A 44,091-nucleotide genomic window follows, 5' to 3' on the forward strand; every position below is an offset into this window, starting at 1 on the left:
AAAGTATGAATGACAACCTTTTTAGAATAGAAAGAGATATTTTGACAACGTTTCTAGTAACAAGCAGAAAAAACTGACAACCAATTTCAGTATAAGTCAGACATACATTTTCTCAAAGCTTCTCAGCAAATTGAGAATAAATACTCACTATGTTGAGAAACTATTCTCACCGTGTTGAGTATTTGTTCTCAACACGGTGAGAACTTTGTCTCTCTTAGGTCAATGACTAATTCTTCGTCATCTTAAACGCCAAACGTATTTTCACTCCTACCGACATAAGATTAACCTTGTCGGATAGGTTGGTATTCAAAACGCTGTTGTTCTCATAGCGAGAAGGTTTTGCTGCATTGTAAATCAGGAATGAAGTACCCTGATTATCGCTGACATCGTTCAATCCGTAGTCTACGAAAGCACCTGTGTATAAAGAAAAGGTTTCAGAAAGATACCATTTCATACCAAGCTCAGCGGCAAGCATAACAGAAAGTTTCAAGTCGAAGTCTCTATCAACAGAAACCCCATTAAAACTACCAAAACCCTGAGGTATTACATCATCAAGAATAAGTTCGCCATTGCTATAGTATCCCTTCGTTGTGAGCTGTGCGCTATTGGTTTTATACTTGGACGTCATGGGAAATCCTATTTTAATTCCTAATGCAACATAGAACTGATGATTATTAAAGACAGGTGTCTGAAACTGTCCCATAACCGGAATATGAAGAAACATGGCACGTTGCTTTTCTCCGTAGCCGGCAATAGAAGCACGAAGTTCGAAGGATTCGTTTTCGCTATCTACAGTTTTAAAGCTCTCGTCGAAAGTATTCATCGTAGCCTTTGTGTTGTAGAAGGAAAATTCCAACCCTGTATTCAAGCTAAACTTTTCATTGAAGAAATAGCTGTATCCTACTCCAAAGCTACCTCCACCTTTCATTTTGGCATCACCATTAATCAGGTCGTATTTCAGTCCCGATAACCCCGCACCACCTGTTAGCGAAACTTCATGTTTCACACTTTCCTGCGCGATGTTACGCCCCACAGGGAACGTAACCAATATGGCGCACAGTATTATTTTGCTTATTTTTTTCATTCTATCAATTATTTATTCTACTGTTATATTAAATGTTCTTGTTATATCATTGCTGATAACATGAACAAGGTAGAAGCCTTCTTCGTATGGCATTTGTATAGTTGTGTACTCTTCTGATGTTATTTCAGTTTTCAGTACCTGCCCCGAAATGTTTATTACCTTAATAGTGATTGGCGAAGACTTAATATCAGGCAATTCTGCTCTGAAAGTAAATGCTTCGTTGCTCTTAAGAGTATTCGGATAAACAGACAAAGAAATATCCTTGCGTACTGGTGTTATCGGACAGGTATAAACAGTTTTACCATCCGTAGTAACCATGCGTGCATGGTATTCGGCTGTAAAATCGAGTTCATCGTCTTCCTTGCTACCCGCCGAATAGTATTGTTTGGTTGCTCCACCAATAGGGAAACCATTCATATACCACTGATATCCATCGTCTTTGTATTTCTTTCCGCTGTTATTTACATACAATAAGCTGTTCCATTTCTGAACGATGATTCCTTCCGGATTCAGGCACGATTCTACCAATACATCAATATCCGTATTAGATGTTGCATTATATGCATCCTTCAACGTTAATGTTAGTTTGGTTTCGCCGGATGCTACCGGAGCTACAACAAATGTAGAAGGAGATACATAAACTTTCGCAATGCTTTCGTCCTGGCTTACAATGTTGTATGCAAAATTGTCGCCATCGGGGTCGTTAGCCAAATCGGCAATGTTGTATTCATTTGCATCTTTACTACCGAGAGAATAAACCAATGTTGATTCACCTGTATAAACAGGAGGACGGTTCGTGCGACCAACCTCGATATTTATACTGCATTCGGTAGAAGCTCCGTATTCATCTGTGGCTTTTAGAATTATGGTATGTACACCCGCATCACCATAATCTGGTGTAATTACTAGCTTCACAATACCGTTGGTATACGAATCGGTAACAAAGTTAACCTTCTGGGTGGTTTCAACACTAAAGGTGTTTCCTTCTTTATCTGCTACCTGAATGGTTACTTCGCGTGTCTCTTTCTCTACTACGTAGATGGTGGCCGGAGCATCTGTAAAGGTAGGTCCTTCATTCATAGTCAGCGCAACAGGCACCGAGAGATAAGGTCTCTTTGTGTCGTTCGATTTGAATGTGACGTACGCGTTTTGAGTACCCTGAATGGCGGCTTCGCCATTAAGTTCAACTTCCACCTTCGAGTCTTCGCCTACAGCCAGCGTACCGGTAAGGGTGCCAATCAGTTTGGCCCAGCCCGATTTCACTGCCGATTTCTCAGCAGCATACATCACCCAACCCAACGGATAACCCAGCTCTACTTCCTGGAAGTCATACCATATTTCTTCTTGCTGGCCGCTTGATACATCATGATATTCGAGCAGATATCTGTCTCTTACAATTTCAATTCTTTCGTCCATAATTGCAACCTGCGGTTGGGCAATGCCATATGGGTATGTAAAGATTACATAGAAGTTTTCGTTGGGGTATATAACTGCCTCGTTGTCGAGAGTTACATTGTATATCTTACCCAGCTGACCGGCTTCGGAACCTATAAACTCGAGAGAGCCGGTTGCTACCGGAAGTGCATCGTAGATGCTTGTCCCGCCGGCTTTTACCTGTACACGGATAACGCCATTGACATCGCCCGGCATAAACCATGTGCCCACATCGGATACATTGAAGCCATCGGGGCCTGCTGTAAAGCGTGTTGCAATAGACTGGTCTTCTCTACCTTTATAATAACCCAACGCATAGATTTCTGTAGCTCCGCTTATAATTTCATCGGTAACATACTTTATTGTGCTATTGAAATTATCTGCCCGTGTTACATCATTTTGTGTTGTAGTGGCGAATTTTTCTTTAATAGTCGTTCCGGCCGGTAGTGGGGTAGATTCTACCTTCCTGCCAGTAGCAGATGCCAACAAGTTGTTCAACGGATCTTTGTCCGAGTTGTTTCTCCAATACTCCAGATTGATTTCATAATTCAGATCGGATGCTCCGGCCTTGTTATCAAACAAAATGGTGTGCTTGGATTTCTCGGTAGGTAGATTCATCAGTACATCGATAGCCTCTTCGTCTGCCAATTCAATGTTGATAACAGGAGGCAGGAATGCTTCGCCCTTGAGTGTAATTGTTTTTTCTCCCAGGCTTGTGGTTAAAACCAGGTTATCTTCAAACACACCGTCGTATTCGGGTTTGAACTGAATGATAGAAAGCAAGGTGTCGCCGGGAAGAATTGTGTATTCGGGCGCATCACCTCCGCCGCCAGGGAATCCGGGGAATCCCGGCCATGGCCAGCCACCACCGTCGGTGTAAAGATCGGCTATGTCTGTCCAAGTCGAATTTTCTTTCTTAAAGAGAAGTTGGGTCAGGAACTGATCGCCTTTTTCCATCTTGGCTTTGGTTATTACCACGGGGACATCTCCCTTGTTCCTCATGGTCATCTCAATTGTAAAATCGAAATATGTCCAATCGTCTATTTTATATACTTCCTGACGTCCGAAATCAACTTCTTCAGGCATAGAGAAATTCTCTTCTCCTGCAACAATTAGCTCCAGTGGTTTGTACTGTACCGGGTTAGCCGGGTCATTGGAATGAATCTGAAGTTCACCAAAATATGCACCGGCATATACTTTTGATGCATCAAGAATAAGATCACCCTCAGCCTTTTCGCCTGCCGGCAAGATACGCTTCTCGGATGGGAGCAACAGATATGCAAGTCCTTTATTGTGTGGCAATTCGCTATCTGAAGAGATGATTAGATATTCGTCTTTACCATTTTGTAAACCTATTTTCGCTGTTCTGGAAATGTACTCGTAACCATCCAGACTGGAAGGCTTGTATTGGAATTTAATAGTTCCGTCTTTATATATAACAGCCTGTGCCAGAAGCGGGTCTCCCATGCCCAGCATATTTACATAGTAGTTGTATGATACAACAATCTTATCTTCGAAGAGTTGGTAAAATAAACCGGTGATGTCTTCGGAGTGTTGTGAACTAAATCCGCCCGATGACCAGAGTGGCATAATATATGCCCCTTCGTCGTCGAATGGAATTTGCTCGGAGTCTACTCTGGCAGCAGGTAATTTCTCGCCTAAAGCTAGAATCCCCGATTCGCCCAAATGCAAGGTAGTGTACTCTTTACCATAGAATTTGATGGGGAAAGGAAGCTCTTTTAGCGTATGCCAGTATTCCTCTCTCATATTACCATAGGTGATGTCTTCGTGCACACCCGTTTTAGTGATATCGATCCAGTTGAAGGTCGGTTCACCGTTGTTGTGGGTCTGGTAAATATACGAAGATGTTGGTTGAGCATCTGATTTATTATCAAAACTGAACCAAGTGCTGCCAAGAACCGAGTATTCCAGATCAGAGAGTCCGGTGTTCTCTATCTCAAACGGATATACCTTTGTCTCGCCCAGTTTCAATTCGGCAGAGAGATAATCAAGATTGGCACTTGCAACCGGAGCAGGAAGCACATTTGCCTTGATGCTGACAGTTCTTTTCTCCCCATTATCAAATGTAATGGTTGCCACATCGTCTAGCGTAGCAATAGCAGTTGTTACAGCGTTTATTACAAATGGTTCATTCAATCCCGGTTTTATAGTCTGAGTACCAGTAATGTTGAACTGGTTGTTCTTAAACTCTATATCGGATATAACTGCATTTTTGCTTCCGGTGTTTCTGATGGAGAACTCTTTACTATATTCGAAGTCTTTGTAGATGGCGCCGAAGTCTATCGCTTCAGTCGATACGGTAATACCGAATTCACCTCCCGAAACAACATCAAGGTTAACAAGAGAAGAGGTGGTCGACTTTTCCGGATCATTGGTAACGAAGTTGATAAAGCGTTTGTATGCGCCCTCGGCCAATGTGGCTGTCGACATACTTACTTTGACGCTGGCTTGTTCGCCCGGCATCAAAATTCCGGAAGCATTTTCTATGGCAGTGATAATATCTGGCCCAGGATAGTCGAGCCCAATCGCCATTTGCTCAAACAATCCAATAGGGTTATCGATGCTCGAAACCTGAATACCGTCTTTCTTTTGAATGTCTTCAACAAGAACGCTCATATAATTATTTGAAAACTCGTCACTCAGCTTTTCGTAATAGAAGCGAATGTCTCCATTAGCCAGTAAAACGATCTGTGCTGTGTAGAACTCGTAGTCGTTCATGCAGGCATCGGTAAACTGAACGATCAATTTGTCCGACTCTTGCTTGTAATGGATCGTGCCACCCTGAGTATATTTGAACATTTCGCCCAGTACCGATATATATCCTTTCGGTTGTTCTTCTTTTCCAAGGGCAGGCACATTAAGGGGTTGACAATCATCGCTAAAAGTCAGGAATCCCATGGTAGAAACATAAATCTTTTCTTCTATTTTTCCGTAGAAGGGGAATCCGAAGCCAAAGGCCAACTCTTTGTAGTTATTTGTTTTGAAATGATCGGTGATATCGATGCCCGTACCGCTGATGTCCTGAAAGTCGTATGTAAGCGGATCGTTTTCATCAGGCATATTCGTACGAACCACATAACCATACGTGTGGTAAGATACCGGCCAGTTATTACTTACGCCTTGCGTATCGAATCCAGGCACGAAATATTTGAGCGGATACTTTCCTTGGTTCTCTATTGCTATCTCAGCAGTTACAATATCGCCGATAGAGAGTGATCCTATTGCCTGTTCGGTCGGAGTTAACATTGCTTTGGATGTCTCGATACCTACACCAAACACAACCAATTCAAAATTATACTTGCCATCGTATGTAGAGAACTGAATTTTCTCATTGACATTGCCAGCTTGCGTAGGTTTGAAAGTGGCTTTGATCATTTTCTTATTGCGGGCGTCGATACCGTTCCATAACGTATTTTCTACCTGGAAAGCATCTCCTGTAGCAACTGCATCCATGCCGCCAATTTTGCCATAGCCCTGATTATCCAGTTCTATTTCGAGAGTTTTCTCCGATCCGATGAATACATCACCAAAGTTCACAATGTCGGGGGTTACAACTTTTGGCAACTGACCAGTAACATTTACAGTTACGGGCATGCGATACTCGGCGTTTTTAGAGTCGTTGGATCTGAAGATAATGTTTGCCCCGTACGAGCCATTAATCAACTGGGTACCATCAGCATTCAGTGTGATGGTTTTTGTCTCATTGCCTGCAATCTCTCCCGATTCGGGATTTAGTGTTAGGTACTGGGCTACGTGCTGATTGCTGCTAACCAAAACATACGACCAAACCATATCGCTCGTAGCAGTTGCTATCGACAACGGACTCCAACTGGCGCCGGCATTACGAGAATAGAAACAAAGATCCGAGTAGGAAGGGTCTCCTTCCGGACCTACACCCATCGGATATTGGTTGTATGCCGGAATGTGAACAACCACCCAAACAGTACTCCCCTTTTCGAAATAAAGCTGCTCTTTTAATATCGCATTGTAGAAGAATTCTCCTGTCAGTTCTTCGTCTTCATCGGATTCTACCTCCATGAACTTCTCATCGTCCCAAACCTTTTTCTTGGGGGTAATGTCTTGTGCATAATACAGGTTATCTTTCTTCAATTCGTTACCTTTATATATTTCAAGAATTACAGATCCTGTGTTAGGTTTGAAGCGTATCCGCATATCCACCTGCGTCAAGTTGAACCCTTCCTCTTCGGTTATGGAAAATTTGGCAGCTCCGGAGATAGGATACGAAGGATCCACCTCACCGATGCAATATTCGCCCTCGTGCGAATACTTGGTCAGGTATTTCATGCTCGATGTAAAAGTCATCGGCATGATTGATTGTGCTTTTACTTTTTCAACCACGCGTGTAACGGGCACTCGTCCCACACTCATCGGCGATGCAGATGTTTTTGGTGCTTGCGGATAGTTTAATGCGGAGTACGCCTCCCAATCTACCGTGGCACTGCTGTTGCGCACATAATAATCCCACATTAAAAAGCCTTCGGCTCCATTGACCAGATCAAAAGTCTCGGATGCTACGAAAGATGTCTCACCGTTCAATGCCAACGCAATCGAATGATCATCATTACCAGTAGAAACACTGATAGCCGGTCCCTGATTCGTTGTCGCATTCACCACATTGGATATTGCCGAGATGTTTCCCCATCTGTCCGAAGAAGTAACGACAAAATAATAGGTGGTCAACCCCAGTAATCCTTCTACCTTCCGGTTGATTTCTTCGCCGGCTCCGAGAACATTCTCGAAGGTGATGACTTTTGCACCGGTCAGATTAGCCGCGGTCAGTGGTTGAGTGTGATAATACAGTTTGTATTCGTGCGGATACTCGTCGTCTTCATCGCCAGGTACGCTCCAAGTGAGGTTTACAAACTCTTGAGCTGTACCGGCAACTTTGAGATCAGTAATTGCATCCGGCGCAATGCGGGCGTCGCGTTTAATGGCCAGCATCGCATCGACAGCTCCCTTTCCAAGCATACCTGCGTAGGTAGGGTTCTTACTGTCGATAGGTATAACACCAGTGAGGAGCTTATTGCGCAATTCCTGACTGGTCATTTGATGATCACTATTGGCAATAGCTAGTGCTGCAATACCCGAAACATGAGGACACGACATCGACGTACCTTCCATATAACCATATTTATTGTTGGGTAGCGTACTTAATACACCTTCGCGCGGAGAAATATCCATCATTCCTCCCGGCGCGGCAATATCCACCCAATTTCCGTAGTTGGAGTATCCGGCCTTTTTCCAGTCCTTCTGTATTGAGCTCACAGCCAATACAGAACTGTAGTTTTGCGGATACCAGTTACCGTCCATATTGAAGTTACCGGCAGCAAACAGCACAATACCGCCTCTCATTGGGCTACCCGGATAGTCGCCCGCCTCGGCAATAAAATAATCGATGGCATCGAGCAATGCTTGCGACTGAGGCACATCGGGCTCACTGTAGCCCCAACTATTTTGGGCAATAACAGCCCCCATTGTTGCTGCATAAACAAATGCCTGCTCTACCGCTGCATTGCCACCTAATATCTGAAGACTCATTAGCTTCGCTCCGTCGTTGTTACCGGTGCCGCCAGCTACGCCCGACACACCGATCCCGTTGTTATTCACGGCACTGATTGTTCCTGCCACATGTGTTCCGTGGCTTTGAGGAGTGATGCTACCGCGATTATCAACGAAATTGTAGCCATACACATCGTCGATGTAGCCGTTGCCATCGTCATCCGTATCGGGCGACCCGTTTAGTTCGGCAAGGTTCACCCACATGTTAGCTTTCAGGTCGTCGTGGTTTACATCAATACCCTGGTCTAACACAGCCACGATTACATCACCTCGACCCGCTGTGTGTTTCCACGCTTCGAACAAGTTGATGTCAGCTTCGCCTTCTACACTGTTGGTGTAATGCCATTGGTCGGGCAAAGAAGGGTCATTAAACGGATACGTACTTCTCGTACTCACCTTCTTTGGAGGGGTATAGGGAGTGATTTTCTGGGGCTCGAGAGTTATTTCGTATTGCGCTTCGGCTGTTGACACCTCGCCTAGCCTTTTCAATGCGTGGATAGCTTCTTCCGGGTCAATTTCGTTGTCAATCTCTATCACATACCAAAGATGCAATCCATGCTTACGTAACTTGGTCTCAATTCTTTCGTTGTAAGGAATCAAACGCTTCATGTTGGTAGCGTTCAAGGAGTGATTTACCTTGTCGAGATTCTGAATACCGGTAGATAACCTCCCGCTTCGCGTGGTTACCTGCATTGTATTGAGCGTGTTGGCCATTGCCGGAGCAAACTTAACCTTAACGACTCCCTTTTGCATCCCTTTGTCAGTGTACACTGATTGTTGTGCTTCTATTTTGATAACAGAGCACAGCAATACAAAGAGAAGCAACATTTTAATTCGCTGTGTAGCAAAATGCTTCATTCTTTTAGTTTTTAGTTGTTAATAAGGTGAATATAGTCTATAAAGATGTGGATAAGAGTGGCTCACATAGAGCAGAGCTAAGTGTCTTTCATGCGCTTTTTATTTTTAGGTTTTATTTTAAGCTATTTTAAGGCGGCGTAAAGATAAAACAAGCTATTTAAAAAGCATAATAACAGCCTGTTTTTTTTCAGAAAAATTATTGGGCCGACATGGAGAAGAGCACACTAAAGTTGGGACGAATGTTATTTCTCGATTTTTTTATACCGATTTTAGGGATATAGGTGTAAAAGGGTTTCTCTTTTACCTCCTTTTCTATACAACCATATATTGAGGAGATATGAACATAGCATTAAACTAAAGAAAGACCTTCTGCTTGAGCGTAGCGAGTTTGAGGTCTTTCAGCGTAGTACAGCAAGTGAGTAGCAGCGTAAATTCAGCCTTGATTTTTTCTTTTTTGCTATCTTTTTTCTTTTGTATCAAGGCAAAAGAAAAAAGTAGATTGAACAGAGATACAATAAAAAAGCAAAGGGCGCCCCCTCCGGTGCGCCCCCACTCTCATTCAAAAAGCATCCTTACTAAAAGACCTTACTTCTCAAGCGCGGTTACAAGAACCACTCTATTCCAAGCTCCCTTCTCGTAAGGCTGTTCGGCAGTACCTTTACCTTGCGTCGTCAAACGTTCGGCTTTCACTCCATACTTATGTATCAATATATCTTTTACCGTTTCGGCACGTTGATACGATAGACGGTCGTTGAACTCAGACGGGCCTGATTTGTCTGCATATCCATCCAAACGTATAGACGCGTGTGGATTTGCATCGAGGTACTTCGCGATATTAACAAACACCATTTCCTGTCCAGAGATAGGAGCCGATTTGTTGATATTAAAGCGGATGGATGTAAGCAAGAAAGGTTCGTTGAACACTTTCTTCTCTACCACTACTTCTTTCACCACGGTAACCGTGTCGCGTTGGATGCGGATAACTTCTTTCGGCACATAGATTGTTTTACGGTGGTTGAAACCGCGCTTGCCTAAGTGATAAGTAACACCCAGTGTAAGTGCGCAATTGTTTTCGTACAACCTACCTGCAATGCGTCCGTCAAACTGATCGGGCATAACTGCCGTTTGTGCTTCGATGTTTATGTCGAAACGCTTATTCAGTTTGTACTTGCCCATAAGCGAAAAGTTGGCAGTCATCACATCATTATCCGGTGTACCTTTATAACCAAACAGGTGCATGTATCCCAAACCGATAGCAGGAATAATATCCCATTTACGTTCTTCGTTTACACGTCCAATAAGATTCAGCAAGCTAAACTGAAAATCCAGATGCACATTGGCATAGCGTAGGTAATGACGATAGGTACCATCGGGACGGATGGTTACATGATCGCGCACCGGGTCTTTCGTCCCAAAGATAAATCCATTGCTCAGCGGATTGTCCAGATATAACCCAGCAGAGGTACTAAACCCATTAAGACTATATCCTTGAAATTGCAAGCGAAGTCCCCAATGTGGCGAAAACCACTTACCGGCAGTTAGTGAAATAGAAGGCGTAATTCTATCTTGGAAATCGAGTTTTTGTGCATTCTTCGAGAATAGCACTTGCGCCCCACCTCCTACTTCAATGTACCAGTTCCTGTTGAAAGGTGTTTCCTCGAACACCTCGTTCTCCGCTGTTTGCGAGTATGCCGAGGCAGACAAGCAAATAAGCAGAAGCAACAAGCTCTTTTTACTCTTTAGCAGTATTGCGTTCATTGTACAATGGTTAAAGGTAATACTTGCGCATCGTCTGCCGAGCCATAGCGGGTATCTACATCAAAGTTCAGGAAAGCAGATGTTTCATACATATAAGCATTCTTGGAACTGTAGTACTTAAAGCTTATCCGCTCTTGTTCGGTTCCTGTTCCTTTAATCAGTATTACATATACTTTCTGTGTACCTACCGCAACAGCCTCACCTATCCCGCGACATTCATCGCCTACGAAAGCAGCTAGTTTGTCGCCTGTTTCTTCGTAAGTTGCCAGATTCTCGGGCAGACACACAAACGCGCTCATGCTTACGGGAAGCGTGCCTGTGAGGTCTACCGCCCAATTGGGATCGGGGAATGTAGTAAATGTTTCATCGTCCTCGCTGCAAGACGCACAGCAGAACAAACCTACTAATAACATTAAGGTATATAACTTTTTCATTTTTCGTTGTTTTTAGCAGAGATAGCCGGAGGAATACTCCGTGCTATCTCTATATGATGAATAATTACAAACTTATTTTTTCTCTACTTTATGTACTGTTGATTCGCCGTTTACAGTAACCTGTACCAGATATGTTCCGCGTTCCAGTCCGGTTGCATTCCAAACCTTGCGGTAGTATCCATTGTACACCGTTTCTTTCTCTATTTTGTAAACAACTCTACCTTGTACATCATAAATAGTTACCTCTACGGTTTCAACTTCCGGATTTGACACCACAATGCTCAGTTCGGTTTCGAATGGTGAAGGATAAATCTTCACACCCGATTGCAAGTCGGCAAAGTTAAGTACCATCGGTTTGTCGAGTGAACCATACATCTTATCAGATGAGTAGTTAAACGTTTCGTTGGCACGAGCCACGATTGTTCCGTTTCTTTCTAATCCGAAGGTTACTACACCGTCTTGTTCTCCGGCAATGGTTATAAAGGTTGCGTTAGCCTCAGCTACATCGCTACCTACTCCACGAAGTTCACCGTTTACGTAAGCTACAATTCTATCGCCACTCTCCATATTATCATGAGACACAGCCACTACAGTCATGTTCTCTGCATAAGAGAGATTTTCGTATTCGTCGGCGTTAGCACGTGTCGCAGCAGTTTCGGCAGCGCGTGTCAAACTACCTTGAATAGCCGGATAGCGGAAGCTTGTTGCAGCAGCACTTGGATCGCGATACAGCATGTATCCCTTGCCTGCCTCCATGTAAGTAAGATTACCTATCCATCCGCTGTTTTCCGAGTACATAGCAAATCCCGATTGAGACTTCACGACATCACCCTTCACAGCAGAGTATTCCGACAATGCCTCTTTGATTGTCATATTCTCCGTTGGCAGATAACTAATGTAATTCCAGTTTTTGCCTACGTTGATAGACACTTCTCTTGCGTTAACCGCAGTACCAAACAGGCTAAGTACTTGTTCTGAAGAAGAATTCAACATATACATCGTAGTATTATTAAAGTTCTTCAACGAACCTACCCATTGCTTGGTGTTTACAGAGTAAGAGCTTGTACTTACATCATTCTTCACCTCACTTGCCGAAGTCCATGTACCATTTGCCAAAGCAGTGTTCAAGTCGCCCAAAGTTGAAGCATTCAGGTTCAATGAAATCCAGTTCCATCCCCTATTCAGTTTCATATTCTGATATACCATCTCTTCACCCGAGAAAATCACCGGTTCGTCCGAAGACCCTACAATCGAATTGTTGATAAATGGTATGTTTCCACTTGATGTTTTAGCCAGATAAATGCGTCCGGTGCTATCATCCCAAATACGGAACTCAATTCCATCCTTTTGTTTATCATTTCCATATATTACCAGGAAGGTGTACCACATATCTACGTTGGCTTGGTACTGACAATTGGCAACACCTACACACTTACCGTCTACGAATGCCGCAATCATATCATCTTTATCCGAAGAGAAGATGTTGTTAATGCGCAACTTACCATAAACAGACATGTTGTATTTGAAGTCTGCCGGGTTTACTTTCCAATTTGGTTTCTCGCCCTTAACCTTTACATTCAGGTTCAATGCGCGAGCCACATTGTTTTCATTCATCAGATAAATGATTTCGTCGTAGCTACCAATATTCAACGCTTCGTCTACCGTAAACTTAAGATGCAATGTGCTCTTAGGATTAATACTTCCGCTAGAAGGATAAACCGTGAGCCATGATGGTGCGTTCTCAATACTGAAACGCTCTACGCTACCACCTACATTGATGATATCTACTGTGAATTCGAGTGGTTCGTACACATCTTTCGACACGTTCACTTCGTTTTCATTCCATTGCAATTGATTGCGATCTATATATGCCGTCCAGGATATGGGCGAGATGATGGTATTACCATTTACGTCCTGTACATCTTTCACTCTGAAGGATACGATACTTTCTTCGTAATCATCCCAGCCATTGGCTGCAGCCGGTGTTATAATGAGTGCGTCGTTGTTTACCACGTAATTCACGGTAATAACATTTTCAGCTCCCTTATCTTTTACCGGTGCCACGTCTGCTTTTTCGCTTACATCGCCCTTTGCTATAGCATCATTTACTACTGCTCCGTTTGCACCACGAATGGTTTTGTCGGACAATGAGAATACCATTTCTTTTGTACCCTGCCAAGATTGATACTCTTCGAATGGATAGTAAGTGAACAGTGCCATTTCTGTACCCTTCAAGCTTACGTTGTTATCCATATTGATGAGTGTTTCATTCTTGTAGGTTTCCCAAATACGGAATTCGTCAATACCTCCCTTGAAGTACATATCCACAATTTCGGTTGTTGCATCAGTTTCGCTATACCAAGCGCGAGCACCCAAATGCATATACGCACTTTTAATACCGCCTAACGATGAAGCATCGAAGTAGGTTTTCAGCATTCCATCCACATAGATAGATGCTCTACCAAAGTTTCTGCTTACCGTAAGGGCATAGTGGTGCCATGCGCCATCGTCGAATTTTTCTTCCAACGTGCTCTTGTACCCATTGTTGCGTAGTACTAGTTTACCATCTTCAAATCCAATGAAGATAAGGTTTGTAGAACCGCTATTGTCCTGACCATCTCCACGACCATTGGCTACCATAGCAGCATCTGTCTGTCCGGGTTGTGCCTTAAACCAGAAGTCAAGTGTATAATCCATCACATCGCTGATAGGAAGGCTTCCCGTAGATAATTTTACATACGATTGTCCGTCGAACTTCGCTGCAAAACCAGAACGGTCAATAAACCATTGTGCATGCATCAACGCATTAGCTCCACGTGCCTTGTCTTTTGCAACAGTTCCGCGTCCTTCATCCATTGGATAGTAAGCTATCAAACCAGGTTCGGATCCTTTCAGACTGATACTTCTATTCTGGTTAAGTGTTCCCATAGAAAGTGGTCTGTCCCAAACTCTTAGTTCACTCATCTTTCCACAGAAATATTTATTCTCAGTAGAAATAGAACGTCCCATTACATAATTACCTTCGCCATTGTAACTATCGGTAGATTTATTGATAACTTGTTTCATGTTGTAATAAACCACGATTTGCGGATTGTTTCCTGCCGAGTAAACAGCAGCGAGGTGTACCCACTCTTGAAGTGGCAGGTCTATTGTTTCGTCGGAATAAACGATGTCGCTTCCAATTTTTACTGCAATTCGTTTGTCGGCAGTAAAGCCCAATTCAAATGAATTGTTTATATTGCCATGGCTAAACACAACGGATTCTCCCAACTTATCGAACATTAATGCCATTTCTGCCGTAAAGTTCTTCGAAGTAAGGTTACGTACAATTTCTGTTTCCAGATAGTCGGATTTACCATCAAAGTGTACAGATGCTGCGCGAGAAAGGATTTGTCCGTTGCGTGTACCTGTTACTTCAAAACAGTTATCACTCAACAAGCCTTCGGCAATGCTCTCGTTGAAGTTCAAACGAACTTCGCTATCTATATCTAAGATACCGTTAGCCGGTTGTGCGCTACCAAACAATCTTGGACGGTACGTATCTTTTACACCGCTCACGATGTTTGAGAACGTTTCTATTTCGGTTGTTCCTTGTAAGCAAACACTTACCGCACAGATGTCATACTTTTGGTCGGGCAGTTTTTGCATATTCAAATTATAAGTAAACGAACCACCCTTCTTAATCATTTCCGTTGCTCCTTCTGCCTTTTCGCGCAATGCTTCATCGGCATAGAATTCGATTACACTTTCCCAGTCGTTGTCCGAAGCCGCAGATGGTTTGTACATAATACGAATACACTTGAAGTTCGCATAATTCGTATCGTAACCGTCGATTAGCATCGGCATACAGAAATCGCCATCTGCTTTTCCATCTAGTCTGAACTTAGTAGAGTCGTACAGTGTCCACTTGTCGCTTGGCTGACTGATATGTACATCCGAACAAGAAGGCACAAAATGAGCCGCTATGGTAATAGTATCTCCAATATTATCCTTGAAGTCGAGTGTATTGTACTGACATTGCGAATGTAACACTAACTGCAGGTCAGGATAATCGAGCTCTGTACCCTTACCTACTTCCAGCGTTTTAATCAACACCTCTTTTGCCGGTATGGTAAATGTACGTCCATTACCAAGTGGAGTTCCATCAATATAGAAGGAAGCGCCATTGGGGTTGCTGGCATCAACTACATTCAAGTCGAAGCTGCAATCGGTATTTATTTCGGAACCGTTGCTCAGGTATAGTTTATATACCGCACGACGACTCGAAGGCACGTTGGTTACATTTGCGTTCTCCACATCCAATACCGGTACTTCTACTTGTGCTGTTGCTTGGTCTATAACATGTTTGCCCGGTTCATAGTATTTAGTAATATAACCATCTTCGTACGGACAAGAGGTAGCTCCACCTTTTAGTTTGAAGATAAAGTTGCTCGAACCTTCGATTCTGGTATCATCGTCGGCAAAATCAGAGCTAACGTCTGTGCAAACATCTACGCTCAAATAATCGGTACTTCCTTCGTCGGCAAATACGAATCCTATACTTTTCTTTTGCTCATTGGACTGTTCAAAGCTTCCACCGTTATTAATATAGCCGGTTTCTTCGAGAACAAAGCTAAGACCTTGACCATCGCTTTTCATTCCCCAAGAACTCATGGCTTTCAATCCAAGACCGATGTTAAATTCTTCGGAAGTAGCACGTTTGTGAGAGAACTCCTCCGAATATTCTATCGGAGCACCTGCATGGAAAGAGTAATTCTTTTTATGCTTAGCTCTTACTTTTGCTTCTTCATTCTTGCGCATATGACCAATCCAAGTTTCTACTTGTTGGTTGTAGGTCAATACAGTATCCACATCCATAAGTTCGCCATCGGGAACTATGATTTTATAACTTGGTCCATCTTCATATTTTTCAGAAGCCGCATCGCCAAAGATATCGCGGTCGCGGTTGTCGGCACCAAATTTTATATCATACTCTTCGTCTTCCAGTTGCACTTGCGACCAATACACTTGTTTGCCAGTGCTGTTAGCTCTTGCCTTCGCTCCGGCTTCGCCAACTGTATAGGGAAGGATGAATGTATTTCTCATTCGCTGCAATTCAGGAATCAATGTGTTTTCAATGAAAGCTTGCGGATAAGCAAACATAGTAGAGTAATCCATGCCGATATTCAAACCCTCTGCACGTACCAACACATAGTCGCCTACACGTTTCAGTTCAGTATGTTCTTCGGGAGAGAATTGCTTGGCTTCAATCAGATAAATACAGGTAGCCTCTCCATAAGAAATATTTGTAGAGTTACCAATATATACGTCGCCATCAGCTCCTACGTACAATGGGTCGTCACTTGTTTGGAAACGGGTTGTAAAGGTTTGTTCTTCAACAGTTCCTGTTTTTACACTAACTGATTCTTTATGAATAATACCGGCCTCTTGTTCATTCGGAACTTCTACCTCTTTAATCATTCCGGCACCTACCCCTGCGAATGTAACAATCTTACCTCCGTTGTGTGCTTTAAGATATTCAGAACCTTCATTTTCGATTGAGAACACATAAAAGCTTTCAGTAGTAGTTGTAAAACCTTCTTCAATGTAAGAGTAACTATTACTACCATGTGGGTCGCGCAAGATTAGCTTCAACTGGTCGGGTCCTCGTGTTACGAACTTCGTACCCGATTCTTTACCACCTGTTACAACAGCTTCCAATGATTTCCCGTCATTCCAAAGAACAACCTGCGAATCCATTTTTAAGGAGATTGCCAATCGTTTCAGTGCGTCAGGAGTCGAAATTTCGGGAGAACCTGCCACAAAGTCATAGTAAGCAATACCTACCGAATCTACTTCTACCTCATCAACAGCTTCGGTTAGACTAAAACCATTGTTAAATGAAAGTACACCATCGGTTACAGGCACTCGATCAGGCTTTCCTACTTCACCACCCTCTTTATTGTAGAATGTAAACGCTTCAAACGCTTTCATAATGAACGAGTACTTCAAACCACCCTGGAAGAATGGAGCACCAAATATGTATTCTTTTTTATCACAATCATATACCGGTACTTTTATACTTGTTCCGTCCATCGCATTGGCAGTACTTATACTATCGCCATAGAACGATTGTTCTTTATTATTCACTATTTGCACCAACTCAAGGCTTGGCGTTACGCGTTTAATAAAATTGTATTTATAGTTGTAAGAAACGCTATCTTCGTAGTGCAGGTACTCAACTTCTCCTGTAGCATGCTGTATAGAATCTGTAAACGCATGTTTAGAAGATTGTGGTACAAACACATTTTGTAAATCTACGCTAACAGAGCGCGCCATCAAATTACCATGTCCGGAAGCAAATGCTGCCGAAATACTGTAGCTTTCGGGGAAGATATTTACCATAAACTCACCTGTTTGCGGGTCGGGATAGATATCGAGTGAGTTTTCGGTTGTGTTGTACACAAGCTTCGTTTGATGTACTTTCGATTTATCGTCCTCCCAGACAGGCACCGGATGGTCAATAATAAGAACAGAGTCGGTAGGATTAACCGTTAGCTTGTTTTTATTGCCCGAAGTAAGCTGCATAGATATTTTCAGCTCTTCACCCAAGTTATTTTTAGACAAAGACATACCTAAGGGGTAAGCTGCTTGTATAGCTCCACCACCCATACGTCCGATAAATTTAATCGTTGTACTATCATACAAATGTATATTTTCCAATCGTTGTTGGTAGTTGCGGTCTGACCCGTCTATATTGGTTATCTTTCCTTCGTTTACAAACACATGGTTATGCTTCACCGCCTTCACTTCGTGTTTACCAACAGGAACAGAAATGTCGAACTTACCATCCGAGTCGGTCATTGACGCGCTACCGTTGCTCTTCACCGCTGTTACACCATCAATGGTAAACATCACATCGGGCACAGGAACAGTACTGTTGTTATAATACACATAACCTGTAACTTGGAATGAAGACTTATCTGTAAAGTCGCACGTATGAGACAAAGCCCCTTCAGCAATCAAACGTTGTTGTTGCACCGGGTCGAATTGGTGTGGACTACTGGCAGCTCCTAAGTAAGGAATAACACGATACATAGTACCTTGACCGTAGTAAGGAATACCTGTGATGCTGTAGTTACCTTTATCATCGGTTACACCTTTGAGTGTTAATTGATCTTTAGAAGGAATTACATCATTGTACATAGCATTTACAATTGTACCATGATTAGCATTGTGGTCGTTTACCCTGAACGATATGTCATAGAATTCGCCGGCTATGCCATCATTAAATCTCCAATAACCCACGATACCCGTTTCGCCCCCATAGAGCAGGCGACCGTAGTCTCTCTCTATTTCTTCGGCAGTAAGGGCTATTTCCCATGCACGCATTTCGTCTATCAAACCGTTGAAGAAGTTTCCTCCTTCGTTTTTCCCTATGTAGGTAGTGGATGTAGAGGTAGCTGCTGCTGCTCCTGCCACAGAGGCTTTGTGTTCACCATTTACATAGAGCAATAACTCACCACCAGCTTTTACTGCCGAGATGTGCGTATAGTTCAATCCGGTAGGTTTCACATAGTCGGTTACAACCGTTGCTCCACCTGTAGTAAAGCTAAACTTACCTTCGGCATTAAAGCCCAATTCATATTCGCCTTCCTTGCTCATAATTGTTTGGTTGGCAGGCTGATTATCTGTCGGAGCTACCCAAGCCTGAAGAGTAAAGTCTCCACCTGCCAATGCAAGGTTTTTGTTCAATTGCAGATAAGCATCCGTACCATTGAAACGAATACTCTTTCCTGTTTCGGGCACATCACTTTCCAGGAAAACATCGGCATACGGCACGGCTTGTCCATTTTCATACTTAATACGCCCGTAAATACTTCCTGTAGGTGTACGGAAACCAATATCATGAACAGCATTACTAAACATATTTTTTTTGTTGCAGGTAACCATACCATCTACTATATAGGTATAGTAAACTCCTGCAGCCCCCTTATTATCATCGGCAATTACAAAATCGCCTGATGAAGCAACAACAGTAGCAACTTGAATAGTATCGGCACCTTGCTTGTTATATTCCACACGACGGATACGGAAGTTATCAAAACCTCCTACAGCACTCCATTGCAAAGAAACTCGATCCGAGTAGTAGCCTTTAGATACAATTAAATTACTTACACTACCAATCTCGGCCGTTAGCGCATAACCTGGTATTTGAGTTTCAGCAGGTCTTGTATATTTACTGCTCCCGGGAAGGAACTGTATCAGATAATTCATCTCGTTGCACGCTATGAGCGATTCATCATAGAATACACCCGCTTTTGCATCTTCCTCGTTAAGTTCTACTAGGTCTGATATTTGTCCTGTTGTAATGTTCCGTCTTCTTATCTTCAAGTAAGAGTTATCAGGCCAAATACCATTTTCATAAGTCCATTTAATTACAGCAGTAGGGAATCCGTTCTTTTCTTCTACAGTAACCGTATCAGGGACAAAAGTCATCAACTTAGATTTTACAGCAACACTATCTGTCACATTATAAATCCACCCCCATTGACTCGATGTATTTGTTCTACGTAAACGATAATAGAGTTTCCCTTGCGCGTTATTATTTCTAATATCATCTTTACCAGAATAGGCAATCGTTTGACTACTGTGGGACAAACTCATTGTGACTGAATTGTCAAAATTCTTATTGTCTGCCCGTTCCAATTCAAATTGGTCGCCCGTGATGTAATCTTTATCATCAGGCAATGCGGAAATATCCCAGCTATAATTTACATAACCATCAATAGTGTAGCTCAAATTCAAAGCCGTTGGCCATTGATATATAGGAACTTTAATATTACCCGTACCTTTACGAAAAATACCACTATATTTACGATATATACTGTAAGTGTTTTCTACATCAAAATTAACGTTAGCAATATCCAAAACAAAGGTTCCGGCATCACCCGAATTTGCAGATACAGACAGCAGTTCTGTTTTATTAATATTGTCATAAAGAACAATAGTTCCAAGTCCATCATCCAGATTATTGCCCGATTCATAAGACTTGCTCCATGGGAATTTTATAACAGCCTTACCACCATCCGTCGAGAATGAATAGCTGCTAAGTGTAACATCTTTTATATCAAAAGGGGTAAGTGTTTTTGTTACATCAAATCCCCCCGGGTCAGGAGCACCATTTTTCGCCCATTTCCCATTAATTCTAACCGTCTGAACTTTATTTAACTCCGTGTTCGGAATAGTCCATGTCCATGTCATAAAATTACTACCGCTTCTATCTCCTGAATCCTTGGTTCTAGACATAGAGCTCCAACCCGAAAAGCCACTCTTGGCTGTTAGTGTGGGGTTTTTACCATCTCCATCTACATTTACAACTCCAGATACAGTATATCCGCTTAGCCCCTCATTTATATGAATATCCATCCATCCCGAGTCTTGAACACCCAAGTCTCCACTACCGCTTACATTTTCAAAAAAGGCAAACTTCAGTGTAAAAGTTCTGGATGAAGGATTAAATGACAAGACAAAGTCACTGTCGTTATTCCAATTAGCATACGTATTTCCTGTACCCATTAAGAATAGGAATAGAAATAAAATCAAGCGAGTAAATCGCTTCCTACCGGATAAGACTCTTTTGTCTCTCCAGTTGCTCTTTTCCAAGTAGTTGTTGTCCATGTAACAAAATTGAATTTTAATTAACAAATATATAGTTCGAAAAATGTAAGCAAATAGATTCAATGTACGTTGGCGTTTTCAATAACACACGTCAATGACTGATATGAAAGCGACTCTAAAAGCAGTTTATGCCCTAGAGCATCGTCTACCCTGTCGAAGTAACGATAATAAACGAGCGTTTGCGAAGGAGCTAAGTGCTCTACTTTCCGGGAAGAGCAAATAGAATAACAGACCTGTCGCACATGAGTTATATTGTTTTGAACGATATAAACCCAGTAGGTAAGTCCTGCTATTCTGTCCTTAGGTAATTGATTTGTACTGGCGTTGTTCTTCATGCGAGCAAATGTATGGAAGAACAAAAAAAAGGGGTTGTCAATTCAGAAAAACAATTTGTCGATTCAGAAAACATCGATGAAATCGGTGTTTTTGAACTATTTTGTGCCAGAAGAAGGGATGTTTTGTACCAAAAAAAGAGGTCTGTTAGCAAAAGTAGGTTAGTTCGTTTTCATTCTCCTACATTGAAAAAGTAAATAGTCCATAAGTTCAGCGATCGTCAGCCATAAGCGCATCACTCTTCGTCCATAGGCGCACGAGTCGTGAGACTATGGCTGACGGAGCATGAGACTATGGCTCATAGTCGCTCATCCATAGGCGGAGAAGAGAATAAGAATATAAGAAACTGTTTTTAGGTCTCTACCCTCTTTGTGGCAGAGAACTTACGATACTCGGACGGGCTCATGCCGTATTGCTTACTAAATCCGCGAAAGAATGGAGAGTAAGAAGCATGCCCCGACTCTACGGCAATAGCATCTAACGTTAACTCCGGACTATTCGTGAGAAGTTCTAAAGCATATTGCAAACGAAGTTTGGCAATATAAGAAGAGAATGTTTCGCCACAACCCTCTCTGATTGCATTTGCCAGATATATCTCGTTGGTGCTAAGGGCATCCGCAAGTTTCTTGCGATCTATATCGGAATCTACAAATAGTTTCTGGGTTTGCATCAACTCTGTAAGTTCCACATATAGTTTCATTTCGCGCGTAAGTTCTTCTTTGGGGATATGAGCAAAAGTTTGATTTGCTTCTGCTTCCATACGGGTTATTTCCTGAATTTGTTTATACAATGCCAAGTTTCTCTTTTTCAGCTTACACGAATAAAGGATGTAGACAAACAAAGCCAAAAGCAACAATAAAGTTCCTCCTATTGAGATGATAAGCAGTAAGCGATTCCGTTCTTTCTCGGCTACTATTTTATCAAACTCATAAACCGTTCGCAGTTCGTTCAGCTGTTGCAGATTATCGACTGTTGTTATTGAGTCGTTAAGGATAAGAAGTTCTTCGTATGCCACGCAGGCTTCTTGAAATCTCGACAAGTTCAGCAACGCGCGTTTCTTGAAATCAACAAGTCTGTGTATATCTTGAAAAGCCTCGGGCCATCTTCTATGAAATTGAAGACATAACTCTGCCAACTCCAATACTTTTTCATCTTCTCTTTTATTATAATAGAAGCTCAATTTTGCATCATTCAGATTTTCCTGTATCAGTTCTTGATTACCCTCCGCAAAATCCTCGGCTCTTCTTATATAATACTCGGCTTCTTCAAACCTCTTCAACTGCCCCAATGCTCTAATCATATTGAGGTCGGAATAAAACTGATTACCCGCATTAACAAATGCCATTCCTGTTTGCTCTAAAGCCACACGTTTATCTTCAGCTAAGAGTTCATTCCAATCAGCTATATACGCTAACGCCTCTTCCGCTCTTTCTCTTGTGATGAGGTAAGAAACAAGCATTCTGTACGTAGGGTTCATATGCTCCATCCTACGATCAAGGCTTTCTATTTGCTTTGCGGTTTGGATGGTTTCTTTAAAAAAGGCTTCACTCTGCTCGTGAAGACTTTGCATACGATAGCACATACCAAAGCTATAGGAGGCGAGCGCTTGTGTCTCGAGTGAACCCATCTGTTTAGCATCTTCATATATCTCCTTGCATCTTTGAAGCGCCTTTTCGGGCTTATTGTCAAGAAGACAAATATCTATTTCCAATCGAGCCAGATAGTTATAGCGCTCCATAAAGCTGTTTTCTTTGAAGAAACGAAACGCCTCGGGCAACGATTTGTAGAACATTCCATATTCGCTATAGTTTGAGTAGCATACAGCACGGGCAAGGATAGCAAGCGCTTCATATTTCAGATTTCCCTGACGGCGGCTCTCCCTTTCGAGATCGTCAATAGCATTTAGTTCGTCCTGCATTACATCACCATGCACCACGATGGAATATATAAGTTTGTAAGCATCCAGTTTTTCAATACCTTCGGAGCTTTGTGCTACTTGTCTCAAGCTATCAATTTTGTTTTGTTCTACGCTATTTATAAAAAGGAAAGGGAATAATACACAGAGTGCAAATAGGGCGGAGCGTTTCAATGTACACATAAGTTGTTTAATAATTATTTATCTTTGGGCTGTAAATGTATATAAAAGCCTCAATCTTTCAAAAAAAATTAAGACTAATCCTTTTCTTTACTTTATTTCCCCTCGATTATTTTATCTCCGTCACTTGACTAAAAAAGTGCACTTTTATAAGAAACAGATTTCACTTTTAGTGTAAGTGAACCCCATTTTCTAGCGAACGGATTTCTTCATTGCGGAGAACTTACGATACTCGGACGGGTTCATGCCATATTGCTTACTAAATCCGCGGAAGAATGGAGAGTAAGAAGCGTGCCCCGACTCTACGGCAATAGCATCCAATGTTAGTTCCGGATTATTGGTGAGCAGTTCTAAGGCGTATTGCAAACGTAGCTTGGCTATGTAAGAAGAGAATGTTTCGCCACAGCCTTCTCTGATTGCGTTTGCCAGATATACCTCGTTGGTGCCAAGTGTATCTGCCAGTTTCTTGCGGTCTATATCAGAATTGATGAATAGTTTCTGGGTTTGCATCACCTCGGTAAGCTCTATGTATAGTTTCATTTCGCGTGTAAGTTCTTCTTTGGGGATGTGGGCAAAGGCTTGGTTGGCTTCTGCCTCTATGCGGGCTATCTCCTGAATTTGTTTATACAGTGCCAGGTTTCTCTTCTTCAGCTTGTGCGAATAGAAGATGTAGACGAGCAATGCCAGCAGCAGCAGCAAGGAGCCTCCTACCGAGATGATAAGCTGTAAGCACTGGCGTTCTTTCTCGGCTACGATTTTATCGAGTTCGTAAACCGTGCGCAGTTCGTTGAGTTGTTGCAGGTTGTCGACTGTTGTTATTGAGTCGGTGAGTATGGCTAGCTCTTCGTATGCCTCGCAGGCTTCCTTGTATCGGGATAGTTTCAGCAGCGCGCGTTTTTTGAAGTCTACCAGCCGGTGTATTTCCTGAAAGCCATCGGGCCATCTTCTATAAAACTGGAGACAGAGTTCTGAGAGTTCCAGTACTTTTTCGTAGTCTTCTTTATAGTTATAGAAGCTGAGCTTTGCATCGTTCAGGTTTTCTTGTACTAAGTCTTGCTTGCCTTCCACGAAGTGTTCGGCTCTTTCGATGTATTGTTCGGCTTCTTCGTATCTTCCTAACAGTCCCAGTGTTTCTATCATCATGAGGTCGCAATTGAATTGGTTGCCTGTGTTGGCCGATAGGTTTCCCGATTTTTCTATAATGGCGCGTTTTTCTTCGGCCAGTAGTTCGTTCCATTCTTTTAGATAGGTCAGGGATTCTTCTCCTCTTTTTCTTGAGATAAGATAGGAGACGAGCATTCTGTATGCCGGGTCTTGATAGGATACTTTCTGTTCGAGGTTTTCTATTTGCTTTGCGGTTTGGATGCTTTCCACGAAGAAGGGTTCGCTTTGTTCGTGTAGTCCTTGCATGCGGTAGCACATGCCGAAGCTGTAGGCGGCAAGGGCTTGTGTTTCGGGCGTGCCTGTTTGTTTAGCTTCTTGGTACATGTCTTGGCATCTTTGCAGTGCTTTCTGGGGTTTATTGTCGCGAAAGTAGGTGTCTATTTCTATGCGCACAAGGCTGTTGTAGCGTTCCGTAAGGTTGTTTTCTTGGAAGAAGCGAAATGCCTCGGGCAGGGAGTTGTAGAAGAGTTGGTACTCGTTATAGTTGGAGTAGCATAGCGAGCGTGCCAGGAGGGCGAATGCTTCATACATCAGGTTTCCCTGCCGGCGGCTCTCCTTTTCGAGGTCGTCAATAGCATTTAGTTCGGCCTGCATATCGTCGCCATGCACCGCGATGGTGTATATGGAGGCGTAAACTTCCAGCTTTTTAGTGCCTTCGGAGGTTTGCGCTACTTGTCTCAGGCTATCAATTTCGTTTTGTTCTACACCATATATAAAGAAGAAAGGTAATAGCACGTAAAGTGCAAATGTCGTTAATCGCTTTAATGTACACATAAGTTGTTTAATAATTATTTGTCTTTGGGACGTAAATGTATAAAAAAAGCCTCAATCTTTCAAAAAAAATTGAGGCTAATGTTATTTCTTTTCTTTATTCCCACTCGATTGTAGCAGGTGGTTTAGAACTTATATCGTAGGTTACACGATTTACTCCTTTTACCTTATTAATTATATCATTAGATACTTTGCCGAGAAAGTCGTAAGGCAAATGTGCCCAGTCTGCTGTCATAGCATCGGTAGATGTTACCGCGCGAAGCGCTACAGCCCGCTCGTAAGTACGTTCATCACCCATTACGCCTACTGATTGCACGGGTAGCAGGATGACACCAGCTTGCCATACTTTGTCGTACAAATCCCACTCGCGCAATGCGCTGATGAATACATCGTCGGCATCTTGCAGGATACGTACTTTCTCGGGTGTTATATCACCCAATATACGCACACCTAAGCCCGGTCCAGGGAAGGGGTGACGAGTAATTAGATGTTCGGGCATTCCCAACTCGCGTCCTACTCGGCGCACTTCGTCTTTGAAGAGCAGACGAAGCGGTTCGCACAGCTGTAGTTTCATCTTATCGGGCAGTCCACCTACGTTGTGATGGCTTTTTATAACGGTTCCGGTGATGGATAGGGACTCGATAATGTCGGGGTAGATGGTTCCTTGCGCCAGCCATTTCACCTCTTTGAGTTTGTGTGCTTCTACATCGAACACATCAATAAATCCTTTGCCTATTACTTTACGTTTGGCTTCGGGGTCGGTCACGCCTTCGAGAGCTTTGTAGAACTGAGCGCTGGCATCTACTCCAATCACATTCAGCCCAAGACATTCGTAATCGTGCAACACGTTTTTGAACTCATTCTTACGAAGCAGACCATGATCTACAAAAACACAGGTAAGGTTCTTGCCAATGGCCCGGTTTAGCAACACCGCCACTACCGAAGAATCAACACCACCACTCAAGGCAAGCACTACTTTGTCGTTACCCAACTGCATCTTGAGTTCGGCAACGGTATTTTCGATAAACGAAGCTGGCGACCAGTCCTGCTTGCAGCCACAAACATCTACCAAAAAGTTCTTCAATATTAGGGTGCCGTCTTCCGAATGGAATACTTCAGGATGAAACTGCACTCCCCACACTTGCTCACCTTCTATTTGATAAGCAGCAACTGCTACCTTATCAGTAGAGGCAATAGCCTTAAAGTTGTTGGGAATTGTGGTAATGGTATCGCCATGGCTCATCCACACTTGCGAATTATCTTTTACACCTTTCAACAAAACATTGTCTTTACAGAAAGAGGCTAAGTGTGCGCGTCCATATTCTCGTGTTCCTGCCGGTTCTACTTTTCCGCCATTAGTGTAGGCAATGTACTGCGCACCATAACAAATTCCCAGAACAGGATATTTCTTACGTATCTCACTAAGGTCTATCTTGAACGCATTCTCATCATAAACGGAGAATGGGCTACCAGACAGAATAACGCCTTTTACTGTTTCGTCGCCAAAAGGAAACTTATTGTAAGGAACGATTTCGCAATACGTATCCAACTCGCGAACTCTACGCCCAATGAGCTGAGTGGTTTGCGAACCAAAATCAAGAATGATAATTTTTTCTTGCATAATAATATCAGGTGTATTGAATTTGGATGCAAATATACTCGATTATATTCTTTTTTTATCCTTGCACAATCATTATTTTAAGAAATTGTACAGCTACAAAAGAAGTACTATAAATCTAATGCATTGAGTTATGCAGATAATGCAATGCTTTAATGGTGCTAATGCATTGAGTTATGGGAATAATGCAATGCTTTACGGATTAAATGAATTCTGGTTAAACGCTGAGTTACGCGAGTTACGCGGAGGGTTTAAGTTTTAAAGTTTTAGTTTTACGATGCCGCATGGGTGCGCAGCCTATCCTCCTTTGGAGGAGGTGCCCAAAGGGCGGAGGAGGATATTTTGCAAATGATGCTGTGCTGTCTCTCAATCACCCTCCGTGCAACTCTGCATCAATTGCCGGTTGCTTTAACTATTCTTTTGCATCAATTGCCGGCTGCTTTAGCTGCCGGATCTGTGAAATGTTTTTTTGAATTGGCTTTAGCCAAACCCCTCCTTTTGGCTAAAGCCATTGCTTGTGATGACTGCCTAGATCCGTCGGTTAAAACCGACGGCAATTGATATTAACTAAACCCGCTGCCGCGTCCTCCTCCGCCCTTCGGGCACCTCCTCCAAAGGAGGACAAGCTGCGCCCTTTACACGGCATCGTAACTAAAACTCTGGTAACCCTGTGTCTCCGTGGTAAAATGAATTTCACCTAACCCTCCGCGCAACTCGCGCAACTCAGCGTTTAAACAGCATTTCCTTTAAACTATATATATAATATTTCTTTTTTTAGCCTCTTTTCGGAGGGTGGTTACCTACCTCTATAGAGGTTCAAAAAACAAAACTTTAAAGGGGGTAAAGCGGGCGCCCGGGCGCGTTCTTATATAGTGCTCTTTTTTTTAGTGCCAAAACACCTCCTTTTAACCTCTCGAAACCTCCTGTTTCGTGTCCTAATTATTTATTTTTTTGAGGTTGTTTTAACGTATTTTTGCTATTTTACGTAAAAAAAGAGGACATGAGTGGGGAGGTTCCGAGAGGTTAAGGGGGAGGTTGTTTTTCTCCTTTTTGGGTTCTTTTTAGCACTTTTCCATAAGGGCGCTAATAAAGAGCTATTTTTTCTCTTTTAAGAGATCGCGAATTTCGGTCAGCAATACTTCTTCTTTGCTTGGTGCAGGAGGAGGTGCTGGTGCAGCGGGCTTCTCTTCTTCTTTTTTCTTCGACAGTTTGGTCAGCAAACGGATGAACATAAAAATGGAGAAGGCAATAATCAGAAAGTCGAACGTAACTTGCAGAAAGTTACCGTAGTTCAATGTTACAGCTGCTGCCACCTCTTTTCCATCTTCGGCGACTTCGGCTGCTTTCATTACCCATTTCAAATCAGTAAAATTTACACCGCCTACCAATAAACCAATAGGAGGCATAATAATATCGGCTACAATCGAAGATACTATTTTTCCAAACGCACCACCGATAATAACACCGACAGCCATGTCAATCACGTTGCCTTTCATAGCAAAGGCTTTAAACTCCTGTAAAAAGTTAGATTTCCCCATTTTTTTTCATTATTAATAGTAATCGTGCGTAAAATTAAAAACAAATTCTTAATTTTGCACCGCTTTTGATAACTGAATATGCAGTATCTCTACATATTTTATAAACTAACATTACAAAACCCTTAAAAGTTTAAGCAAAATGATTAAAGTAGGTATTAATGGTTTTGGCCGTATCGGACGTTTGGTATTCCGTGCTGCTCAAACAAGAAATGACATTGAGATTGTAGGTATCAATGACCTTATCGACGTAGAATACATGGTTTACATGTTGAAATACGACACCGTTCACGGTCGCTTCACCGGTACTGCCGAAGCTAAAGACGGTAAGTTAATTGTAAACGGAAAAGCTATCCGTGTTACAGCAGAAAGAAACCCAGCCGATTTGAAATGGAACGAAGTAGGCGCAGAATATGTAGTAGAATCTACAGGCTTATTCCTTTCTAAAGATAAAGCTCAAGCTCACATCGAAGCTGGTGCTAAATATGTAGTTATGTCTGCTCCTTCTAAAGACGACACCCCAATGTTCGTTTGTGGAGTAAACCTCGACTCTTATGTAAAAGGTACTCAATTCGTATCTAACGCTTCTTGTACTACTAACTGTTTGGCTCCTATCGCTAAAGTATTGAATGACAAATTCGGTATCACAGATGGTTTGATGACTACAGTTCACGCTACAACAGCTACTCAAAAAACAGTTGACGGTCCTTCAGTGAAAGACTGGAGAGGTGGTCGTGCTGCTGCTGGTAACATCATCCCTTCTTCTACAGGTGCTGCTAAAGCCGTAGGTAAAGTTATCCCTGTATTGAATGGTAAATTGACAGGTATGTCTTTCCGCGTTCCTACTTTGGACGTATCGGTAGTTGACCTTACTGTAAATTTGGCTAAAGAAACTACTTATGCTGAGATTTGTGCAGCTATGAAAGCAGCTTCTGAAAACGAACTGAAAGGTATCCTTGGTTACACTGAAGACGATGTAGTATCTTCTGACTTCATCGGTGATGCTCGCACTTCTATTTTCGATGCTAAAGCAGGTATCCAATTGACTCCAACATTTGTTAAAGTTGTATCTTGGTATGACAACGAATGGGGTTACTCAAACAAATGTCTTGAGCTTATTGCTCACATGGCAAAAATCAACGGATAATCCAATAACAGATTACCATAATAAAGAAAAAGAGGGTGTGTCAAAAACGATACACTCTCTTTTTTTTGCAAAAGTCTGAACTATCTAACTATCTCAATATCGGGCTTCGTTATAGGGGGTGTATCAGACGTCGAAGCGCTGACAGCGCGACATACTTAGCCCAGGGTCAGGGAGCGAAGCGAGTACAGCCCTGGGTTTTGGAATCGGCAACGTGAATTCAAGCTCTGTAAGAGCAGCACACTATTGGCTTTTTAGTGCCGTTCTTTCAGAACTCTTTGCTTGTTGTAGTCACTGTCCTGGGGTTTTACCCCAGGCAAAATATGTCAGGCTTTCAGCCTTCTGCTTGCAGATATAATTATAAAAAAAAGAAAGAAGCTGTTTTGAATTTGCTCGTTCTTTCATTTGGTGCTATTTTTAGGCTGTTTGTTTTCTTTTTAAGGCGATAATAGCGGGCTATTTGAGCTGCAAAAAGGACAGTTTCTTATGCAGTCACTATACTTTGTTAAAAAGAAAGTGCTAAATATAAAGTTATCAACAAAATACCTAATTTTGTATTAATCATATTAAGAATAAAAACAATTATAATATCTCTCACTATGAAAAGAATTCATTTTATTTCACTTTTAATACTTTTATGTATAATGACAGCATGTACAGAAACCGCAAAGAATCCATTCTTTGAATCTTATAACACACCACATCAAACCGTACCGTTCAATCTTATCAAGATTGAGCATTACAAACCAGCATTTCTGGAAGGTATAAAACAACAAGAAGCTGAGATTAAAGCAATTACAAGTAACTCAGAAGCGCCTACTTTTGAGAATACAATCTTAGCATTAGAGAACTCGGGCGACTTACTAAGTAGAGTTTCTAATGTTTTCCACAACATACTTTCATCCGAAACCACCAACGAAATGCAAGCTCTTGCCAAAGAACTTAGCCCTATACTTAGCAAACATGGCAATAACATTACGCTGAACGAAAAACTCTTCGAAAAGGTAAAAGCTGTATACGAAAAGAAAGAATCGTTGGGACTCAACGCCGAGCAAGACCGCTTGCTCACCAGCTCGTACGAGAGTTTTGTACGCAACGGAGCAAACCTGCAAGACGAACAAAAAGAGAAATACAGAGAATTATCTGAAAAACTAAGCATGCTTTCGCTTCAGTTCGGTGATTATAATCTGGAAGAGAACAACAACTACAAATTAGTCCTAACAAATAAAGAAGACCTCGACGGACTACCCGAGGGCGCGATTGAAGCCGCTAAAGAAACCGCCAAAGAAAAAGGTGTGGAAGAAGGATGGGTAGTAACACTCGACGCACCAAGCTACATTCCATTCATGCGCTATGCCAAGAACAGGGATTTGCGCAAGGAACTATATATGGCGTACAACACCAAATGCACACACCAGAACACCACCAACACAGAAGGCATTGTTGAGAACCTGGTAAACTACCGCATGGAATTGGCGCAACTGCTTGGCTATACAGACTATGCCGATTTTGTATTGACCAAACAAATGGCCGAGAACAGTCAGAATGTATATAACCTGCTCGACCAACTATTGAAAGCATACACTCCTACCGCCAAACAAGAAGTAGAGAACGTGCGTAAGTTGGCACAACAACTGGAAGGCAAGGATTTTGAACTGATGCCATGGGACTGGAACTTCTATGCCAACAAGTTGATGGAGAAAGATTTTAACTTTAACGAGGAGGTACTTCGTCCATACTTTGAACTAAGCAGAGTAAAAGAAGGAGTGTTTGGATTGGCAACCAAGTTATATGGTATTACGTTCAAGAAAAACACCGACATACAGGTATATCACGAAGATGTGGATGCATACGAAATATTCGACAAAGATGGCAAATACCTTGCCGTACTCTATACAGACTTCCACCCACGTGCCGGAAAACGCTCGGGCGCTTGGATGAGTGCGTACAAAGAACAATGGATTGACCAGGAAACAGGAGAGAATAGCCGCCCACACATCACGTTAGTGATGAACTTCACCAAGCCAACCGCCGATAAACCGGCATTGCTTACTTTTGATGAAGTAGATACTTTCCTCCACGAGTTTGGTCACGGATTGCACGGCATCTTCGCCAACTCCAACTACGAAAGCCAAAGCGGCACCAACGTATATCGCGATTTCGTGGAGCTTCCATCGCAACTGATGGAGAATTTCGGAACAGAACCCGAGTTCCTGAACACCTTTGCCAAGCATTACCAAACCGGCGAAACTATTCCGGTAGAGTTAATACAGAAATTAAAAGAGAGCGAAAACTTCAACGTAGCCTACCTATGCCTTCGTCAACTTAGCTTCGGCTATCTGGACATGGCTTGGCACACACTGAAGACTCCATTCAAGGGCGACGTAAAAGCGTTTGAAAAAGCAGCTTGGGCAAGCACACAGTTACTCCCTACATTAGAGGAAACTTGCATGAGCGTACAATTCTCGCACATCTTTGCAGGTGGTTACGCCTCTGGTTATTATGGATACAAATGGGCAGAGGTATTGGATGCCGACGCTTTCTCACTCTTTAAGCAAGAGGGAATCTTCAACGAAAAGGTGGCACAATCCTTCCGCGACAATATTTTATCGAAAGGAGACACCGAAGCGCCAATGACTTTATACAAACGTTTTCGTGGGCAAGAGCCTACCATTGACGCATTATTGGTTAGAAACGGAATAAAAAAATAACGTATGAAATACAAAATCTTTTATGTATTGTTAGGCTTACTACCCCTGTTAAGCAGTTGCGACGAGTCGGATGATGTAGGAGAAATATTCTTAGGAAAGACCTGGAAGCTTACCGAAATCATGGACGAGAAAGGTAAACGCGTAGATTACTGGGCAGGCGATGATAATGCCCGCGAGGCATCTTACCAACTGAAAGCAAAGGCAGGAAACTTTACCATTACCTTTGAAGGTGTAGAGACAAAGAACAGCATAAAAGGTAACTTTACCGGACGCGCCATCAGCAAGAACATTGCCGGCACCTGGGAAGCCGATGGCGATAGCCATCAATTCTCCACAAACCAACATGCCGAAAACGACAGTGATGTACTTGGCACTAAGTTCATCCGGGGATTGAGCAATGCGTACAAATATAGCGGCGACAGCAAAAATCTCCTTATTTACTTCAGGGAAGAGAAAGCTGTGAGGTATTGTCTTTTTCATATAACCAACGAATAAACCCACGCAAGTATGAATGCGGTACAAAAGAAGCAGTTCGAATTAGATACGCGTTACATGAGAATGGCACGTATCTGGGCCGAGAACTCCTATTGCCAACGCCGAAAAGTAGGCGCTCTGATTGTAAAGGACAAAATGATTATCTCCGACGGATACAACGGTACCCCTTCAGGGTTCGAGAATATCTGCGAAGACGAAACCAACACGACCAAGTCCTATGTATTGCATGCCGAAGCAAACGCCATCACCAAAATAGCCCGGTCGAGCAACAGCAGTGATGGGGCAACGCTTTATGTAACCGCCGCCCCATGCATTGAGTGTTCTAAGCTAATCATTCAGTCGGGCATTAAACGCATGGTATATGCAGAAAAGTACCGGTTGGAAGATGGCATTGAATTGCTTCGACGCGCCAATATCGAAGTGGTCTTCCTGAATCCCGAAGAAAACAAATAAATATAAAACTCCATATAATAGAATAGCACATGGGAACCAAAAACCCTTTTCGTTTTACTCCTTTAATAATAGCCGTCAGCATTGTAACAGGTATTGTTATCGGTACATTCTATGCCCGAAATGATAGCGGCAGCAAATTAAGCGGCATCATCAACGGAAGCACAAACAAACTTTCCACCCTGTTGCGTATTGTAGACGATCAATATGTAGACTCTGTAGACATGACCGACCTGATAGAGAAAGCCATGCCACAAATTCTGGGAGAGCTGGATCCACACTCCATCTACATCCCTGCTAAAGATTTGGAAGCAGTAAACTCTGAGTTGGAAGGAAGTTTCAGCGGAATAGGTATACAGTTCTCTATCCAACAGGATACAATCCATGTGAATAGTGTTATACCGGGTGGACCATCCGAGAAAGTAGGTTTAATGGCAGGCGACCGCATCGTGGCTGTAAACGACAGTGCGTTTGTTGGCAAGAAGGTAACCAACGAAACCGCTATGAAAAACCTGAAAGGGCCCAAAGGGACAGAGGTAAAATTGGGTATCAAGCGCCGCACAGAAAAGGAAATCATATCCTTTACCATTGTTCGTGGTGACATCCCTCAACATACGGTAGATGCTGCTTATATGATTGATGATAAATTTGGCTACATCCAAATCAGCAAGTTCGGTCGTACCACACACATTGAGTTACTCAGTGCCATTGCCTCGCTGAAACACAACAACTGCCAAGGAGTTATCATCGATTTGCGTGGAAACACAGGAGGATACATGGAAGCGGCCATCCGCATGGTAAACGAGTTCCTGTCCGAAGGCAAACTAATTGTTTATACCCAAGGACGAAAGTATGCCCGCGACGATAAATATGCCAACGGAACCGGAAGCTGCCAGACACTACCCATGGTGGTACTTATAGACGAGTTATCTGCCTCGGCAAGCGAAATCTTTGCGGGAGCCATTCAAGATAACGACCGCGGCACCATTGTAGGACGCCGGTCGTTTGGCAAAGGATTGGTACAACAACCTATCGAATTCAATGATGGGTCGGCCATTCGCCTGACCATAGCCAACTACTACACCCCCGCAGGACGCTCTATTCAGAAACCATACGAAAACGGGAAAGACGCGAACTACGAGCTCGACTGGTACACGCGTTACGAACATGGCGAATTTTTTTCGGAAGATAGCATTAAGATGAACGAAAACCTGCGTTTCAAAACAAGCTTAGGACGGGTAGTTTATGGTGGCGGTGGCATTATGCCCGACGTATTTGTTCCGCAAGACACCATAGGAATAACCTCGTACCTGCGCACAGTTATCAACCATGGATATACCTATCAGTTTACCTTCCAGTACACAGACAAGAATCGCGAAAAACTCGCTGAATTTGAGGATACAGAATCATTGGTAAAACACCTGACCAGCCAGAATCTGTTGATGCAGTTTATCAGGTATGCCGACGAAAAAGAGGTAAAAAGAAGAAATATCCTCATCAACAAATCGTATCGCCTGTTGGAAAGAAACCTCTACGGCTACGTTGTTCGCAACATGCTGGGCGAAGAGGCCTACATTGAGTACTTCAACCAAACAGACAACACCGTGTTGAAGGCACTCGAAATATTAGAAAAAGGCGAAGCACTGCCCAAGCCACCGGCAGAAGAAATCGTCATAGAACCGCTACCCGATGAAGGAACAGAAAAAACAACTGCGCAAGCAGATACGAGAGAAGAAGTCCCTGCACTCAGACTCTACGCTCACAGCCTGGTCGGATGAGACGCTGAGACGGCTGGAGGCGCATCCGGCTTTCTGCCGCGCCAAAGTCGTTGTTGCCTACTACTCCTTGCCCGACGAAGTGTGTACGCATCAGTTCGTAGAGAGGTGGGCCCGCCAGAAAACCATCCTCCTACCCGCCATCGTGGGCAACGAGCTGGAACTGCGCAGATACACCGGTGCCCATAGCCTGCGCACAGGTGCCTACGGCATCCCCGAGCCGGCGGGCGAAACCTTCCAAGCGTATCACGAAATAGACCTGATCATCATTCCCGGCGTAGCCTTCGACCGCGCGGGCCGCCGCTTGGGACGGGGAAAAGGATACTACGACCGCATCTTGCCCCAGCTCAATGCCTACAAAATAGGAGTATGTTTCCCCTTTCAGCTGGTGGAGGAGGTGCCCACCGAGGAGTTTGATGCGAGGATGGACGAGATAATTCAATATAATTTCTAACAATCTAAAAACAATAAACATGAAAACAATTTATGAAAAGCCACAGGTTGAAATCATCAACGTGGAGAATGAAGGTGTAATGGCCAATAGCCCCGGCGGACAACTGCCCGGCGGTTATGGCAATGGAGGAGGTATAGGCGCAAACAGCACCCGTAGTACAAACACACACAACAGCTCGACCAGGCAAGAACTGGAAGACTTGATTAACGATGTATTAACCTACTAAAAAACAACAAGCCGTATGAAAAAGAATATCAGTTACTACGCGCTGCCGGTGGCAGCCCTCTTGCTATTGACCGGATGCAGCAACGACAACGAAACCCTGCAGGATTCCCCGACGGATGGCCGCCAAATTACAATCAGCGCAGCGCAGGGATCGTTGAACGAAACCCGGTTGGCATACGATTATCAAGTTGGTGGAACCATGGATATTGCATGGAGTGCCAACGATGCTTTTTATGTAATCGACACCCATAGCAACAGTGCCACTGATGGAAAAACATTTACCATCCAAGGCAATGGCGGTGGTAATACAGCTAAGTTCTCGGGTACGCAGCCTGCCGGCGCTACATTTAATGCCTTTTACCCGGCCGCCAAAGCAACCGGAAAGACTTGGAGCGAGTGCGAATTCGACATGAGCGGGCAGGAACAAAACGGAAATGCCTCTACCGCGCATCTCTCCGATTATAATTTCATGACATTGACTCAAGAAATTACAAGCACCGATCTCGAAGAATCAACCCTTAGCTTCCAGCACGGAATAGCCATATTCCGCATAGAGGTAACACTGCCCGCTGGTAAAACGCCCGGCGAGTTGCAACTAAAAACCCGCGAAAGCGACCCGTACGATGCAAGCCCGTATGGTTTCGTCATCAATAAGGGGGTGAATGGTGCATTGCGACGCGTGAGCCACACCACCTCTATGACGCTTACCGACGTAAACTCGAACCAGTTTACCGCCTACATGGCCGTTCTGCCTACCACACTGAAGGGGGGATTGAGCATAGAAATATATTGCACGGATCATTCGGCCTATAAAAAAGACATAGCCTTTGAGACGTGGAGCTTTACGGCAGGAAAAATATATCATGCTAAAGTAAAAAACACCGACTTAGTCGATATCAGCCACACGGTGTATCACGGGGGTTTAATTGCGAGTATGAATTTGGATAATAACCAAATAAAATCGGCAGCCGATTTAAAGTACGTAATGGAAACCGTTCCAATGACGTTTGCCGGAGAAACATTCACCCTAACTACCGATATCCATGTAACGGCCAGTGAATGGAAAGCTGTATATATGATTGGAGAATATACTGGACTTGTCGAACATAATCTAAATGGAAACAATCATATTGTAAGTGGGCGACTTATCAATAAAGCTTATGACTACTACTTTGGGTTTATAGGCCGGTCTTCTCAAAGTGAAATAACGGGGCTACACGTTACCGCGGATATAGTAAATGAACGTGCTGATGCCGAAAACATCGGGGGTATAATTGGCCAATCAAACGGTAGTACTATTAGCAATTGTTCTTTCTCCGGGTCTATAGGAGGAGAAAGCGCACAGTATGTAGGAGGAATTTGTGGGTCAATTGATGATTATAACGCAAAATCTAGTACCTTCGCAAACAATAACAACAATACTTGTACACTCAAGGGAATAACCACAGGAGGGTTAATTGGTGCCATTTGGAATTCAACTCCTATTATCAGTGTGTGCAATAGTCTTTGCAGTCCTCCTATAGGAGCTAATCTATAGCTTTAGCCGCAATGGGGATGCGCAAGCGCGCAACACAAAAAGAAAGGTGTCGAATTCAGTTCGACACCTTTCTTTTTGGTTTATTGGTGTAATCACATTAAGGCTGGTTGCCTTTGTTGTTGGAGCCTATGGGATCCAAGCCGGAATTGTTTGTATTGCTGGCGTTAAAATCACTCAAGCAATTACCTCCAAGCCCACCAACATACGATTTACCATATATTTTGCTTGAATGGCTAACGTTGCCGTTAAAAGTAATAGTGTATGTATCAGCAAAGCCAACAATGCCACCTACTTGAGTAGCGTTTGCATTTCCTATAGTTCCATGGTTCTCGTTTCTTTCGAGTGTACTATCGTCATAAGAAAGATCACCCAGAATGCCACCTACACCTGCAATAGCATCTACTTTTCCGTAGTTAACGCAATCGGATATTTTACCTACACCCATACCACCCAGAATGCCACCTACACGTCCGTCAATCGCATTTATTCCGGTTACTGTGGCGTAATTCTTGCAGTTGCTGATTGAGCCTTTATCATTACTACCACTGAACTGACCCACAATGCCGCCTAAGCCATCGTAGGCTTGTCCAGCACTATTGGCAACAATGCTGCCGCGCGAGGTACAGTTTTTAATAACAAGTTCGCCCACGGTTGAAGAAATTACATTGAAACGTCCTAAAATACCTCCTGCTATACATCCCGCTGTTAAGTTTCCTGAGAAATGGCAATTCTCTATTGTTACACTGTTGTCTCTTAAGTTTATAATACCCACTATTCCACCAATTTGGTTATTGCTTGATGTTACATTAGCCGCAACGGTGAGGTTCTTAATTACCATGTCAGACGTATTTTGGTTGATACTTCCAAAAAAGCCGGAGTTATCATCTGAAAGGTTCAATGTTCCGGTTATGCTGTGTCCGTTTCCATCGAAATTTCCCAAAAACGCATGATCGTAATCACCCAGAGGAGTCCAAGTATTTGCTGTTACATGGATGTCGGTGGTTAGTTTGAAGAATTTCCCGGCATAATCTTCCCAATTCTGGACTTCGTTAATCAACTTTTTAAGTTGCTGGGCCGAGCCGATTTCGATGGCGGTAGCTTCTGTGCTTCCATCGCCGCCGCCGTATTCTACGCTTGTAAAGTCGGTCATGGCAGCCACTGTGTTGTCGAACTCGGATGTTTGCACAGGCGCACCTACGCCTTCTGAATTAAATGCAATCGTGGCGGTGTACATTTTCCCGGCTTGGAATGGGGTGCTTACAACGGGTGTTGCTGAAAATTTTCCAATTTCAGTTTCACCGCTTTTTAAAGTTACTATTAAATAAGAACCAAATCCCTGGTTAGTACTAAAAAGAGGAATATAAACATCAAAGCTTGTCGCAGCATTTCCTAAGTCATAATCGGCCAGGGTAAATACAGATTTATTTTTAACTACATTATTATTTATCAACAAAACATTGTTTTGGGCCGCTAATTCAACAGTTGTAGGATTTAGCCTTGCACCTGTAACCGCAGGAAGCCGAAAGGAGAACTTTAAAACATAAGCCATGTGCCCAAAAGTAATATCTGGAACCGATGCAGCCCCCGCACCTATATTAATACCCATGGCTCTCATCGGCAATTTTCCTTCATTTCCAAACAATCTGGAATCGTTGGCGGATTGTTGGGTTGGAACAAGAACATCCAACTGGCCAAAAACAATTTCCGGTTCTTTAGAAAAATAGGCCACTCCACCTGCTATGGCAGGAATATCACCATCGCCTGTGTATGTAAAGGAGGCACTTTTACCATCATCGGAAATAGCTTCTGCATTCTCTATCTTAAAGGTTGCTTTCTTTGTAGTAGCTTGATATATATAAAATTCATCGCCAACCTCCCATTTCAATTCCAGCTTCTCGCCGCCGTTTTCATCGTAAGTATTGGTATAGGCCATGCGTGTTTCTACCTCTTGGGGCATACTGGCACGTATGGTAAGTTTGTTGTTCTGTGGGGTTTCTACAAATACATCTTCGTCGCTACAAGCCACTTGGAAAGTAATAAGGGAGATTAGTGCCAGCAATTGCACAAATAGTTTGTTCTTTTTCATTGCGTGTTTCCTCCTTTATTAATAGGTTAGTAAATCGTTGATTAAATCTTCCAGTTCGCTCGACGAATGGGTTGTTGTTCCGCTACCGGTAGATGTACTTTGGTAGATGCCTCCGCCACTTTCGATGTCGGAAATACCAGTACCACCACTTGTGGCCATTACGCCTTCGTTTTCCACGCCGATTAGTTCGATGCGCGGAGATTGATAAATTTGTTTCATTGATCTTTTCAATTTGTTAATAATTATAGACGCGCAAAGATACGGCGGATGCGCCCCATGTGGTTTAACGGGTTCGCAAAAGGAATTAACTGATTAAAAAAAAGTGACTATTCGGCGCTTGTTTGTTTTCGGCGCCACTCGGTAAGTGTCATCCCTTCGCATTGCCTGAATGCGCGGCTAAAGGCAGAGCTGTGTGTAAATCCGCACGCTTCGGATAGCTCTTCCTGAGATATTTTGCTGTTGAGCAACAGCTGTTCTTTGGCATATTCTATGCGCTTGTGTTTAATAAATTCGCCGAAGCTGGTATGAAACTCCTCTTTCAGTATGCGCGAAATGTAGGTGCGGTTTGTATAGGCCAGGCGAGCTATATCGTCTACCTTGACCTTTTTTTGCAGGAATATTTTTTCTTCATCAACAATCTGGTTGAATTTGGGCAGCAGCTTTGTGCGGATAGTGCCACCTTCGGCACCGGCTTCGCCCTCGGGTGTCTCTTTGTTTTCGGGAGCGCCGTATCCTTTCTCCAGGGCTTCGTTGTCGGCTTGCTTTAACTCTCGCGCAAAACTCTCGGCTGTGTATTGCGAGAAGCATACATGGTAGGATGTGTAATAACAGATAATTGCCATTAAAATCCCCACGACAGAGACCCAAATATCGTATTCGATGTAGAGCAGATATCCGGCTGCAGCAACGATAAGCGTAAGCAACAGCAGCGCCAGTATTCCATACCACACCGCCCAATGATGGTGCATGTCTTTGTCATCTGCATCGGAGAAGAAATCGTCCAACCGCTTGCGATAGGACAGCAACCGTCGCCCGGCATATACAAACACTATAACCGCCTGCAGAAACAGGAACAGACTATATACGTATTCGTTAGAAATAAGCAGGAGCGTGCGGTAAGGAAGTTCATCGGGCGATACATTTCCATAACTCTCCATCATGGCTTTTGTATAAAGCGTGGAGTGTTCTTCGCCCAGGAGCAGATAAAAAGCAAGCGTCATGCCACCAATCCACACAGCAGGAAAAAGAAGCAACCCTACCTTTAAGGGTGACAATCGCTCATTATCGCCCGTCACCTCCCTGAAATATAAATATATAGCAGGGATGAAAAGAAGCGAGATAAAAAGATGGAGGATATCCAGTTTATAATAAAGGCTGTAGTTGCCATCGCAAAACCAGTAGTATGCGGTGATGCTCATGGAGATGGTCATTAAAACGGTAGTTACCATCCAGATGTTTTGCGAGCGGGTGTTTGTTTTTCTTCTCAAGAAAAAGTACAATAGCCAAAACAGGCAGATGGCAGATGGCATTAATATAGAAATGAACCTTAGCATAAAAAACAAGGGTTAATCATGGGTTGCGTTAATGAAACGACAAAGATAAATAATATTACTCCTCGTGATTTAACCGATTGACAAATCCAATTAACACGCCAACAAAATAACAACGAATAATGGGATATAATCAGCGAAAAACGATATTTGTAATAACAGTAGCCCCTACTTCTTTGTTCAGATTGCGCACCAGCAACTCGCGCCCCATCATCAGCTCCTGGCGCAGGGCGGCAGAACTCAAATGAACATAAAGCGTTTGATTTTTGATGTAAAGTTCCTTTGTATACGAAGCGATAGCCGGCCCAAGCACCGTACTCCACGAATCAATCAATCGTTTCTCGTTGAGTGGACCTTCCAGACTCTCCTGTCTTAGAAATTTTTGAATCAACAATCCTATAGATTCTGCTTTACTTCGTCTCATTGCTACTTTCATTTATTTCGGAAATCGCTCCGTTGTTTACCTGAAATATTTTGTAATCACTCCCCACGCGATACAATATCTCATCTAAATGTTCGCGGTTGGTGTCTGTAATAAAAATTTGCCCAAAGCGATTGTTGGACACCAGCTTCATTATTTGCTCTACACGCGAAGCATCCAACTTATCGAAAATATCGTCCAACAACAACAATGGTGTAGTCAATCCTGTACGTTTAAGGAAATCGAATTGTGCCAATTTCAGTGCCACGAGGTAGGTCTTGTTTTGCCCTTGCGAACCTTCGCGCTTGATGGCGTAATCGCCAATAAGCATATTCAGTTCGTCTTTATGAATACCACATAGCGAGTGCCCCACTATCCGATCGCGGTCGCGACTCTCTTTAATAGTCTGCAACAGCGAACCCCTATTCGCATGAGATTCGTAAGACAAGCCTACCCGCTCGCTATCTTGCGAAATCAATGAATAGAACTGCTGAAAGATTGGGATAAATTCGCTGATAAAAGCATTACGTTTACGATAAACCACTTCGCCGGTTTGCGCCATCATCTCTTCCCATACAAGAAAGAGTTCTTCGTCAACCGGCACATCGCTTTTTAATAAGGTATTGCGTTGTTGCAATGCTTTATTATATCGTATCAACGCATCAAGATATTCTTTATCGTATTGCGATATAACCACATCCATAAATTTGCGGCGTCCATCACTTCCACCCGCAATCAAGTCCGAGTCGGCGGGCGACACCATCACCAATGGAATAAATCCGATATGTTCGGACAGTCGGGGGTATTCTTTCTTATTCCGTTTGAATTGTTTTTTCTGCTTATGCTTCAAGCCACAGTAGATTTCTTCGGGCGTACCATCTTCGGTTTCATAGAACCCTTGCAGCATAAAGAATTCCTGACCATGACGGATATTTTGTGAATCAATAGGATTTCCCGCGCTTTTACAAAAAGAGAGAAAATAAACGGCATCCAGCAGATTGGTCTTTCCCATACCATTCAGTCCAAAGAAACAGTTCATCTTGGCAGAAAGATTTAGCTCTACTTGCTCAAGGTTTTTGTAATTAAGTATAGATACGCGGCGTAATATCATTTTCGAGAAGTGTGGTTGAATGTTGCAAAAGTAGCAAGATTTCGTGGTTTTAAGGTATGAAACGAAAAAATATCCTTTCAAATTTCGTTTATATTTAGAAATAAACTACTTTTGCTGACCGAATTATAAGGAATAAGAACATCTAAAAGATAGTAAAGAGAAATGGCTGATAAAAAGAACCCAAAAGCAGAATTGAATGTTGAGGAAGCGCTCACTCAATCAGAAGCATTTATTATTAAAAATAAGAACCTCCTGATCGGAGCTGTTACAGGCATTGTAGTGATTATTGCTGCTGTATTACTATATACTAATTTCTATGCGGAACCTCGCGAAGAAAAAGCACAAGTAGCACTTTTCAAAAGCCAAGAGTACTTTGAAAACGAAGCTTACGACCTCGCATTAAATGGCGACAGCCTTGGCAATCTGGGTTTCTTGGCAGTAGCCGACCAATTTAGCGGAACAAAAGCCGGTAAGCTGGCAAGTGCTTATGCAGGACTTTGCTACAAAAACCTGAACGAGTTTGAAAAAGCAATTAAAGAATTAGATAAATTCAACGGCAAAGACCGCATGGTTGCTCCTTCTATCTTGGGAGCCATTGGTAATTGCTATGCCGAACTTAATCAATTGGACAAAGCAACAGCTTACCTTACCAAAGCTGCTAATGCTGCCGACGCTGCATCAATAAGTCCTATATACCTTGTTCAAGCCGGACAAATTTATTTGAGCCAAGGCAAAAACGACGATGCTTTGAAAGTTTTCAATCAGGTAAAAGATAAATATCCAGCTAGTTTCATTGCTATGGATATAGACAGATACATTGAGAAAGCGAAATTACTGAAGAAGTAAGTACTACATTTATTATATATATAGCGGTTAAAAAGCTACTCCGGAAGGGTAGCTTTTTTCCTTTAACAACAAACAACTATGGCAACAGCTTATCACAACCTTTCAGATTACGACTTAGCATCGGTTCCTGATGCTTCGAATATGCACTTTGGCATTGTTGTATCAGAATGGAATCCTGCCATTACCGGCAACCTACTGAAAGGCGCAATAGAAACATTAGAGAAACATGGTGCGAAGAAGGAAAACATACTAATCAAAACAGTACCGGGAAGTTTTGAATTAACCTTTGGTGCCAGCCAGCTTATCGACAATAGTAACGTAGACGCTGTTATTGCATTGGGCTGTGTGATAAAAGGAGACACTCCCCATTTCGACTATGTTTGTGCCGGTGTTACACAAGGAATAACAACACTTAATGTAACAAGTGGAATTCCTGTTATTTTCGGCCTAATTACCACCAATACAATGGAACAAGCAGAAGACAGAAGTGGTGGTAAACTTGGAAATAAAGGAGATGAATGTGCTATTACTGCAATAAAAATGATAGATTTCGCTTGGAGTTTGCAGAAATAATTGTATCTTTGCACTGCATTTTCAAAAAAGGGCAGTTACCAGAGTGGCCAAATGGGTCTGACTGTAACTCAGATAGCTTACGCTTACGGTGGTTCGAATCCATCACTGCCCACACAAAAGATGCGGAAGTAGCTCAGTTGATAGAGCATTAGCCTTCCAAGCTGAGGGTCGCGGGTTTGAGCCCCGTCTTCCGCTCTACAAAAGAGAACCTCTAAAAGGTTCTCTTTTTTTGGGATCAACGTAAAAACCTGAGGGATTTTATTTTTATGGGATCAACGTAAAAACCTGAGGGATTTTATTTTTATGCATAAATATTTGTCAGCCTGTATATAAAGAATTCCCTTTCCCTTACTCCTCTGAACTGTGCT

At 42.9% G+C, this 44,091-nt stretch carries 27 protein-coding genes and 2 tRNA genes; 14 read left to right on the top strand and 15 right to left on the bottom strand.

Features of this window, described 5'->3' with window-relative positions; translation table 11 throughout:
* Window positions 1-226 precede the first annotated feature (226 nt).
* From D0T50_RS12385 to D0T50_RS12410, 6 genes are all read right to left on the bottom strand, one after another.
* Window positions 227-1,084, bottom strand: coding sequence for an outer membrane beta-barrel protein (locus D0T50_RS12385; RefSeq protein WP_163223848.1), 858 nt, complete (start codon window positions 1,082-1,084; stop codon window positions 227-229).
* A gap of 12 nt (window positions 1,085-1,096) precedes the next feature.
* Window positions 1,097-8,977, bottom strand: coding sequence for a S8 family serine peptidase (locus tag D0T50_RS12390; protein ID WP_163223849.1), 7,881 nt, complete (start codon window positions 8,975-8,977; stop codon window positions 1,097-1,099).
* A gap of 585 nt (window positions 8,978-9,562) precedes the next feature.
* A complete protein-coding gene (locus tag D0T50_RS12395; protein ID WP_163223850.1) occupies window positions 9,563-10,735 on the bottom strand; it encodes an OmpA family protein in 1,173 nt (390 codons plus the stop codon).
* Window positions 10,732-11,169: a hypothetical protein gene (locus tag D0T50_RS12400; protein ID WP_163223851.1), complete on the bottom strand. Its 438-nt coding sequence runs from the start codon at window positions 11,167-11,169 to the stop codon at window positions 10,732-10,734. The genes D0T50_RS12395 and D0T50_RS12400 overlap by 4 nt, the downstream gene beginning before the upstream one ends.
* Window positions 11,170-11,241: 72 nt before the next feature.
* The gene (locus tag D0T50_RS12405; RefSeq protein WP_163223852.1) at window positions 11,242-20,829 is read right to left on the bottom strand and encodes a LamG-like jellyroll fold domain-containing protein; all 9,588 of its coding nucleotides are present in this window, start codon (window positions 20,827-20,829) and stop codon (window positions 11,242-11,244) included.
* Between the two features lie 59 nt (window positions 20,830-20,888).
* A complete protein-coding gene (locus tag D0T50_RS12410) occupies window positions 20,889-21,164 on the bottom strand; it encodes a hypothetical protein (protein WP_163223853.1) in 276 nt (91 codons plus the stop codon).
* A 12-nt stretch (window positions 21,165-21,176) separates the two neighbouring features.
* Between D0T50_RS12410 and D0T50_RS12415 the strand changes: the two genes are divergently transcribed.
* The gene (locus tag D0T50_RS12415) at window positions 21,177-21,359 is read left to right on the top strand and encodes a hypothetical protein (RefSeq protein ID WP_163223854.1); all 183 of its coding nucleotides are present in this window, start codon (window positions 21,177-21,179) and stop codon (window positions 21,357-21,359) included.
* 155 nt (window positions 21,360-21,514) lie between these two features.
* On the opposite strand, the gene D0T50_RS12420 is transcribed toward D0T50_RS12415, so the two are convergent.
* From D0T50_RS12420 to guaA, 3 genes are all read right to left on the bottom strand, one after another.
* Window positions 21,515-23,167, bottom strand: a complete 1,653-nt coding sequence (locus D0T50_RS12420; protein WP_203558243.1) for a helix-turn-helix domain-containing protein — start codon at window positions 23,165-23,167, stop codon at window positions 21,515-21,517.
* Window positions 23,168-23,449: 282 nt separating this feature from the next.
* Window positions 23,450-25,195 (bottom strand): helix-turn-helix domain-containing protein, encoded by a 1,746-nt coding sequence (locus D0T50_RS12425; RefSeq protein ID WP_163223856.1) that lies wholly within the window; start codon window positions 25,193-25,195, stop codon window positions 23,450-23,452.
* Window positions 25,196-25,289: 94 nt separating this feature from the next.
* Window positions 25,290-26,813: a glutamine-hydrolyzing GMP synthase gene (gene guaA / locus D0T50_RS12430; protein WP_163223857.1), complete on the bottom strand. Its 1,524-nt coding sequence runs from the start codon at window positions 26,811-26,813 to the stop codon at window positions 25,290-25,292.
* A 130-nt stretch (window positions 26,814-26,943) separates the two neighbouring features.
* Between guaA and D0T50_RS13890 the strand changes: the two genes are divergently transcribed.
* On the top strand, window positions 26,944-27,072 hold the full coding sequence (locus D0T50_RS13890; RefSeq protein WP_255490091.1) for a hypothetical protein: 129 nt from the start codon (window positions 26,944-26,946) through the stop codon (window positions 27,070-27,072).
* Between the two features lie 832 nt (window positions 27,073-27,904).
* Here D0T50_RS13890 and mscL read toward each other — a convergent pair.
* Window positions 27,905-28,348: a large-conductance mechanosensitive channel protein MscL gene (mscL, locus tag D0T50_RS12435; RefSeq protein WP_163223858.1), complete on the bottom strand. Its 444-nt coding sequence runs from the start codon at window positions 28,346-28,348 to the stop codon at window positions 27,905-27,907.
* Window positions 28,349-28,487: 139 nt separating this feature from the next.
* Between mscL and gap the strand changes: the two genes are divergently transcribed.
* The 8 genes from gap to D0T50_RS12475 all read left to right on the top strand — a co-directional run bounded on the left by gap (window position 28,488) and on the right by D0T50_RS12475 (window position 37,136).
* On the top strand, window positions 28,488-29,492 hold the full coding sequence (gene gap, locus D0T50_RS12440; RefSeq protein WP_163223859.1) for a type I glyceraldehyde-3-phosphate dehydrogenase: 1,005 nt from the start codon (window positions 28,488-28,490) through the stop codon (window positions 29,490-29,492).
* A 641-nt stretch (window positions 29,493-30,133) separates the two neighbouring features.
* Window positions 30,134-32,200, top strand: a complete 2,067-nt coding sequence (locus tag D0T50_RS12445; RefSeq protein ID WP_239058267.1) for a M3 family metallopeptidase — start codon at window positions 30,134-30,136, stop codon at window positions 32,198-32,200.
* Between the two features lie 3 nt (window positions 32,201-32,203).
* On the top strand, window positions 32,204-32,695 hold the full coding sequence (locus D0T50_RS12450; protein ID WP_163223861.1) for a DUF4847 family protein: 492 nt from the start codon (window positions 32,204-32,206) through the stop codon (window positions 32,693-32,695).
* A 12-nt stretch (window positions 32,696-32,707) separates the two neighbouring features.
* Window positions 32,708-33,148 carry a dCMP deaminase family protein gene (locus D0T50_RS12455; RefSeq protein WP_163223862.1) on the top strand — a complete coding sequence of 147 codons (441 nt, stop codon included), beginning with the start codon at window positions 32,708-32,710 and terminating at the stop codon, window positions 33,146-33,148.
* A gap of 29 nt (window positions 33,149-33,177) precedes the next feature.
* Window positions 33,178-34,923: a S41 family peptidase gene (locus D0T50_RS12460; protein ID WP_163223863.1), complete on the top strand. Its 1,746-nt coding sequence runs from the start codon at window positions 33,178-33,180 to the stop codon at window positions 34,921-34,923.
* Window positions 34,835-35,374 (top strand): 5-formyltetrahydrofolate cyclo-ligase, encoded by a 540-nt coding sequence (locus D0T50_RS12465; protein ID WP_163223864.1) that lies wholly within the window; start codon window positions 34,835-34,837, stop codon window positions 35,372-35,374. The genes D0T50_RS12460 and D0T50_RS12465 overlap by 89 nt, the downstream gene beginning before the upstream one ends.
* A gap of 19 nt (window positions 35,375-35,393) precedes the next feature.
* A complete protein-coding gene (locus tag D0T50_RS12470) occupies window positions 35,394-35,600 on the top strand; it encodes a hypothetical protein (protein WP_163223865.1) in 207 nt (68 codons plus the stop codon).
* Between the two features lie 15 nt (window positions 35,601-35,615).
* Window positions 35,616-37,136, top strand: a complete 1,521-nt coding sequence (locus D0T50_RS12475) for a fimbrillin family protein (RefSeq protein WP_163223866.1) — start codon at window positions 35,616-35,618, stop codon at window positions 37,134-37,136.
* A gap of 97 nt (window positions 37,137-37,233) precedes the next feature.
* On the opposite strand, the gene D0T50_RS12480 is transcribed toward D0T50_RS12475, so the two are convergent.
* The 5 genes from D0T50_RS12480 to D0T50_RS12500 all read right to left on the bottom strand — a co-directional run bounded on the left by D0T50_RS12480 (window position 37,234) and on the right by D0T50_RS12500 (window position 42,304).
* Window positions 37,234-39,222 carry a hypothetical protein gene (locus D0T50_RS12480; protein ID WP_163223867.1) on the bottom strand — a complete coding sequence of 663 codons (1,989 nt, stop codon included), beginning with the start codon at window positions 39,220-39,222 and terminating at the stop codon, window positions 37,234-37,236.
* 18 nt (window positions 39,223-39,240) lie between these two features.
* Window positions 39,241-39,441, bottom strand: coding sequence for a hypothetical protein (locus D0T50_RS12485; protein ID WP_239058268.1), 201 nt, complete (start codon window positions 39,439-39,441; stop codon window positions 39,241-39,243).
* 107 nt (window positions 39,442-39,548) lie between these two features.
* Entirely contained in the window at window positions 39,549-40,670 is a 1,122-nt protein-coding gene (locus D0T50_RS12490) for an AraC family transcriptional regulator (protein ID WP_203558244.1), read from the bottom strand.
* A gap of 235 nt (window positions 40,671-40,905) precedes the next feature.
* A complete protein-coding gene (locus tag D0T50_RS12495) occupies window positions 40,906-41,196 on the bottom strand; it encodes a DUF721 domain-containing protein (protein ID WP_163223870.1) in 291 nt (96 codons plus the stop codon).
* Window positions 41,183-42,304, bottom strand: coding sequence for a DNA replication/repair protein RecF (locus D0T50_RS12500; protein WP_163223871.1), 1,122 nt, complete (start codon window positions 42,302-42,304; stop codon window positions 41,183-41,185). The genes D0T50_RS12495 and D0T50_RS12500 overlap by 14 nt, the downstream gene beginning before the upstream one ends.
* Before the next feature lie 162 nt (window positions 42,305-42,466).
* Here D0T50_RS12500 and D0T50_RS12505 point away from each other — a divergent pair, with 162 nt between their 5' ends.
* The 4 genes from D0T50_RS12505 (at window position 42,467) to D0T50_RS12520 (ending at window position 43,918) form a co-directional block, all read left to right on the top strand.
* Window positions 42,467-43,150 (top strand): tetratricopeptide repeat protein, encoded by a 684-nt coding sequence (locus D0T50_RS12505; protein WP_163223872.1) that lies wholly within the window; start codon window positions 42,467-42,469, stop codon window positions 43,148-43,150.
* A gap of 78 nt (window positions 43,151-43,228) precedes the next feature.
* Window positions 43,229-43,723 (top strand): 6,7-dimethyl-8-ribityllumazine synthase, encoded by a 495-nt coding sequence (ribH, locus tag D0T50_RS12510; RefSeq protein WP_163223873.1) that lies wholly within the window; start codon window positions 43,229-43,231, stop codon window positions 43,721-43,723.
* 29 nt (window positions 43,724-43,752) lie between these two features.
* A tRNA-Tyr gene (locus D0T50_RS12515) sits at window positions 43,753-43,835 on the top strand.
* A gap of 10 nt (window positions 43,836-43,845) precedes the next feature.
* A tRNA-Gly gene (locus D0T50_RS12520) sits at window positions 43,846-43,918 on the top strand.
* Window positions 43,919-44,091 lie beyond the last annotated feature (173 nt).

The sequence above is a fragment of the Bacteroides sp. 214 genome, from assembly GCF_010501015.1.
Taxonomy (GTDB): domain Bacteria; phylum Bacteroidota; class Bacteroidia; order Bacteroidales; family Bacteroidaceae; genus Bacteroides.

Excerpts from the sequence above, each read along its gene's own strand:
- D0T50_RS12385 (WP_163223848.1), bottom strand. The coding sequence starts at position 1,084 with ATGAAAAAAATAAGCAAAATAATACTGTGCGCCATATTGGTTACGTTC.
- D0T50_RS12390 (WP_163223849.1), bottom strand. The coding sequence starts at position 8,977 with ATGAAGCATTTTGCTACACAGCGAATTAAAATGTTGCTTCTCTTTGTA.
- D0T50_RS12395 (WP_163223850.1), bottom strand. The coding sequence starts at position 10,735 with ATGAACGCAATACTGCTAAAGAGTAAAAAGAGCTTGTTGCTTCTGCTT.
- D0T50_RS12400 (WP_163223851.1), bottom strand. The coding sequence starts at position 11,169 with ATGAAAAAGTTATATACCTTAATGTTATTAGTAGGTTTGTTCTGCTGT.
- D0T50_RS12405 (WP_163223852.1), bottom strand. The coding sequence starts at position 20,829 with ATGGACAACAACTACTTGGAAAAGAGCAACTGGAGAGACAAAAGAGTC.
- D0T50_RS12410 (WP_163223853.1), bottom strand. The coding sequence starts at position 21,164 with ATGAAGAACAACGCCAGTACAAATCAATTACCTAAGGACAGAATAGCA.
- D0T50_RS12415 (WP_163223854.1), top strand. The coding sequence starts at position 21,177 with ATGGAAGAACAAAAAAAAGGGGTTGTCAATTCAGAAAAACAATTTGTC.
- D0T50_RS12425 (WP_163223856.1), bottom strand. The coding sequence starts at position 25,195 with ATGTGTACATTAAAGCGATTAACGACATTTGCACTTTACGTGCTATTA.
- guaA (WP_163223857.1), bottom strand. The coding sequence starts at position 26,813 with ATGCAAGAAAAAATTATCATTCTTGATTTTGGTTCGCAAACCACTCAG.
- D0T50_RS13890 (WP_255490091.1), top strand. The coding sequence starts at position 26,944 with ATGCAGATAATGCAATGCTTTAATGGTGCTAATGCATTGAGTTATGGG.
- mscL (WP_163223858.1), bottom strand. The coding sequence starts at position 28,348 with ATGGGGAAATCTAACTTTTTACAGGAGTTTAAAGCCTTTGCTATGAAA.
- gap (WP_163223859.1), top strand. The coding sequence starts at position 28,488 with ATGATTAAAGTAGGTATTAATGGTTTTGGCCGTATCGGACGTTTGGTA.
- D0T50_RS12445 (WP_239058267.1), top strand. The coding sequence starts at position 30,134 with ATGACAGCATGTACAGAAACCGCAAAGAATCCATTCTTTGAATCTTAT.
- D0T50_RS12450 (WP_163223861.1), top strand. The coding sequence starts at position 32,204 with ATGAAATACAAAATCTTTTATGTATTGTTAGGCTTACTACCCCTGTTA.
- D0T50_RS12455 (WP_163223862.1), top strand. The coding sequence starts at position 32,708 with ATGAATGCGGTACAAAAGAAGCAGTTCGAATTAGATACGCGTTACATG.
- D0T50_RS12460 (WP_163223863.1), top strand. The coding sequence starts at position 33,178 with ATGGGAACCAAAAACCCTTTTCGTTTTACTCCTTTAATAATAGCCGTC.
- D0T50_RS12465 (WP_163223864.1), top strand. The coding sequence starts at position 34,835 with ATGAAGGAACAGAAAAAACAACTGCGCAAGCAGATACGAGAGAAGAAG.
- D0T50_RS12470 (WP_163223865.1), top strand. The coding sequence starts at position 35,394 with ATGAAAACAATTTATGAAAAGCCACAGGTTGAAATCATCAACGTGGAG.
- D0T50_RS12475 (WP_163223866.1), top strand. The coding sequence starts at position 35,616 with ATGAAAAAGAATATCAGTTACTACGCGCTGCCGGTGGCAGCCCTCTTG.
- D0T50_RS12480 (WP_163223867.1), bottom strand. The coding sequence starts at position 39,222 with ATGAAAAAGAACAAACTATTTGTGCAATTGCTGGCACTAATCTCCCTT.
- D0T50_RS12485 (WP_239058268.1), bottom strand. The coding sequence starts at position 39,441 with ATGAAACAAATTTATCAATCTCCGCGCATCGAACTAATCGGCGTGGAA.
- D0T50_RS12490 (WP_203558244.1), bottom strand. The coding sequence starts at position 40,670 with ATGGTAACTACCGTTTTAATGACCATCTCCATGAGCATCACCGCATAC.
- D0T50_RS12495 (WP_163223870.1), bottom strand. The coding sequence starts at position 41,196 with ATGAGACGAAGTAAAGCAGAATCTATAGGATTGTTGATTCAAAAATTT.
- D0T50_RS12500 (WP_163223871.1), bottom strand. The coding sequence starts at position 42,304 with ATGATATTACGCCGCGTATCTATACTTAATTACAAAAACCTTGAGCAA.
- D0T50_RS12505 (WP_163223872.1), top strand. The coding sequence starts at position 42,467 with ATGGCTGATAAAAAGAACCCAAAAGCAGAATTGAATGTTGAGGAAGCG.
- ribH (WP_163223873.1), top strand. The coding sequence starts at position 43,229 with ATGGCAACAGCTTATCACAACCTTTCAGATTACGACTTAGCATCGGTT.